The following is a 57223-nucleotide window of genomic DNA, read 5'->3' on the forward strand; positions in this document are numbered from 1 at the left end:
GGCCAACAGACCAATCAACACACAACCATGCACACAAAAATAAAAAATAAGTACATTGGCACACTATTGAGTTCTCAAACAACATCCACACACCACAAGAAAATTAACCAAACGTTAACCTCTCATCGGCGGCTCGCACTAACTTACCCAACAACCTGAACCAAGTCAAATCCTTGAATCAAGCCAGTACAAAAAGTCACTCAAAAATAACCAACCGGCTACCTCTCGGCGACTTGGATAAACCTACACCCCACTCCAAGAAACGCACAAATCCCCAGCACACACGAGAAAAATGCGTACTGGGGAAGGTTAATTAGAAGATTTCTTCTTCCTGCGTCCTTTCGATGGTGGCTCCAAGCCGCGAAAGGTTCTCCACAAAGTGGGGATATCCGCGGTCTATATGGAAGACATCGTGAACGGTCGTCGCTTCGTCGGCGCACAGTGCGGAGAGGACTAGGCCAGCTCCGGCACGGATATCGGAACTCCATACATGCGTAGAGGAAAGATGTTCCTTACCCCGTACCACCACGTGATGGCCATCCACTTGGGCATCGGCACCCAAGCGCAGCATTTCGTCCACGAAGCGGAACCGGGATTCGAAGACGTTCTCCGTGATCACGGTGGTTCCTTCGGCGATGGAGGAAATGCCGATGGCCATGGGCTGGAGGTCCGTCGGAAAGCCTGGAAAAGGCAACGTCTGGTAATCCACGGCGGTAGGACGCTTATCCATGCGCACGCGGAAGCCGTTTTCATAGGTTTCAATCTCTGCGCCGGCGGACTTCAGCTTTTCCAGCGGAAGGTGCAGGTGACGCGGAGCAATACCGCCAACGGTGATATCGCCTTGTGTCATGGCTGCGGCATAAGCCCAGGTGCCGGCCACGATGCGGTCACCAATGACCTCGTGCTCCGTTGGGTTAAGCCGGTCCACGCCGTGGATGGTGACCTCAGAGGTGCCTTCGCCTTCGATATTGGCGCCCATGGATTTCATCATCTCGCACAGGTCCACGATCTCGGGCTCGCGGGCGGCATTGTGGAGAACAGTAGTGCCCTCGGCCAAGACGGCGGCGGTCAAGATGTTTTCTGTCGCACCAACGGAAGGAAAGTCCAAGCGGATATTAGAGCCGCGAAGCTCGGAAGCTTCAGCGACCACGGCGCCGTGTTCAATGCGCGTGGTGGCGCCGAGTTTCTCCAAGCCAGTCTGGTGCATATCGAGCGGGCGAGAGCCAATGGCGTCACCACCGGGCAGCGCAACCTTTGCATGCCCGCAGCGCGAGGTCAGTGGGCCTAAGACGCATACCGATGCCCTGAATTGGCGGACCGCATCAAAGTCCGCGTTCGATTGCGGCGTCGCGGGGGTAGTAATGCGGACGGTGCTGCCATCGATTGTCACCTCGCAGCCCAAGCCTTCGAGCACCTTCTTCATCAAAGGTACGTCCAGAATCTCTGGGCAATTGGTCAGCGTCGTCGTCCCCTCCGCCAGCAATGCGGCGGCCATGAGCTTAAGGACGCTGTTCTTGGCGCCATCTACTTTGACGGTGCCTGCAAGGCGGGCACCACCGGAAACAATAAACTGATCTTTCACAGCTTTATACGCTACCGGTTATCAGGGCAACGCGCCGATCCGGCGGGCAGCATTGACGGCTTCGTAGCGAGTGTGTGCCCCCAACTTGCGCATTACGGAGCGTAGGTAGGACTTGACGGTTTCGGCGCCAATCCCCATTTCTTCCGCCGCTTCCACGTTGGTGTGGCCTAGCGCCACGCAGGAGAGGACGTCGAGTTCGCGGGCTGAAAGCTTGGTCGATTGCTTCACGCGCACAGGAGAGACCATCTGATCGCAAAGTGCCTCGAGTTCCTTGCGCAATTCCTCGTCCTCGACGCGACTGGCCAGCATGCGCAGCTTGGAGTGGGTGGAACGAACCTGTTCCCATTCCGCACCGTTCATGGCATGGCCGCGGGAGGCACCCCCCTTTCCGCCATCGGCGCGGCGCATCGCGGAGTTGACCGCGAGGTCTTGCTCCAGGGTCCGCGCCGTCATCGTGACTTCCTCGATGACCTTATCCCCCAGGCGCACTGGGGAGTGCACGCCAACATAGAGCACGCCGCGGATTTCACGCTGCACGGTAACCGGTACCGCAACGATCGAGTGCAGGCCTTCGTCTTGGATCACGCTGTCGTTCTCGTGGGAAATGGTGGTGGCACGCGTGTAGTCCGATACGCCCACCGCGCGGCGGGTGGTGATGACGCGCCCGCCGACGCCCACGCCGGCATCGATAAGCAGATTCTGTAGCGCCGGTGTACGCAGACCCACCCACTGGGTAATTTGCAGGCGATTATCCGCCAATAATGTTGCGTACATCGTCACTGGGATTCCGGTGGCGGTTTTGAGAGACGACAGTGCCGCGCGTACGGATTCTTCATCATCTTTGAGGCGATGCGACTCCATGAGACTCTTTCCTCGTCGGGGGTAACCAAGTAGGTGCACCCGATATCCCCGAAAACTTGGGGAGCAGCGGGTAACTACGTGGAATTATAGACAGCAAGTGGGGGTAATTCGAAATCGCCCCTTTGCCTCCACGGCCGCGAATCCCACATTTCATGCCCGAATGGGTAGTCTGTAATAAATATACCACTCTGTCTACTTAAATAGTGTATCCTTGCGCTTGTACCTGATTTGACCACGAATACGATTCCCAAAGGAGTCCTAATAAATGGCTATTTACAACAATGTCCTAGAGACCATCGGCGGTACCCCACTCATCCGCATCAACCGCTTGGCAGAGGGCAAGGGTGCCACCGTGCTGGCCAAGGTGGAGTCCTTTAACCCTGGTAACTCCGTTAAGGACCGCATCGGTCTGGCCATCATCAAGGCCGCCGAGGAGTCCGGTGACCTGAAGCCGGGCGGCACCATCGTTGAAGCTACCTCCGGTAACACCGGTATTGCTCTGGCATTGGCCGGCGCAACCTTGGGCTACGACGTTGTCCTCACCATGCCAGAGACCATGTCCAATGAGCGCAAGGTCCTGCTTCGCGCATACGGTGCAGAAATCATCTTGACCCCGGGCGCTGCCGGTATGCAGGGTGCAGTTGATAAGGCCAACGAGATCGTCGCCGAGCGCGGCAACGCCATCTTGGCTTCCCAGTTCGCTAACGAGGCCAACCCCAAGATCCACGAGGCCACCACCGGCCCGGAGATCTGGGACGACGCCGAGGGCAATGTCGATGCCTTCGTCGCAGGCGTCGGCACCGGCGGCACCATCACCGGTGCAGGCCGCTACCTGAAGTCCAAGAACCCAGACGTTTACCTCGCTGCCGTTGAGCCGGCTGACTCCCCTGTGCTGTCTGAAGGCCAGGCTGGTCCGCACAAGATCCAGGGCTTGGGCGCCAACTTCGTACCGGACGTGCTCGACCGCGAGCAGCTGGATGAGGTTTTGACCGCCTCCCTCGAGGAGTCCATCAAGCTCTCTCGCGCCCTTGCTACCGAAGAGGGTCTGCTGGTTGGTATTTCCGCCGGTGCAAACCTCTCGGCTGCCCTGAAGCTGGCTGAGCGCCCCGAGTTCGAGGGCAAGACCATCGTCGTTGTCCTGCCGGACTTTGGTGAGCGCTACGTTTCCACCGTTCTTTTCGAGGACATCCGCGAGGCATAATTAGCCCCGCAAACTAGTCCGTGAATAAAAGGCACCCGTCAAGCTTGGCGGGTGCCTTTTTGTGACCAGTACTATAGTCCGCATGAGCATTATTAAATATATCCGCGAAGATTTAGCCAATGCCCGGGATCATGATCCAGCCGCCCGCGGCGACGTTGAGAACGCGATGGTCTATTCCGGCCTGCACGCCATCTGGTCGCACCGCGTATCCCACTGGCTGTGGAAGCGTGGCGTGCGGGGTCCTGCGCGCATCCTGGCCCAAATTACCCGCTTTTTTACCGGCATTGAGATCCACCCAGGCGCCACCATCGGGCGCCGCTTCTTTATCGACCACGGGATGGGCATTGTCATCGGAGAAACCGCGGAAATTGGTGATGGCGTGATGCTCTACCACGGCGTGACGCTCGGCGGTCAGGTCCTCACCCAGACCAAGCGCCACCCCACGGTGGAAGATAACGTCACCATCGGCGCCGGCGCTAAGGTTTTAGGCCCCATCACCATCGGTGCCGGTTCCGCCATCGGTGCCAATGCCGTTGTAACGAAGGACGTACCAGCCGATCACATCGCGGTGGGCATCCCCGCCAAGAATCGGCCTTCAAATAGGCATGAGCGGGTCAAGCTCGTGGATCCGGACTACTACATCTAAATAGACTAAAAGCGGCCCACAGGCTTGTGTGGGCCGCTTTTTGCTGTGCTTAACCGCGCAGCAGGTCCTGGTATTCGGGGTTCTTGTCCATAAAGTGCGCCACGGCAGAGCAGGTGGCGATGACCTTCATGCCGGCAGCCCGAGTTTCATCGAGGGCCGCCTTAATCAACGGCGAGGACAGGCCCTGTCCGCGGAAGTCATCCCCGATGACCGTGTGATTGAACTCGCGGGTATCGCCGGAATCTACGTATTCGCAGATTCCTGCTTCCACACCGTCAACGGTAAGCACGAAGCGGGAGAAATCGGTCTGATGAGAAATTGCTTTTTCCATGTCCCCCATTAAACCAAAAATGGCCCCTCCTTGATAATAAGGAGGGACCATAGTTGTGGCCAGAGCCAGGATCGAACTGGCGACCCCACACTTTTCAGGCGTGTGCTCTACCGACTGAGCTATCTGGCCAGAAACCCGAAGGTTTCCGCGACCTTGACGGGACTTGAACCCGCGACCTCCGCCGTGACAGGGCGGCGCGCTAACCAACTGCGCCACAAGGCCATTTTCAATTTTGTGTGCCTCTTGGGCACGGGTAGTTACTTTACACAGCCGCCTAGAAACAACACAAATCAGCACTACAAGAGCAGTTTTCACGCTTTCCGATACCCCTGTACCAAGGTGGCACCAACAAGCAGCGGCCCAAAACCAAAAAAGAACAGTACCCGCCGAAGCGTGTACTGTTCAGACTGCGACCTTGACGGGACTTGAACCCGCGACCTCCGCCGTGACAGGGCGGCGCGCTAACCAACTGCGCCACAAGGCCAAATGAGAAATTATTTCGTACCAACACGATGGTGTTGGTACCCCCAACGGGATTCGAACCCGTGCCGCTGCCGTGAAAGGGCAGTGTCCTAGGCCGCTAGACGATGGGGGCCAGTCGCTTCTTGGCGACTTCTAGAAATATACTGGAGACATCACCAAGAAACAAAATCGCTCCCCCAGAAGGAGTTTTAACCATGTCTGAGCAGCAAAAAACCTGTTCCTGCCACGAGCCGGATATCCACGGATACAACGCCGATAGTAAGAGCAAAGCACGTTATCTGGCGCGCCTGAAGCGCATCGAAGGCCAAGCGCGCGGGATTCACCGCATGGTCGATGAGGACCAGTACTGCATCGATATCATCACCCAAATCTCCGCGGTGACATCCGCACTAGAGAATGTCTCTCTCGCGCTCTTAGAGGACCACATAGAGCACTGTGTGGCCGGTGCGGCGGCCGAGGACGGCGAGGTGGCCAAGGAGAAGCTAGCGGAGGCTATGCACGCCATTAAGAAGCTGGTAAAAAACTAGAAAAGGAGCCGCCCGAAGGCGGCTCCTGATGTGGGCCCTGTGGCGCACGAATTTATAACTTGCCGGACATGGGGTTCCCTGCAAATGAGGTGATCCCGGCAGACCCCCACGTGGGCGTGTTCACCTGCATCTGCGACTGACTGGCGATCTTCGTAGCAATGAGCCCCGCTATCGGCAAGACCACCCAGCCCCGGCGCGCAGCCACACGGTCTATAACTCCCGCCATTACCACACAATTACTAGGTACCGCTAACCTAACTATCGGTTCACTCCATCTTTCGATGGAACCGCTACGAGTTTTAAGGCCTAGCAGAATGACCTCTCTTTCCCCACCCAAGGCACCCCCAACAGCAGAAGCACATGCAACACCCGCACAGGCGGGCGTCACCAAGTAGCAGCGGTCCCGCTGCCTTGGGGGACTGCTCCTCATCCTCGCGCTCCTTCTCGTGAGCATCGCGATGAGCTTCGCCAACGGCTCCACCCCCGCCCTACTCCGTGGTGTGGGAGGCACTACACCACCAAGGAGACGCGCAGGCCATTAGCATTGTGTGGAAGCAACGCTGGCCACGCACGCTCGTAGCGAGCCTGGCAGGAATCGGCTTCGGCGTGGTGGACGCTCTTATTCAGGCGATCACCCGCACCCCTGGCCGACCCCGGCATTCTCGACGTCAATGCGGGTGCGGGCTTCGCCGTCACTCTCGGCGTGGGGTTCTTCGGGCTCAGCAGTGTCACCGGCTACATCTGGTTCGCGTTCCTCGACGCGGCTGCCACCACCGTGTTCGTCTACCTCGAGGGGGCGGCAAGCGGAGGTACCGTTCACCCCGCTACGCTCGTCCTCGCAGGTGTGACGCTGGGCGCGGCACTTACGGGACTTACGAGCTTCCTCACCCTCATCGACCCCACCACCTTCGATGCGGTTCGACACTGGGGTGTGGGTTCCACCGCAAGCGTGACCTTCGGGGATATCCGCAGCGTCCTGCCCTTCCTTACGGTGGGCATGGCGCTCCCCATTACGTTGTTAGCAGTTCCGCTTGAAGGAGCCCAGGATTCGTAACTCTGCCCCTGTGCAGGGGCAGGTTATGTTTGTCTGCGTTCCTTTTGCTTTTCTTTTTGAGGAGCAGTGGAACTAGTCGCTGGCTTCGGTATGGCTTATTTTCGTCCCTGTCTGACAATGATCCGGGGGGTGATGCCGCCGAAGGCAGTGACACACTCCAAACTGCTAATAGGAACCTGACCCACATCAAGTGTGTGAGGTCTCAAAGTAATGTGGATGCCAGCGTGAAGTATGTCCGACCACCAGCGATGAAAGAAGTCCCATACTCATTAAACTCGCTAGGAGGTCTGACATGGCCTACGACTATGTCATCGGAATGGATGTTGGAAAATACTTCCACCACGCCTGCGTCTTAGATAGCCACGGCGCCCAGGTCCTGTCCAAACGAATCAATCAAAACGAGCAGTCCTTACGCGCGCTCTTTTCGAATTTCTACTCTGGTAACAACAAGGTCCTTGTCGTTGTTGACCAGCCAAATAACATTGGCCGACTTACTGTCGCGGTAGCCCAAGACCTTGGAATTGATGTGCGCTATCTTCCCGGCTTGGCAATGCGTCAGCTCTCACACATCCATGCCGGAAACGCCAAAACGGACATCCGAGATGCCTACATCATCGCCCACGCTGCAAAGAACCTTCCAGAATCCCTTCGCAGTGTCGACCGCATCGAAGAAGCCTTCCTCAGTTGAAAGTCCTCAACGGCATCGACGAAGACTTAGCACGCTCCTACACCAGACTCATCAACCAGATTCGAAGCGCACTTGTTGGTTGCTACCCGCAATTCGAACAGGCCATTCGCGGCCAAATAATCCACCGCAAATGGGTCCTGCACCTACTTGCACGCTACGGCGGGCCCACCAAGATAAAACGCTTAGGCAAGGCCAAGGCAGCTGCCTTTGCTCGACGCTATAAGGCACGCAATCCCGAGCCAGTTATCGATGCGATATTCGCTGCCATTGCTGAGCAAACAGTCACCATTGCCGGTGCACACTATGCAGAAATGGGCGTAGCAATGTCAGCAAAGGACGCACTTTTAAAGCTCGAGCACCGCAAACAAATCGACAAGGAAGTCATCGAGCTCATCAACGACATCCCCCACACTCAAATCCTGCTATCCATGCCGGGAATCGGGCCGAAGACGGCTGCCCAAATTCTCATGACCGCGGGCGATATGTCCGACTTTCCGTCAGCTGGGCACCTAGCCTCTTACGCTGGCTTATCGCCCCGAACGAATCAGTCCGGAACCTCGATCATGTCGAATTCGCTGAATAGAGCCGGCAACAAAAAATTAAAGAACGCCCTATGGCAATCATCTTTTGCATCCATCAGATTCCACGAGCGTTCACGCCAATTCTATGAACGAAAGCGCCGTGAAGGCAAAAGACACAACGCCGCAGTCGTAGCACTCGCCCGCAGACGACTCAACGTCCTTTACGCCATGATGCGCAACCACGAGTATTACCACGACCCCGCCCCAGCAAAAGAAGCCGCAGCAGCTTAACCCCTAACAGTGAAACAAGCCGACTGGGCAAAATCCCAGTCGGCTACCAGTCGCGCGCAAAAACAACACACCTAAAAATCCCGAGTTAGGGATCCGCCCCCGTCCACCCCACCCGCGAGATTGACAAACTACATAGGAACACCCCCCGCGCTGTCGTAATCCCTCAACTCCATTGCGCTTGGGGACGATCTCGCGGCATCGCTCGGCACGAAGGTGGGACGTACCCGCGTGCTTAGCCTGATTGCCGTCACCCTGCTCGCGGGTTCTGCCCCGGCACTGACCGGGGACATTAGCTTCGTAGGTCTGATGATTCCGCATGTGGTGCGGTGGTTCGTAGGTCCTAATCAGCGGTGGATCATTGCCTACTCCGCCTTGGCAGCGCCCGTACTCATCCTCGCCGCCGATACTGTGGGGCGCATCGTTGCACGCCCCGGCGAGGTCGCAGCCGGCGTTGTCACCGCCCTCATCGGCGCGCCCGTTCTCATCGCCCTCGTGCGCAGAGGGAAGGTGAGTGGACTGTGAAAGAGACACAGCCTGAGCGCGTATCCCCCGGCTATCGCAGTGTTACTCTGCGTTCGCGCTGGTACTCGCATCGCATCCCGGTGCGGCTCGACGAGATCAGCGCGGTGCTTTTCCTCCTGGCCATCACCTTAGCCGCAATCTCACTCACGCTGGGCGAGTACCACCTCTCCTTCCCTGAGGTACTTCACGCGATCGGCATCGGTGGCGATAGCCCCCGAATCCACCGCGTCATCGTGAGGGAGTGGCGGCTTCCGGTAGCGATCTCGGCGGTATTCTTCGGAGCTCTGCTGGGCATAGGCGGTGCAATCTTCCAATCACTCACCCGCAATCCCCTGGGCTCCCCGGACATTATCGGCTTTGATGCCGGCTCCTACACCGCTGTGGCAATCACCGTTCTGGTGCTCGGATCGACGAGCTACTGGGGGACTAGCGGGTGCCGCTCTCATCGGCGGCGTCCTCACTACCCTAGCGGTCTATGGGCTGGCATGGTGCCGTGGCGTACAGAGCTTCCGACTCATCATCGTGGGTATCGCTATGTCCACCGCCCTCGGATCGCTGAACTCCTACCTCATCACCCGCGCGCTGGTAGAGGATGCCATGGTTGTCGGTTTTGGGCGGCGGGCTCGATTACTAGGGTGGAGTGGCAGGGACTCATCCCGGTGCTCATCCTGGGCACGCTCATCTTTGTGGCGGTTGCGCTGCTTGCCTCCTCCCTGCGCACGATGGAGCTGGGCGACGATGCCGCTACCACGCAGGACCTTCGGGTGCAGCGCACCCGCCCCCTACTCATGGTCGAACGCCCCCTACTCATGGTCGAAGGCGTGGCGACAACCGCGCTCGCCGCTGCAGCGGCGGGCCCTATCGACTTCATCGCGCTCACCGCCCCACAATTGGCACGGCGGCTCACCCGCACCGCGGGGTTATCCCTGATGACATCGGCGGCGATGGGTTCCGCACTGCTGACCAGCGCCTATATCCTTTCCCTCATCATCGCCCAGTTCTACCGACAGATACCGGTGGGTCTTATCACCGTGTGCCTTGGTGGCCTCTACATGATGTGGCTGCTCGTGCACGAGGCGCGGCGTCAATATGGCTCACCGCGATAAAGCACCACTAAGGCCACGAGGCATTTAGACACCACATAGGCCGCGAACTAACCGAAAGGTAGCTCCTCATATGCCCACTCATAATTCTGCCCGACTTCGCGCCCTGGATGCCACCATTGGTTACGACGGCCGCATTATTTCCACGGGTTTTCCGTCAACATTAATGACGGCTCTTTTACCGCCATTATTGGCCCCAGTGGCTGCGGCAAATCAACGCTGCTGCGCGCATTAGCTCGCATGCTGACTCCGGCCGCAGGCAGCATTATTCTCGACGGAAAAGAAGTGCCTTCATGGGCACCAAAACAGGTTGCGCGGGAATTAGGTCTACTCCCACAAACGTCTTTTGCACCCGATGGCATTACCGTGGCCGATCTCGTGGGACGCGGGTGCGGCCCCGTACCAGAGCCTCTTCCACAAATGACGCGACAGCAATGAGAAGGCCGTCTACGCGGCGCTCGCCGCTACCCGCACCCCGGAGATTTCTGAGCGGTCCGTCGAGGAGCTTTCCTGTGGGCAGCACTAACGCGTGTGGATCGCTATGCTACTAGCGCAGCAAACTCCCATCATGCTGCTCGATGAGCCTACGACATTCCTGGATATCTCGCATCAGTACGAACTCATGGAGCTGTTACGCACCTTCCATGGGCAGGGAAAACAATCGTGACGGTGCTGCGCGACCTTATTCAGGCGGCGCGCTATGCCGACCGCCCCGTGGTCATGCGTCAGGGAAAGATTGTGACCACAAACTCCCCCATGACGTGCTCACCGCCGAGCTCATGGAGGATGTCTTTGACCTGCGGTGCCCGGTAGTACCCGATCCGGTAACGGGCACCCCCGGTGGTACCACCCGACTCGCGAGCCTCTGCCAATTAGTCGTTTCCATGAAGGAAACCACCCATATAGGGTGTTTTTCTTTTAATAAAGAACCATGTATAAACCGGATTATCTCCACCTATGGAATAGTGTGATTTTGACACATATAATATCAATGTTGTCCAGAACACACATTTGATAGCGTGAGACTCAGTCCAGCCAAACCCCCTCGCCGTGAAATACGCGGCACTGTTGTTGTAGGAAAGGATTCCCTCATGCGCCGTTCAATTCTGCGCACCACCGCCGCTTTCTTTGCCGCCGTCGGCCTCACAGCCTCCGCCGCCACCATCTCGACCGCCAATGCCACCCTCTCCAGCAAGCCCGCACCGGCGGCGTCCGAAAGCCCTGTCCTCCCCTGGACGGATATGGGACCGCACGGCCCCTACGCCAAGGACATCATCAACGGCATGGCCAAGCAGGGTCTAACGGAGAATCTCACGCCCCCGAGCGCCAATATCGCCTGCACCCCTGCCCCCGGAGAGAATCCCGTCGTGCTCCTGCACGGCATGAACTCGAATGCATACCAGACCTACGCGGGCATGTCCTCGAAGCTAGCCGAGCTTGGCAAGTGCGTGTACGCCTTCAACGTGGGCAAGATGCCGGGCACCCTCACCCCGGATGGAAGCTCTCTCATCGGTAGCGTGCCCATCACCCGCGCCATGGCTCCCTTCGAGACCTCCGTGGCGCAGTTCACCAACTACATCAACCGCCTGAAGGAACAGACCGGCGCCACCGAGGTTGACCTCGTGGGGCACTCCGCTGGTGCCACCATCGCCACCGCCTACGCCAAGCAGGAGCAGGGACACGGCGTCGGCACCATCGTATCCATCAGCGGCGTGCTGCACGGCACTTCCCTGCTAGGAGTTTCCTATGCTCTGGAAAAGCTCAACGCCCTGAATGGTTTCGGCGATAACCTCATCACCCTGGCCGTAAGCCCCAGCACCCGACAGTTGCTGCAGCACAGCGACTACATGGCGCAGCTCAACGAGGGCGGGATTGAGGTTCCCGGCGTGCGCTACGCCTCCATCTCCACCCGCTTCGATGAGGCCGTGACCCCGCTGGCCGCGAGCCAGTTCACATCCCCGGAAGCTACCAACCATGTGTTGCAGGACGGGTGCTCTCTGGATGCCTCCGAGCACGTGGGCATCACGTATTCTCCGCGCGCGATAGCATTGACCGCTAATGAGCTAGGTCGCAACGTCGAGGTGCCGTGCACCCCGGTGACAGGATTTATTGATGGTGGCTCCTCTATGGACGCCGACTGGCTCCCCAGTATGGATGACATCGTGAACCCCATCGCGGAGGGTTCCTCTAAGTTCTAGGGTCGCTCTTTACCCCCCCTTTTATAGCCCCTCTACTCCTTTCAGTTCATCGCGGCAGGACGCGAAAACTGCAAGGAGTTCCGCTTGTTATGTGCCAGACACCGAAAACTACTTTTAGAACAGTGGTGGCTCATCCCGGCAACACTGGTCATAGATCATCCCGATACTGCGGGCGTTCACAGTACAAACAGCCGTGCGCCGCTGCGTCATACTGCGGGCCCACCGCGCTCATCTGGTTCCGTGGTTTAGTACTCCCAGCGTGCCCGTCAATGCCATTAAGATTGAGGTACTCCGCTGCCCCACAGGCCGTGCCATCTCCCAGTGCGTTTTCAGAAAGCCATATCCCCTCCTGCGCGGGGCTCAATGGTTAGTGCGAGGTCGCCGTGGTCTTGGAGTTATGGCGCTGCGTCATCGGGTTGGGTGTCCTCTCGCATCAGGTCAGTTGAGGCGGCGCCGGAAAGCCCGGAAAGAATGGAAAACATAGAGTGAAACAACAAAGCTGGGTGATATCGGACCACTGCTTACCCATCGAGGTATCACCCTTAACGTCATCCGGCACCGTCATGATCTTGAAGCCCAGATCCTCAAGGATTTGCGTCTGCGGGGCTTCCTTAGTCAGGGCAGCAGCACCGGAGTTGTCACCGAACACCATGAACGGCGAGACCTCATCGCTCGGCACCTCGATCTCGTCCTTGGCTTTCTTCATCCGCTCGTCGAAGTCCTTGATGACTTCTCGGCCTCTTCTTCCTGGCCGGTGGCCTTGCCCAGCATGGTGGTCACGTCTTGCCACGGGGAGCCGGAGTAATCCACCACCATGACCGGGGCGATCTTGCGAAGCTCATCCACCTTGTCAAAGACGGAGTCGCCGGAGTTCTTTGCCACGATGATGAGGTCGGGGTCGTAGTTCACGACGTTTTGGATCTTCGGCTCGGCGTTCTCCTAGAGCTTGGCGAGGTCCTGCTCCTTGGCTTCCTTCGACCACGGATCGAAGAAGCCCTGATCATCCGACAAGCCAGCGCTATTGGGAACGGTCGCGCCAGACGCCACCACGGGGGCGTCGATAGCCAGCAGGGAGCCGGTGAGGGTGGTGGAAGTCGAGATGATGCGCTTCGGCTTCGAATCCAGCGTCAGATCCCCAGCATCGGTCTCGACAGTGCGCGGCCACTGCCCTTCATCGCTGCCGGAGGAGCTATCCGACGAGGCTGAGGAATTTTGAATCGTTAGCATCACTGGAATCGCTGGAGCTGCAGGCCACCAAACCGAAGCCGAGGGTCAGCGCTGCGCCCACGGCCACGGCAGCCCATGCAACACGGGAAGTACGAGTACGAACAGTGCGAGTCGTCATTAATATCTATCCCTTCTCGGAATGTAGTGGGGTTTGTCATGCATCGCCCAGCAGCCTTTGACTGAAAGAACAGCAACATTAGGCTAGCCTTGCATACGAAAGTTTTACTTTTGCCCCTTGCAGAATTCCGAAAAATTACCAAAAAGCGCAGGATAAAGACGTGCCTACTCCCCCTTCACGCCCCGCCCTGCCCATACGAGGCCCGGTTGATATTCAACGACTCGACCTACAGGCCGTGTATCGCACTCCACTCATCGAGCGGCTCTCCCAGGACACCGCACAGAACAAGAGCGCCTCACAAGCCACAGGCACCGCACAGGAGAAGTATCTACTCACCGTGGCGCGCCCTACCGACACAGCGGAGCAGCGCGCCCTGCTCTTTCTCGACTCCATCCCCCACAGCAACCGGAATGATGCCGAATCTTTTCTTCCCGAGCAGGTGACAGTCGCCGGGGTTCCATGGCACGTCGGCACATTCGAACTTTCAGCACCGCTACTGACGGGGCCGGGTACATGCTGCTCGATGAGCGGCATTTCGAAACAGGTAAAGAACGCCGCTTGTGGCACTCAGCACTCAAGCGCTACATACCGCTGCTCCCCACCCACGACATCGCTTCGCTCTGCGAGTTGGAACTCCCACCGGCATCCCACTCGGGCACGCCTAGCAGTGCTTCTCCTGGGCCAAATCCGTTGCGCTCCCCCTATCACCGCACAGCCCGTAGCTCCCCACATCACTAAAGGCACAGGCACAGGCACAGGCACAGGCACAGGCACAGGCACAGGCGAGTATCACCAAGGGCTCTGGCACTCAGCGCATATGGATGTGCTGCTGCGCGCAGCCGAGGCTCGCGCGGATATTCCTCCTGCTGCGGTTCTCTTCTTTGGCCTGCTGATGTCGCCCACCGCAACGACATTCTGAGGGCACTGGAGCGCGGCGATGTCTTCCTCACCAAGGAACTCCTTCCCTGGGCGCAGCGCTTCTCCCCTGTCCTCTTGCCCGCGCAGCGAATTATTGCGGGGGCATCCTTAGGCGATTTCTTTGCGGCGGGAACGGTACACCGCATTCCCGAGGTCGTATCGCACGCTATCGTGCAATCGGCAGCTCTCTGGTGGCCTGATCATGGAATGGCTGAACTGCGCGCCTGACAAACGAGGACATTAACCCGCACGTGCGGGTTTTCCATGAAGTTGATTCCCTCGAGCCTTTCCCATTGGAGGAAAATCGCGAATTCGCTGCTGCACTCCGCACCACGCTAGGCAGCCGCTCACACGCCCGCGAATACCCCGGCGGGCACGACTACATGTGCTGGCGCAGGGGCATCAACGATGCCCTCCGCTGGTTCAACACTTCTCTGTAACGCGACTCAATCTTCCTCCAGCCATACAGTGGAATTACTAGTCGAAAATCGCGTTAAGTAATAGTAACTGTTAGGCCCACCCCTAGGCCCAACAATGGCCAAAACCGGCACCTCAGAAGAACAACTGAGATGCCGGTTTGTCAACAATGTCGCGACTGACCTGTCAAGCATGTCGCGACTCATGACAGATGTGGGCCCTGTGGGGATCGAACCCACGACCTGCGGATTAAAAGTCCGTAGCTCTACCAACTGAGCTAAAGGCCCAACGTGGCTCTATATTAGCGTGTTGACTTTTAGATCTCCTAATTGGGTGTATTCGTCTGAGTCCTTCGCTGAAGAATACCCACACAAAACGGGAGGAGGGCCTCCTAGCTGGAATACCCTCCTTTTATAGTCCGGTCAGTATTAACCGCGCATGTCACCCTTTTCTAGAAAGTTAACCTGGAAGTCGAAGGCGGTCTTCAAGTCGTGCGGGGTGTGCTGGAACTTGTTTTCCTTCGCACGCTCGTAGTACTCCTCCAACAGCGGACGGTAGTCCGGGTGAGCCACGGCGATGATCTTCTCTACGCGCTGCTTTGGAGCCAAGCCACGCAGGTCAGCCACACCGTATTCGGTGATGATGACCATGGTGTCGTGCTCGGTGTGGTCGGTGTGGGATACGAACGGAACCAGAGCGGAGATGGCGCCATCCTTCGCGATGGACGGGGACACGAAGGTGGAGATGTACGCGTTACGGGTGAAGTCACCAGAGCCGCCGGTGCCGTTCATGATGCGGGAACCGGACACGTTGGTGGAGTTGATGTTGCCGTAGATATCTCCCTCGATCATGCCGTTGGAAGAAATCAGGCCGACGCGGCGGATGACCTCAGGGTGGTTGGAAATCTGCTGCGGGCGCAAGATGATGTGGTTGCGGTAGCGGTCTGCTTCCGCGTTCATCTTTTCTGCGTACTCCGGCGACAGCGCGAAGGAGGTTGCAGAAGCCACGGTCATCTTGCCGGCATCGATGAGGTCCAGCATGCCGTCCTGGATAACCTCGGTATATGCCTGAATGTTTTCGAACTTGGAGTCCAAAAGACCTGCCATCACGGCGTTCGGCACGTTACCCACGCCGGACTGCATGATGAACTTGTCGTACTCGAGGCGGCCTGCGGCAACCTCGCCCTCCAAGAACTCGATGAAGTTAGCGGCGATCTTCTCAGAGGTCTCGTCCGGCTCGCGGAATGGAGCGTTGCGGTCTGCCGAGTTGGTCTTGACCACTGCAACGACCTTCTCCTCGGGGATCTCCATGTAGGTGGTACCGATGCGGTCACCCGGCTTGTTAATCGGGATGGGCTGGCGGTTAGGCAGCTTGTCGATGCGGTAGATGTCGTGCATGCCCTCGAGGTTCTCGGACTGCCACTCGTTGATCTCAATGATGATCTTGTCTGCGGCCTCGACGAACTCGAGGTTATTGCCCACTGCGGAGGACGGCACGATATTGCCTTCCTCAGTAATGCGTACCGCCTCAATGATGGCTACCTGGAAGTCACCGTAGAAGCCCTCTTCTACCTGCTGGCCCAAGTGGGACAGGTGAATGTCCTGGTAGAGCGCGGTGCCATCGTTGAACTGCTTACGCAGTAGCGGGTCAGAGTTGTATGGGGAGCGGAAGTTAATGGCCTCTGCCTCTGCCAAAACACCGTCACAGTCAGGGGCGGTAGAAGCACCGGAGAAGAGGTCAATCTTGAACTCTTCGCCCTTTTCGTGCAGCGCCTTCGCCTTATCTGCAATGGCGGTAGGCAAACCCTTGGGGTAACCTGCACCGGTGAAGCCGGAGATTCCTACGCGGTCACCATTGTTGACGTACTTCGCAGCCTCCTCTGCAGAAACTACGAGCTTCTCAAACGGGGCGTATGCGATTCTATCGGACAACTGTCATCCTCCTTCATATACGAGTAGACCGGTGTTACGGCCAACCCAATTTAGTTACACAGACCACAGTAGCGAAAATTAACGTTTTCGCCACCATCATTTTGTGACTTTCACCCCAATAATGGGATTCCTCGGTGGCCGCCACCTTCGTTTCAGTTGCTAAATTCCGCGGTTAACGAGCACAATTAGGGCGTGAATTTGCGCATTGGAAACTATGACCTCTCCTCCCCTGTCATCCTCGCTCCCATGGCGGGGGTAACCAACGTCGCCTTCCGCACGTTGTGCCGGGAACAGGAGCTGGCCCGCACCGGAACGGTGTCGGGCTTGTATGTCTGCGAGATGGTCACCGCGCGCGCCCTAGTGGAGCGCAACGAGAAAACCATGCACATGACCACCTTTGCCCCGGATGAAGATCCGCGTTCCCTGCAGATTTATACGGTGGACCCGGAATACACCTATAAAGCAGCCAAGATCATCGTGGATGAGAACTTGGCTGATCACATCGACATGAACTTTGGCTGCCCCGTTCCCAAGGTAACTAGGCGTGGCGGCGGCTCTGCCCTGCCTTATAAGCGCCGTCTCTTTGGCAATATCGTCTCCGCCGCGGTCAAGGCCACCGAGGGCACGAATATCCCCGTTACGGTGAAGATGCGCGTGGGCATTGATGACGAGCACCATACGCATCTCGATGCCGGGCGCATCGCCGTAGATTCCGGCGCCGCCGCCGTGACCCTGCACGGTCGCACGGCCGCACAGCGCTATTCCGGCGATGCCCGGTGGGATGAGATCGCTCGGCTCAAGGAACACCTCGCGGATACCGGTGTTCCGGTGCTGGGCAATGGCGATATTTTCCGCGCCGATGATGCCCGCCGCATGATGGAGGCCACCGGCTGCGATGGCGTGCAGGTGGGCCGCGGCTGCCTGGGCCGGCCGTGGCTATTCGCGGAGCTGGGTGCTGCCTTGCGCGGCGAGTCCATCCCCGCCGAGCCCACCTTAGGCAAGGTCACCCAGGTAATCTTGCGTCACGCAGAGCTACTCGCGCAGCACGAGGGTGAAGATCACGCATCCAGGGACATCCGCAAGCACATTGGCTGGTACCTGCGTGGCTTCCCCGTCGGCGGGCAAGTGCGCGCCGGCTTGGCCAAGGTGGATTCCTTAGAGAGCCTGCGCGAATTGCTGGCACCCTGGGCAGATTCTGATGCTTTGGCTGCCGATGCCGATGGTGCGCGCGGGCGCCAGGGCTCGCCTTCTAAGGTCGCGCTTCCCGATGGCTGGCTCGATGACCCCGAGGATGAATTCGTTCCGGTCGGCGCCGATATTTATAACTCCGGCGGCTAAAATCGCACAGATGTGACTCAGCAAGCATTTACCCGGTTTGTGAGCTATCATTTTCTGCATGCGTACTGCCTACCGTGAACATCTGGACAACTTCTCGCACGACCTCATCGTCATGTGCGATACCGTCCGCACCATCATGGATAAGGCCTCCCAGGCGCTGCTCGATCGCGCACTGGAACCCGCGGAGGAAGCGCTCAGCCTTACCGAGGAACTCGATGAGATCCGCTCACGCTGCTCCGAACGCGCGGTAAAGCTTTTGGCGTTGGAAAACCCCATGGCTCAGGATCTGCGCCAGGTGGTGTCTTCCATCTATATTGTCGAAGACCTCTTCCGCATGGGTCAGCTGGCCCAGCACATTGCCGATGCCGCGCGCCGCCGCCACCCTGAGGCCGTTGTACCCGCTGAATACCTCGGGTTCATGGAGGAGATGTTCCGCTTAACCCAGGAAATGGGTTCGGTGGTACACGATATTTTAGTCACCCCAGATGCCGAGCTATCCGTTAATCTGCGTTCTGATGATGATGCGGTGGACGATATTAACCATCATCTGCTGCGCATTCTCACCCAGCGCGAATGGAACGGAACGGTGCGCGAGGCCGTAGAGACGGCGCAGATTACCCGCTACTACGAGCGCTACGCGGATCACTGCGTCTCCGTGGCTGGACGTATCATTTACTTTGCTACCGGCCTATTGCCGGAAGAGTTTGAAAAGAAGCTCCAAGAGGACCAAAAGGATGCCGAGTTCGAGGCCCGCATGAGCGAATTAGAGCGCCAATTCCGCCGCTAATAAAACTGCCACAAGGGCGGTACCTCCCTGCGCTGGAGGTACCGCCCTTTTCGGACAATCAGAGTCTACTTTTAACCGAAGCGGCCAGAGATGTAGTCTTCGGTCTCCTTCTGGGAAGGGTTCTCAAAGATGCGGGTGGTTTCATCGAACTCCACCAGGTGGCCCGGCTTGCCGGTGGCTTCTAGGGAGAAGAAGCCGGTCTTATCTGACACGCGGGCAGCCTGCTGCATGTTGTGGGTCACGATGACGATGGTGAAGTTTTCCTTCAGCTCGTGGATAAGGTCCTCCACGGCCAGGGTGGAAATCGGGTCCAGTGCGGAGCAGGGCTCGTCCATCAGCAGGACTTCTGGTTCCACGGCAATCGCGCGGGCGATGCACAGGCGCTGCTGCTGACCACCCGAGAGGCCGCCGCCCGGCTTATCCAGGCGGTCCTTGACCTCGTCCCAGAGGTTGGCGCCGCGCAGGGACTGTTCGGCTACTTCTTTGAGCTTCTTTTTATTCTTCTCACCAGACAGCTTCAGGCCGGCAACGACGTTGTCCTCGATGGACATGGTGGGAAATGGGTTGGCCTTCTGGAAGACCATGCCGATGGTATTGCGCACGGAAACTGGGTCGACCTTGGGACCGTAGATATTGGTGCCATCGAGCAGGATCTCGCCCTTGACGGATGCGCCAGGGATGACCTCGTGCATGCGGTTCAAGGTGCGCAGCACGGTGGATTTACCGCAGCCGGACGGGCCGATGAAGGCGGTCACGGCTTGTGCCGGGATCTGCATATTTACGTTCTGTACGGCGTGGAAATCACCGTAGAAAATATCGACGTCATTGAGCTCGAGCTTAGACATTGTGGAGGTTTCTCCTCTAGAGGGGTGTATAAGTGGCGGAATCGTGTGCGGCTATTTCTTGACCGAGAACTTCGCGGAAATTACTCGCGCCGCAATATTGAGGATGGCGATGAGGATAACCAGCGTCAGTGCTGCGCCCCACAGCTTATCCAGCACGGCGGGCTGCGCGCCGGCCTTGTACATATCAAGCATCATCAGCGGCAGCGAAGATTGCGAGCCCTTAAACGCGTCCCAGTTGATGACCGAGGAGGAACCAACCAAGACCAGAACTGGGGAGGATTCACCCATCACGCGGGCAATGGCCAGCATGATGCCGGTCACGATGCCGGATAGGGCTGTCGGCAGCACGATGCGTGCGATGGTCTTCCACTTGGGCACGCCGAGGGCATAGGAAGCCTCGCGGAGGTCCATGGGGACCACGCGCAGCATCTCTTCGGTATTGCGCACCACGATGGGGATCATCAGCAAGACCAAGGACAGGGCGACGGCCAAGCCGGAGCGGCCAAAGCCGAAGAGCGTGATCCACATGGCGAAGATGAACAACGCTGCCACGATGGAGGGCACGCCGGACAAGATGTCCACCATGAAGGTGGTGGTACGGCCGAGCCAACCACCCTTGGAGTATTCCACCAAGTAGATGGCGGTAAAGATACCGATCGGAATGGACAGGATGGAAGCCAGGGCGGTTTGCACGAAGGTACCGACGATGGCGTGTGCGGCACCGCCGCCTTCGGCACTATTCATCACGCCGCGCTGGGACAGCGTCCACCAGTCAGCGGAGAAAATCACGCTGCTACCGCGAGAGATGAGCTCCCACAGTACCCAGATCAAAGGGACCATCGCCAAGGCCATAGCGCCCCATACAACGACGGTGGCAATGCTATTGGCCGCTTTGCGGGAACCGGAGATTTCCAGGAAGGTTGCCCCGCCAGCGGAGGCGGGCTTGTTATTTGTCGTAGTAGTCATTGTTGTCCTTCCTTACTTGCTCTTCACGATGGCGCGGGCAATGGCGTTGACCACAAACGTCAGCAAGAACAGCATCAAACCGGCGGCGATATAGGCACCGGCGCGCGTCTCGTTACCGAACTCGGCCGCGGCGAGGGCGATGGCGGTAGCGAAGGTGGTACCGCCATCGAAAAGCGAGAAGCGGAAGTCCACCAGCGGCGAGACCACCATGTACAGCGCCATGGTCTCACCCAGAGCGCGGCCCAAGCCCAGCATGGAGCCGGCGACGTAGCCGGACATGCCGAATGGTAGGACGGTCATGCGGATGACTTCCCAGCGCGTAGCGCCCAGCGCCAAGGCGGACTCGATCTGGCCCGGAGGGGTTTGCACGAATACCTCGCGGGCGGTAGCGGCGATGATCGGCAGAATCATCACGGCTAGCACGATGCCACCGGTAAAGAGGTTGCGGCCGGTAGCAAAGGCGGGCGAATTATCGTATTGGGTAAACAGGAAGAACCCGCCGGCCCAGGATTCCAACCATGTGTAGAAGCCGGACAGGGCCGGTCCGAGGACCTGCCAACCCCATAGGCCGTAGACGATGGACGGCACTGCGGCCAGCATGTCCACCAAGAAACCCAGCGGCTTAACTAAGCGGGCTGGGGCGTAGTTGGACAAGAAGATGGCAATCGCAAGTGCGACTGGCATGGCCAGAAGCAGGGCGAAGACCGAGATGAGGACGGTAGTGCCGAACATGGTCGGGATACCGAACTTCATCGCGGAAGTATCGGTGGTCTCCCAGCGTTCACCGTGGGTGAAAAAGCCCAATAGTCCATTCTCGTTCACGCTGAGCGCAGGAACGGCACGCCAGATAAGGAAGGCGGCAATCGCCGCGATCATCACGGTAATCAGCGTGGCAGAGGCCGTGGAGAGGAATTCGAAAATGCGGTCACCGGGGCGCTTGACGGAGCTACCGGAGCTGGAGGTAGCCAAGTCATTCTCGTTATCGCCACGGGTATGAGGCTGTTCGGCGCCAGAGACAGGAAGGGCCTCCGAGGTCGATGCCTGGGTGAGATTATTGTCTGCCATGAGACGTACTAATCCTTATTTGAAGTGGAACAAAGGGACATACGATGTACATGCCTGCGCCCCCAAAGCGCGTCTCGAGGGCGGCAGTGGGGGCGGGCGGAATGTTATTTCTCGAGGTAAAGCGGAGTTTACGCGTTACTGCAGTGCGTCAACAGCGCTCTTCAGGCGGTCAAGGTGGTCGCCCTTAACCGGGATGAAGCCCTGCTCTGCCAACTGGTCATCCTGGTGGTCCAAGACGTTGGTGAAGAATCCCTTGACCAGTTCAGCGGTCTCGTCATCGTAGCCGGCGGAGCAGACGATGTTGTAGGTGGTCAAGATGAGCGGGTATGCACCCTCAGCATCGGAAGCGAAGAGAGCCTTGGAGTCAACGACCATGTCATTCTCAGAAGCGGTGTCCTTGAACTCCAGGTTCTCCAGTGCCTTGTTGACGGTATCGTCATTCAGCTCAACCGGGCCGTTGCCAAAGTCGATATTGGCCTTCTTGACACCGTCAGCTTCCTTCTGGTCGGCGAAGCCGGCCTCAACGTAGGTGATAGCACCCTCGATGTTTGCTACCTGGTCAGCAACACCGGCGGAGCCGTTTGCGCCCTCACCTACAGCGTCAGGGAACTGCTTGCCTTCGCCGTCCCAGTTACCAGTGGAGGCGTTGAGGAACTTCTGGAAGTTATCGGAGGTACCGGACTCGTCAGAGCGGAAGATGACGTGGATGTCGGTGTCCGGCAGGTCTGCGCCTTCGTTATCAGCGGCGATGGCCTCGTCGTTCCACTTCTTGATCTCGCCCTTGAAGATCTTGGCAAGGGTATCGGTGGAGAGGTTGATCTCCTGATCACCCAGGTTATAAGCAATGGCAACCGGGCCGATGGTGGAAGGCAGGTGCCATGCGTCGTTGCCATCGCAACGCTCCTTGGCGGCCTCAATTTGGCCGTCGTCTTCCTTCAACGGGGAGTCAGAACCAGCGAAATCTGCCTGGCCGTTGATGAAAGCCTCAACACCCTTACCGGAACCGGAAGCGGTGTAGGACAGGTTTGCGTCTGGGTTGTCCCCTGCGAAGGCGGTGCCGAAGTAGGACATTGCGTTCTGCTGGGAGGACGCGCCCTCACCAACAAGCTCGCCAGCGACGCCGCTGCCGTCGGAGGAACCCGAGGAGTCAGAGGAGGTGTCCTCAGAACAAGCTACGAGAGCGGTAGAGGTAGCGGCCACGAGGCCGAAGATAGCGGCAGAGCGCTTGAAGTTGCGAATCACGGGAAAACCCTTTCCGGTGCAGATCAGAGATTGATTGTCCGAGGAAACCGCATCCCCATAAAAGGGGAACCTACATCCCACGTCCGCTTTTCGGGAGCGGGGTGCAGGTGCGCAGGTGCGGCTTTCTCACAATCAGTAAAGCTAACCGGAAGAATTAACCAGCAGGGTGCCGTGAGGTAAACAATTAATGAACAAGCTAGAAAGGTGACATGACCTTAATCACACTAACCCCAGACGACATGCTCTTCATCAACGGAAAAGCCTAGACGCTTGTAGGCCTTGAGCGCCGGTTCATTGTCCGCTTCCACGTACAAAATGACCCGCTGAGCCCCCTTTTCTACCATGCGGCGCAGGCCAATCTGCAGCAATGGTCCGCCTAATTTTTGGCCACGGTACGCCTCTGCAAGGCCCACCACGTAGACCTCACCAAAACCGGGATCTTCCTCGTCGTGCCACTTTGTCCAGTGGAATCCGGCAAGGGTCGGGTGCCCCTGCTCTTTCTCATCCCAGAAGAACAAGACATCTTGAGGATCGAACCACTCGGCCTCCATGCCGCGGTGCAGGCGCTCTAAATCCCAGCCGCCTTGCTCTGGGTGCCAAGAAAAGGCCTCGTTATTAACACGCAGCCACTCCTGTTCCACGGTGTCCTTACCCCACTTGTCCACTGCCTCGCTGTAATTGGCGGCCTGCAGCGGTAACTCGCCCACTTGTGCCGCACTATCCAGATCCGCGCCATCGATACCCATGACCACAAGGGTGCGGGTGACATTCAGGTCGCGGGAGTTAGCCAGGGCCTGGGCCGGCTTGCCATTGCCATGTGCCCAAGTCTCGAGGTTAGTGGTGGCGTTAGCAGTGGCATCGTAAAGCGCGGTGCCATAGCCTTTACCGCGATAGTCTGGGGCGATAAAAAGCTCCGCGGTGGAATCCTCGCGGCTCGATACGCCAATAGGGGCGCCGTCCAACCAGGCCACCAAGTGCTTGTGGTGCAAGCGCTCATCGCGCAGGCCGTTGAGGAATTGCTCTGAAAGCGGGGCGATGCCATCGGCCTTTTCCGCGTGCGCTGCTAGTTCTTCCAGGGTGCCCGCCAACTCTGGGGAGGCGGGGAGGTTTTCTTCGGTGATATTCATGGTGTCCATGATACGTAGGCTAAATTTGAAGGTGTGAGTGTAGTCAAAGTCGACCGGCGCATTGTGCACGTCCTCATCCTGGTGGGCGTGGTCTTTGCTGGATGGGTGGCCGATGCCTGCGTGGCCATGCATTCTGAGCACAAGATTGCCCAGGAGGTAAAGGAGAACTCCCGGCTGGAAAACTCCCCTCAGGTGTATATCGGCGGCACCCCGTACCTGTTGGCGGCAGGCTCTAAAGAAATCCCCTATTTGCAGGTCAAGGCCCTCGACGTGGAGGTTCCCAAGCTGGGCATGGTCAATGCCTCGACCGTGCTGCGCGATATCACCGTTACCCCTGAGCAGGTAGTAAACGGCGATATTGAAGGCGCACCAGTATCCACGTATTCGCGCGGGATCTCCCTGGACGGCGTTGCGCTGGGACGCCTTTTGGGCATTACCGATCTCTCCATTGCCAACCCGGATGATATTTCGCCCTCCGGCGGCGTTTCTGCCGAGGCGGAGCTTACCGGCACTCTGCCCGGCGATAAGGAAAAATCCACCGCCATGGTCACGCTGCGGCTAGTGGGCCCGGAGTTTCGCATGGAGGTCTACGGCACCGATGATCCGCGCCTCAAGGAGGCGTTTTCCCTCAACTTCGATACGCGCGAGCTCCCCCTGCCGGCGCAGGCCACGATGGTAAGGCTGCAGGGCGGCACCATTTACTTTGAGGTCCAGCGCCGCAATATCAAGGTCCAGATGGCCCAGCTTTCCCCGCTGGAAATCGAGGGTTCGGAGCAACGGGCCGTGGAAGAGGCCGAAAAGAAGGCGGCCGATACCGCCAATAAGGTAGGTCCTGCCCCAGATGAGGACGAATCCTAACGAAGGCGAATAAAGTCCCGCAGCACTTCCTGCACGGAGCGCTGGGCCACCTGCCGCCTGTCTTGCGGCGCGTAGACCTCAATGGCATCGGCCACAGAGGTCAGCGTTACATGGCGGAAGGTCCCCTCGGATTCGCCATCGGCCTGGAAGCGCTGCGGGGTATGGCAATCGAGCTCGACGCGCTTGGCATCATCAAAGCCCAAGGTCTTTTCCTTCACCAGGCGTTTGAGCCAGCCGTGCTTATCGGCACCAAAGAGGTGCAGCAGGCCAATGACCCCACGCACGCCGCTGAGCTTCTCCAGCCCAAAAAGGGCTAGGCCCTCATCGAAGGAATTGCGCGGGTTGGTCACCACCGGCAAGGGGCCCAAGAAAGTCCAGGGGTTGGTATTAGAGGTAAATAAGAGTGGGAAGTCCTTCTTATGGAGCGTCTGCCCCAAACGGGATTCTGCGTACACCGTGATCTGCGGCGGGTTGCGGCGCGCGCGCAGCCAAGCCCGAATAGCCACGTTGAGGTAGCGCAGCGGGGTGGCGGAAAAGCCTTGTTCGCGGGCGCGGTCCACGCGTGCGAGGACGTCCGCGTCCATGCCAAAACCGGCGTTGACGGCAAACCAGCGTTCGTTCCAGGTGCCCAGGTAAATGGTGCGGCGCAGATCGCGCTCTAGCATGCGGGCCAAGACGTGGGTGGCCTCAACCGGCGTATTGGGAAAGCCGAGGGCGCGGACGAAGACGTTCGCGGAGCCGGTGGGAATGACGGCGAGCGCCGGGACCTCGTGCGGGCTGGGGAGATCTTCACCGGCCGACCCCAGCAGGCCATTGACGATCTCATTGACGGTGCCATCGCCACCCACGGCAATGATGACATCATAATCATCCCTGGTCAGCCCCCGGACGATGTCTTCTGCATGCCCTGGGTAATGGGTGAATTTCACCAATAGGTGCATGCCTTCTACGGCCCGCAGGGCGGGTACGATTTGGCGAAAGAGCCCGTTGGATTGCGAGGTCGAATTGGGATTGGAAATCATCAGCGCATGCACAACTGACTAGTCTAGTAGTTAAAGCACCCCCAGCACGACTAGGCTGGACGCCCATGAGCGAAAATACCGAGAACACCAATACCCCGAACGTCGAGACCGCCGCCGCGTCCCACCCGGAAAACACCTCCGGCGCGCTCAATGGCAATGACGCGGTCAACCAGGCCGCCGAGCAGTGGAAGGATGCGGCCAGCCACAATATCCCCGCCATCGAGCTTGGGGATGTCCCCGTCCCCGCAGATACCGCCAATCTGCGCCAGGGCCCTTCGCTGCACGATGGCCTGCTGGGGCTGCTCCCCCTCGTAGGCGTCTGGCAGGGCGAGGGCCAGGCCCACGACACCGATGGCAGCGAATACACCTTTGGCCAGCAGCTGGTCGTCGCCCACGACGGCGAGAATTACCTGACCTTTAGCTCGCGCACCTGGAAGATCGATACCGAGGGCAAGCCGCAAGGCCCGTCTACCCGTGAGACCGGTTTCTGGCGCATCTCCGCCAAGGATGAAATCGAGGTCACCTACACCTCTTCCACCGGCATCGTGGAAATCTTCTACGGCGAGCCCTTCAACGAGCGCGCTTGGCAGCTCGAATCCGCTTCCACCATGGTCACGGAGACCGGCCCGAAGAACCTGGGCCCCGGCAAGCGCATGTACGGCCTCATGCCCAATAACAACCTGGGCTGGGTAGATGAGCGCATAGTCGATGGTGAGATGCGCCCCTACATGTCCGCCGAGCTCACCCGCATCGCAGGCTAAGCAGCTGGCTAAGCCCCTAGCGCGGCATCGATAAGGCCTCGGATTTCTTCCTCGTTATCCGGGGCTTTTAACGTTTTTTCATTCAGCTTGGTCACCCGCACCGCCACGCGCACGGAAGAGACCAACCACACCGAATCGGATTTTTCTAAGTACTCCACCGTCAGCGGCTTGGCCTTGCAGCGGTAACCGCGGTCCTGGGCGTAATCAAAGAGCGCTGCCTGCGTGGTGCCGGGCAAAATGCCGCGGCCGGCGGCGGTGCGCAGTTTCTTTCCCCGCACCGCCACCACGGTGGAGGTAGCGCCCTCTAAGATTTCGCCGGTATCTGGATCCGTCAAGATGAGATCGTCGTAGCCCTTGTCCTTGGCCATGCGCAGCATCGCCATCGTCGCGGCGTAGTTGAGCGTCTTGGCCGGTAGCTCTTCGGCCACGTGCCACAGGCGCGGGCTCGTCATGACGGTGACGCCGGTGGCGCGTTGGCGCAGCGGGACATCGCCAAGCGGCTGCACCGTCACCCACGCGGTGGGCACGCCGGTCGAGGCCCGGCCGCGGGTATAGGTCCAGGTGCATTTGGCATCGGCAAGCTCGGTATCGGCGCCGCAATAATCCGCAATTGCCAGCCGGGTCGCCTCTTCCCACTTATTCATCGGCGGCTCCGGCAGGTCGAGCGCCCGCGCCGAATCGCGGAAGCGCTGCGCGTGACGAGCAAGGTTGGCCGCCTTCCCGTCCCGGACCAACAGCGATTCAAAGATGCCATCGCCGCGGGTCACGGCGGCATCATCGGCATAGACCAGCGGCAGGGAGGGCGAATGCTTGCGCACCGACCCACCAAAAGGTTCCACGACGTAGATGACCGGCTCTTTTCGCGGGGAAGGTTTCATACGCTCGATTATGCCCTACCATCGGTAGATGTGAGTTATTCTTCGCCACTTCTTCAACGCGCCGGTGCCGCCGAGCACCAGGACGCGACTGTACTCGATGCCCAAGGTGTGGCCTGGCACTATGGCAATCCCCTCGGGGAACAGCGTGCGGCCGAGACCAGGACCATCGCCATCGACCGCTCGCAGCGCCGCGTGCTGCGTGTAAGCGGGGCTGATGCGCCGGGATTTCTTAATAACCTGCTTTCGCAGAAGCTTGACGATGCCCCCTCCGGCTTCTCCGCCGGCGCCCTCGACCTGGATATCCAAGGCCACATTTTGCACCACATGGATATCACCCGCGAGGGCGAGGACTTCTACCTCGATCTGCCCGCCGCGCAGTTCGAATCCGCCCAGGACTTTTTTACCAAGATGGTCTTTTGGTCTGAGGTCACGGTCGAGGAAGCAGACATCGCCATCGTGACTTTGCTGGGTGAGGCCGATATTCCTACCCCACCCACCGTGGCTTTTTCCCGCGAGGTGCTATGGCCGGGAATCAAACGCATTGACCTGGGTATTCCGCGCGAAAAATTGGTGGAATCCATGGCTGACCTAGAGGCAGAGGGCGCGCGCTTGGCTGGGCTCATGGCCTTTACTGCCGAGCGCGTGCGCGCCCGCGAGCCGGAGCTGGCCGCCGACTTGGATAAGAAATCCATCCCGCACGAGGTTCCGCAATGGATTAGCCGCAGCGATGCCAACCCCGCCCACGTGCACCTGAATAAGGGCTGCTACCGCGGCCAGGAAACCGTCGCCCGCGTGGAAAACTTAGGCCGCTCTCCCCGCCTCTTGGTGCAACTCCACTTGGATGGATCCGCGCCGGAGAGGCCAAATGTGGGCGATGACATTACATTCAATGGACGTAAAGTAGGTCGCATCGGCACCATCGTGGATGACTGCGATTTCGGCCCCATCGCCTTAGGCTTGGTCAAGCGTTCTGCGCTGGATGCAGGCACATTGAATATCGGCGATACCGCGGCGTCCATTGATGCCTCCTCCATCCCCGAAGATGAGGGCCCTAAGGCCGGGCGCGAGGCGGTAAACCGGCTGCGCGGGCGGTAGATTTTCCACTCATCGGGGGGCCGGTGCGGAATTTTTTCGTCACACGCGCTATTGTGTCTTACAGGAAGATACACAATTGACAAGCCGATGGGGCGCCCAAGAATCCCTGGAGCGCCCTACTAGCCCAAGGGGGTCATGCACATGGGACGCGGACGCGCTAAGGCAAAGCAGACCAAAGTTGCACGCCAGCTCAAGTACAACTCACCCGAGATGGATATCGAGTCCCTTCAGCGGGAACTCGCTGCTCAGCAGGAGGGTGACTCCCACGACTACGAAGAGGATGATCCCTACGCCGAGTATGTCGACGAATGGGATGAGGACAAAGACGACGAGCGCTAATCTTCCGCTCGCCGGATAAATCCACAAAAGGCCTTAGGTTTTTAACCTAAGGCCTTCCTCTTGTACCTAGAAGTTGGAATGTTCGCCGTGCATGATAACGCGCGGTTCTTCGCCGTCTGCTTCGCGGACGCTGCCCAGCTCCCACGCATCGATGTGGCGGGCGGTAAGCATGGCCAGCGCGCGGTCGCGGTCCTCCGGGTTGACCACGGCAATCATGCCCACGCCCATGTTGAAGGTCTTTTCCATCTCTGCCAGCTCAACCTTGCCCATGGAAGAAATGAGCTTAAAGATCTGGCCCGGATTCCACGTGGAGCGGTTGACCTCAGCGCTCAGACCCTCTGGAATAACGCGCTCTAGGTTGCCGGCCAACCCGCCGCCAGTGACGTGGCAGAAGGTGGATACGGAGCATTCCTGCGCCAGTGCTAGGCATTCCTTGGCATAGATGCGGGTGGGTTCCAAAAGCTCCTCGCCTAGCGGGCGGCCGAGCTCTTCCACATAACCATCTAGCGGCATGCCCGCCTGCTCCAGCAGGACGTGGCGCGCGAGCGAATAGCCGTTGGAGTGAAGCCCAGACGAGCCCATGGCGATGAGCACATCGCCCTCGCGCACGTTTTCTGGGCCCAACACGCCATCGGCCTCGACCACGCCGACGGCGGTGGCGGAGACGTCGTATTCGTTCTCCCCCATCATGCCTGGGTGTTCCGCGGTCTCGCCGCCGAGCAGCGCAGCGCCTGCCTGCACGCAGCCCTCTGCAATGCCCTTAACTACCTCGGCTACCTTTTCCGGTACGACCTTGCCCACGGCAATGTAGTCCTGCAGGAAAAGCGGCTCGGCGCCGCAGACGACTAGATCGTCGACGCACATGGCCACCAGATCGATGCCGATGGTGTCGTGCTTATCCATGGCCTGCGCCACGGCGAGCTTGGTGCCCACGCCATCGGAGCCAGCCGCGAGAATCGGTTCTTTGTAATCGCCCAGCTTGAATAGCCCTGCAAAGCCGCCGAGGCCGCCCATGACCTCCGGGCGGGTGGCGTGCTTGGCGTGTGGGGCAAATAGGCTTACCGCGCGGTCGCCTTCTTCGATATTGACGCCGGCTGCGGCGTAGGTGTTGTCACTCATGTTTTTAGAAGTTCCTTAGAAGTTTTTATTCGGTTCCGAGCAGGGTGCGCACGGCATCGGCATTGGGGTTTCCTGCGGGAAGACCCAGGGGATATTCGCCGGAGAAGCAGGCGGTGCACAGCTCGGAGCGGGGCTGCTCGGTGGCGGCGACCATTTCATCGATGGAGACAAAGCCCAAGGAGTCAGCGCCGATGGTCTCGCAGATGGTGGAGCAAATCTCGTCCGGATCATCGGACGGGCTGGCGTTGGCAATCAGCTCGCCGGGCGAGGCGAAGTCGATGCCATAAAAGCACGGCCACTTCACCGGCGGGGAGGCGATGCGTACATGGACCTCGGCGGCGCCGGCCTCGCGCAACATGCGGATAAGCGCGTGCTGGGTATTGCCGCGCACGATGGAATCATCCACCACGACGAGCTTCTTGCCGTCGATGACCTCGCGCAACGGGTTGAGCTTTAACCGGATGCCCAGCTGGCGCAGGGTCTGCGTGGGCTGAATAAAGGTGCGGCCCACATACGCGTTTTTCACCAAGCCGTGGGCGAAGGTGATGCCGGATTCGCGGGCGTAGCCCACCGCGGCCGGGTTGCCGGATTCCGGTACGGGGATGACCAGGTCTGCATCCTCAACCGGGTATTCGCGGGCCAGGCGGCGGCCGATCTCCACGCGGGAGGCGTTGACGGAGCGCCCCTTGATATCGCTATCCGGGCGGGCCAAGTACACGTACTCGAAAACGCAGCCGCTGCGCTTGGCGGGCGCGAAGTTTTCAGAGCGGATGCCGGCCTCATCAATGGCGACGAGCTCGCCCGGCTCGATTTCGCGAATAAATTGCGCGCCACAGATATCCAGCGCACAGGTTTCAGAGGCAACGACCCAGCCCTTGGCCAGCCGGCCTAGCACCAGCGGGCGCACGCCCTGCGGGTCGCGCGCGGCGTACATGGTGTGGCCATCAGTAAAGGTCAAGCAGAATGCGCCCTTCACCCGTGGCAGGAGCTCGCGGGCGGAGTCGAAGACGGAGGTGGTGTCATCGACGCCATCGGCAAGCAGCATGGACAAACACATCGAGTCAGAAACCGATTCCTCGTGCGGCTTAATCAGGCCGCGCTCGACGGCCTCTGCGCGCAGCTCGAGGTAATTGACTAGGTTGCCGTTGTGGCCCAAAGCAATGTCCACGCCCGTCGAGGAGGTGGAAAACATCGGCTGCACGTTGGACCATTCCTTGCCGCCGGCCGTGGAATAGCGCGTGTGGCCCACCGCCACGTTGCCGGTTAAGGCAGAAAGGGTCGATTCATCGAAAATATTGGCCACCAGGCCCATGTCTTTGAAGACGACGATGCGGTCATCATCGCCCACCGCAATGCCGGCGGCTTCTTGGCCGCGGTGCTGGAGAGCAAAAAGGCCAAAGTAGGTAAGTTTGGAGACTTCCTCCCCGGGAGCCCAGACGCCAAAGACGCCACACTCTTCGCGGGGTTCCTCCTCGTTACGATCGTCAAGGTCAGTGATACTAGGAGTATGTACTTCTACCACGGCGTTTATATTAGCGCGTTGGGCCGTCGAAAACTAACGGAATGATGGGCAGCCACTGCGCAATCTCCCCTGAACGCGACCCGGAAGCATCGATGCGACCTGTGTTTTTGACCTCGTCCCAGTCCGTGACACCGGTGGCCAAACGCAGCCAAGTCTCCGCATCCATTTCCACCACATTGGGTGGGGTGCCGCGCGTATGACGAGGGCCTTCAATGCACTGCACCGCAACAAATGGGGGTACGCGCAGCTCCACCGAGTGCCCCGGCGCGTCGGCCTCGAGGGTGCGGGCGGTGCGACGGACGGCATCGGCAAGCAGGGCCCTGCCTGGCTTTTGTTGCCCGTCCGGGTCCTGAATCCAATCCTTGATGGCGATGACTGCCGCGCGCGTGGCAGCGGGATCTACGGGTTTAGGCATAGCCACAGCATAGCTACTGTTATCTTATTGTTTATGTCACCTACTGACGCTGCTGCGGAAACCCAAAAGTCCCCTACCCTGACGCTGCGCTTTATGGCATCGCCAACCGATGTCACCATGGCCGGCGCCCCCGGCATCAACGGCGGGCGCGTGCTGGAGTGGATCGATAAGGCCGCCTACGCCTGCGCCGTGCAGTGGTCTGGGCAGTACTGCGTGACCGCCTATGTGGGCCATATCCACTTCACCCGGCCCATTCCCTCCGGGCACATCGTGGAGGTGCGCTCGCGCATCGCGATGACCGGCCGGTCCTCCATGCACATCATCAACGAGGTGCTGTCTGCTGATCCCCGCGAGGGCATTTTCACCCGCGCCTGTGATTGCCTAGTCATCTTTGTGGCCAAGGATCCCGAAAGCGATAAGACCACCCCGGTTCCCACCTTCGTTCCCGATACCGATGAGCACCTGCGCGTGGCCGAGGCCGCGAAATCCCGCATCGAGCTGCGCAAGGCCATCGAGCTCGAGATGGACAAGCAGACCTACGATGGGCCTTCCGATGCCCCACGCATGGTCAACCGCTTCCTAGCCAAGCCCACCGACGTCAACTGGGGCGGCAAGGTACACGGCGGCACCGCGATGCAATGGATCGATGAGGCCGGCACCGCCTGCACCATGGAGTGGTCCGGCGAGCGCACCGTCGCCGTCTACGCCGGTGGCATCCGCTTTTATAAGCCCATTTCCATCGGCGATCTCATTGAGGTCGATGCCCGCATGATGCGCACGGACCGCCGCTCCATGCAGATGTCCATCCACGTCCGCGCCGGCGATCCCCGCGGCGGCCGCGATAACCTCAAAACAGCCATCCACGCCACCGTGGCCTATATTGGCCTGGACCGCGACGGGCAGCCGCTAACCGCGCGCACCTTTACCCCACAGACGGAAGAAGATATCCGCCTGGCCGAGCACGCCAATATCTTGCGCGAGCTGCGCGGCGAATATTCCCCGAAGCCGCTCATCGTGGCCCCGCACTACCAGCACGTGGATTAAATTTTCAGCACAATTTCTTTTGCGCGGCGCCCGCGCATCAGCGTGGTATTAAATTGGTTACTGAGACCACGCTAGAGAAATGAGTTGATATGTCTAACCCACGCCTGCGCCGCAGGGTGCAGTACTCCGCCGCATTAATTGCCTCCGCAGTGCTGCTGGCCTCCTGCCAGAACCCGGCCAACCAGGAGGATAAAGATGAGGCTTCGGCTACGCCGACGACCACCTCTTCTTCTACCTCCGCAGAAAAGACCTCAGAAGCATCTTCCACGGCATCGAGTTCTAGTTCCGCTACCAGCTCCAGTAGCGCCAGCAGCTCCGCCACTAGCTCTTCCACCACTTCCGCCAAGTCGAGCGGTACCCACGCAAAACAGCGCTCCGAAATCGAAGGACATGTGGTGATGCTTTCTACCGGCGGCACCATCGCAAGCACCCACGATGACAAAGGCGCGGTGGTGCCCACCGTAAAGGGCTCTGATTTGGTAGACCCGCTGTACTCCGAGTTCGACAAAGACAAGCTGGAGCTCGAGGTCAAAGACATTGCCAACCTGGATTCTTCTGCGATGACTTTGGCCGATACCGATAAAGTCATCACTGCTGTACAAGAGCAGCTAGAACGCGATGACGTCGATGGCGTAATCGTCACCCACGGGACCGATTCCATGGAAGAAACCGCTATTGCGCTCGATACTTTCCACGACAGCGATAAGCCCGTCGTACTCACCGGTGCGATGCGCCCGTTCGATGACGATGATCCAGACGGCCTGGAAAACCTCGCTACCACGGTAGAGACCGTCACCAACCCGGACTATGCCGGCCACGGCGCATTCATCGCCTTTGGCGGCAAGGTTATCCCCGCCCGCGGCGCGTTCAAATCTGATACGGAAAAGGCCGATGGCTTTGCTACCAATAGCCAGGAGAAATTCCCAGAACGCCCCGAGCCGCTGAAGTACGCTCCGCTTGGCGATGTCCGCGTGGACATCATCGCCGCCTACCCCGGCGCCCCAGCGGATCTCATTGAGCAATCCTTGGCCAAGGGCGCGCAGGCCATCGTCATAGAGGGCATGGGTTCAGGAAATATCGGCCCCGATCTGGCTACCGCCGCCATGGAAGCCGCCAAGTCCGTTCCCGTCGTGCTTACTACCCGCGTGGATCACGGACCCGTCGAGGGTATCTACGGCGGCACCGGTGGCGGTGCCACGCTTGCCGATGCCGGCGTCATCCCTTCCGGTAACCTCCGCGCACCCCAGGCCCGCATGCTGCTCGCAGCCGCAGTTGCCACGGGAACGGATGCACAGAAGCTCTTTCCAACTGCAAAATGAGGCCGTATACTTTAGCGCGACGCTGAAAGGAGGAAAGCATGGCTGAAATTTTTGACGTTGGGCAATACATAACTGAGCGCATTCCCAACGTGGACAAGCTCAAGCTGTACAAGCTGTGCTACTTCTCCCAAGGCTGGCATCTGGCGTGGACGGGCCGACCATTATTCCAAGCGGAGTTTCAAGCGTGGCGGCACGGCCCTGTTTCCCGTGAGCTGCACATTCAAACCTGGCAGGTAGCGGGGGATGAAAACCCCTGGCCAGTACCCTATGTTCCCGGTGGTCAGTCCGACAATCTCAGCACATACGAACGTGAAGTAGTAGATAGCATCATTGCGTTCTACGGCGGAGTTGAATCGACCCGGCTTTCTGATTTGAGCCACGGCCTTGCCTGGAATGAGCTCCTCCAAGAGTTCTCCCAGGCGATGATCTCCAGCGAGCCCACCCCACGACCTCCGCTACAACCAGCAGAAGTTCTTTTGCCTAATGTTGACCTCGACGGAGACGTGGATGAAATCTTATCCTCACCACTGGCCAAGGAAATCGAACAAGACTGGTGGGAGACTTTCCGGATTCTCGCTGACCGTTAACCAGACGGGTTTGCGGCAAGAATTGATCATCCTGGCTCATGCCGCCCTGTTCAATAACACGGCAATTGCGGTCTAGGCAGCGCCAACGACCACTTGCCATACCGCCACGAGGTGCACCACTGCCGCCGCGATGGTCGCGGTGTGGAAGTGCTCGTGATAGCCGTAGTAGCGCGCATTACGTCCGGGCCACTTAAAGCCATAGACCAGCGCACCTACGGAGTAAACCACGCCGCCGGCCAGCAATAGCCAAACCACCGCTGCACCGGCATCACTCCACAGCGTGGGTAGTAGCGGCAGCACCAACCAGCCCAGCGCTAGGTACACCACGACGTCGAGCCACCGCGGATGCTCAATCCACACCAAGTTCAAAATCACGCCCAAGATAGCGCCCGCCCACGCAATGGCCAGCATCCACGCGGCCTGCGCTGGGGATAACGCAATCAAACACAACGGGGTGTACGTAGCGGCAATGAACACCGCAATCGTGGCATGGTCCGCCCGCCGCCACCACCGCACCGCCCGGGGGCTAGCCCACGGGTAGCGGTGGTAGAGCGCCGAGACGCCAAAAAGCCCCACCAAGCCTAGGCCATAAACGGTAACGCCCAGACCCTGCCACCAGTGCAGTGTCATCCACGCATATGTGATGAGAACGGTGGAGGCGATCACCGATAGCAACGCCGCCAACGCATGACCCCATCCACGGGTCAGCGGCCGCTCGCCACGATCCGCCATCCAATAGGTGCGCTGCACCAAACCTTCTTTCAAGGGATGCTCCCCCGCCTCTTGAGTTCCTTCAACATGTATCTGAGCCACAGCGATACTTCTTTCTCCCACCAGAGCTAAGTTACGTTACCGTAAGTCTACTGAGGGGAGTAAAGAGCTTCAAGGAAAAGGAGAATCTAATCCTTTTCGCCAGAATCCAGCCCGTCTACGATTCGCACGGTTTCCATTGCCACACGAGTAACCTTGCCAATTAAATCGACGATATAGCACGGGTTGCCTACTTCATCGGCCCAATCATTCGGGTCATTCTGGATTCCGGAAGCATCATCCGTTTTATCCCGGTACCGGTCAATCAACCATGCCAACGCCGAGCGCGAGCCGAGCATGTACTGGTCCGCTTCCGCCGGAATACCGGAAATGGTCACCTGCTCGTTGTAGATCAGCTTCGTCATATCATTGACGTTCTTGCCCGTTTCCGGATCCTTGCGCTTGGCCCACTTCATCTTGTCCACACGCCAAGTCTCCCGGTCAGCCTCATCGCCCTTGACCTGAATATCCAGCGGCCACGGTTCCACGGACTCATAATCTACGTGCAGCGCCATCAGTTCTTTGCCGGCCGCAGCAAAGTTATCGAACTCCGCACGCGAAGACGGTGTTTCAATATGAGGCAACACCTTCTTCAAATCCACTGCATACTGAGTGCGGTAGTTAGGGTCATGGAGCTTGCCATAGACAAAGTGGAAGATGTCATCACCAGATACATCACTGCCCAGAGCATCTCGGTAAATCTGCTTAATTTCATCGGTGATGTTGTCAACTCGCACATACCCGTCAATGACCTCGCCAATCTGCCCGTAGACACTGGCTTCATCTCGCTTAACGACGTTTCCTTCACCGAAGAGACTTCCATCTTCAGTATCTACCGAAGTCCAGGTAAAACGAGGAAAGAACTGGCCCGATCCTGATCCGCTAAGGCATAAATCAGGAAGTAAGTCAGTAGCAAGTGCATTGAAGTCGCGAGATGCACTACTAGCTGCCGGAAGATAGAAACCAATATTTTGATGCAAAGGTGTTGGGAAGATCGACGGCAGTTGATAACGCTCATGGTTTAGAAGGACATCAAAATAAACAAACTGAGAGCAGAAAGGTCGATACAGCCCAGTAACAACCCTGGAAATATCGAAATCGAATTCTTTATTTTGGTAGGCAGAATTTCTTAATGACCGACTCCATTTAATCTCCTTAGAATCAGCAAATTCAGGTTTACGTTTTAAGTAATCCGATACCTGTGCTTCGCCTTTTCCTCTCGTATGATTATTCTGACTATGGAATGCTTCACGGGTTCGCTCGTATGCCCTCCCTAAAGTTTCTACCTGACGCTCAATCTGATCTTTATTAAACGAATAGACCCAAACATCCCGGTTCGTCTGCAATCCAGCGGAAAATGTCGAAAAAATACGCGTTGATTTTCCCTTTTTCTCACCAACTACGGGCCATTTTTCAAACTCCTCGGATCGTTGGTTTAGCCAATCACCCTGTTTATTAGGCTCAATGGGTCGCCATTCAATGGTTTCAATCGCGGAGGAATCTACGATCTCGAGCTTTTCTTCAGCAGAGAGGTAGTCGCCGATATCTCGGTAGTACAGCTGAAAACCGGACTTTGTTGAATCCTTGATACCAACCATGACTGCAATGGTTGTGCGACCACCATCCCGGAAGACGTTTCCGGACTCTTTACGGCGCTGTTCACCTGCTGTGCGAGCATTTCCGCGCAAGTTAAATAAATAAAGATCGGTGAAGTCCTCAGCCATCGACAATCGCACGCCGTCGCCGGTATTACCGTCAATCCAGCCGCCGTTTGATACAAATGCCACGATTCCCTGGTCACCGATGCGGTCGGTGGCCCATCGGAAAGCGCGCAGGTAGGAATCGTACAAGGAATTCTTATTGGTAGCCGTGGACTTAGCCGCGTAGGTATCCGCAATGCGTTTATCCAGGCTCGGGTACTTCTGGTTGGCGTTGAGATCATTCGCCGATTTTTGTCCCGCAGAATACGGCGGATTGCCAATCACGACGTTGATCGGCGCGTTCTTCTGGCGCTCGATAGTGGCGTTGTTTTCGCGGAAGATGTTGAGGTCTGGAACATCGCCTTCTTCGTGGACCTGGAAGGTATCGGCAAGCGCGATATTCGTGAACGGTACATATTCCGGAGCCGGCTCGTCGTTGCGCTGCGCGGTCTCCTCACGCAGGGCGTTGTAGGTGGTCTCAATATTAACGGCAGAGACGTAGTACGCCAGCAACATGATCTCGGTGGCGAATAGTTCATTGGCATATTTGCGCGCCAGGTCTTCCGGCTTGATGAGGCCAGATTGCAGCAAGCGCACCATGAATGTCGAGGTACCGGCGAAGGGATCGAGGATGCTCACGCCTTCATCGCTAAGCCCCTTGCCAAAGTGCTTGCGGGAAACCTCATCAGACGCACGCAGTATGAAGTCCACAATCTCTACTGGGGTATAGACAATGCCGAGGGCCTCGGCCTGCTTCTTGAAGGCCTTGCGGAAGAAGCGCTCGTAGAGTTCCTTAATCACTTGCTGCTTACCGGAAGCGGAGGTCACCTCAGACGCGCGAATGCGCACGGATTCGTAGAACTTCTCCAGCGATTCAGTCTCCGTGTCTAGGTTGGCCTTGGATAGAGCTGCCACCATCTTCTCCATGACCTGGGCTACCGGGTTGTGGGTAATGAAATCATGGTTTTCAAAGAGGGCATTGAACACCGGTGCAGTAATCAGGTGTTGCGAGAGCATAGAGATGGCATCATCAGCCGAAATGCCATTGTTCAAGTTATTGCGCAGGCCCTCAACAAACTCGTCGAATTCTTGGCGCAGGTCGTTATCGGCGTTTTCTACCAGCGCGGTAATGCGGGTAATTTGATTTTCTGCAATAGTGGCAACGTCATCGGCCCAGTCCTCCCAATAGGTGCGGGTGCCGACCTTATCCACCAGCTTGGTGTAGATGGCCTCTTGCCATTGCTCCAAAGAGAACAAGGCAATCTGCTGGGTCATTGCAGAAGAATCTTCAAAAGCCTCAGTGGACTTGGTGCGTTCCGCATCCTCCAGCTTTTCTTTATCGCTTTTCTCCTTGTCCCCAGGGACATGGTTGACATCAATGGGCAGTTCTTCTTGCGCGTTGGCTCCGTTGAGCGCGATGGAATTGATCTTGGCGTTAAAGCGATCATCGTGTGCACGCAGCGCGTTAAGGATCTGCCAGACCACCTTGAAGCGCTGGTTATCATTGAGCGCCTCCGAGGGCGAGACATCTTGCGCGACGGCGACCGGCAAGATGATGTAGCCGTAATCATTGCCCGCAGATTTACGCATTACACGGCCCACGGACTGGACCACATCCACCATGGAATTGCGCGGGTTGAAAAAGATCACCGAGTCCAGCGCAGGCACATCCACGCCTTCCGAAAGGCACCGCGCGTTAGTCAGTATCCGGGCTTCATTTTCGGCCGCGGGCGATTCAATCCAGGACAGTTTGGTGCCGCGCTCCATGGCGTTCATGCCGCCATCGACGTGCTGGGCAGCGACTTGAAGATCAACATTGGTCAAGGAGACATCATTAAGCACCGCCTTATCCTTCAGCAGCTCCTGGTGAGTCCTAATCAGGGAAGGAAAGCTCTCCGCAATCTGGGTAGAGGTCTTAATATCCTTGGCAAAGGCCACCGCGCGCTGCATGGGGGTTGGCGTTTTCATCGAATCCACCCTTCTTTCCTTGCAGCTCACCAGAACGTTTGGCCAAGCCATTCCACGCACCGATCATGGCGGAAGCGAGCGAGAGGTTGATCTGGTTGTCTTCGCTATGAGCCATAGCGTTGGCAGCCACGGATTCATCAACGGTCATGACCAAGACCTTGTAATCCGTAAGCAAGCCTTTGTCCACGGCCTCGCTAAAGCCCAGCCGGTAGAACTCGGGGCCATAGATGCCCTCATCGTCCATAGAGGTCAGCTCGGCAGAGTGCTCTGCGGCCTTGCCTTTCACGGCGTCATCGAAAAGCCGCGGCGTTGCAGTCATGTACAAACGCTTAGAGGCCTTGATGTAGTCCGCGTCGTGCACGCGCACGAAGTTACTGGAATCCTCGCCGGCCAGGGTGATGCCGGTGGTGCGGTGGGCCTCATCGCAAATAACCAGGTCAAAGTCATCTAGGCCCTGCTGCTGTGCCTCGTGCACTGCCGCCAAGGATTGATAAGTGGAAAAGACGATGTTGAGCCCCTTGGCGCGTTTTCCAGACTCAAAACGCCGCGCAATATCCGCGCCCTCAGTAGAGACGGGAACTTCCAAGTCATAGACCGCGATATCCTCAGCTTTCTTGGATACCTTCGAATCCGAGCACACCGCGAAGGCGCGCATATCGAGGCGCCCTTGCGCCGTCCATTCCTTCAACGTCTGCGAAAGCAGCGAGATAGAAGGAACCAGGAACAGGATGCGCGCCTTGCCTCCCCTATCTTCGGCCACGCGCTCTGCGAGGCGCAGCGCAGTAAACGTCTTGCCGGTACCGCAAGCCATGATGAGCTTGCCGCGGTCATGCGTCTGAAATCCCTCGATGGCCTTGTCGATAGCCGTTTGCTGGTGCGGGCGCGGCTCGAAGGTCTTGCGCTGCGAGAGGTTGATTTGAATATTTTTATCCTGCACCTCGGAGCCTGGGAAGGCGACGTCCCAGTTAATGGGCGATTCCGCGATGGCAGAAATACCAATGCGGCTGGTGGGGATAATCTGGTTGGCCAATGCTTCCTCGGCGTGCGACGACCAGTGTTCCGTAGTGGAAATGATCATCCGGCTGCCGAAATGCTCGCGGCCATGTTCCGTTTCAAAGGAATGCCCCGAGGCCTCGAAGAAGGAGTCCAGGTGCGACTTCTGAATGCGCGCAGTGGACGCATAGAATTTGCACTGGATAGCGGTCCACGTCCCGTCATCGCGGCGGCGGGCCACCAAGTCGATTCCGGTATCGACTTTGCCGCCGTTATAGCGCCAGTCAGTCCACCGGCTGACCTCATCAAACTGTGCTTTGAGAGTGGGATCAGTCTGAAAATAGTTGACCATCAACTTTTCAAAGGCGATGCCATACTTCGCCTTTGGTTGGTTTTCGCGCAGCTGTTCCAGGACCTCAGAGAACTTTGACATAGAAACATTATGCCTGAGGGTGCTTCAGGTTTCCTTCGTTATTGCTGCATTTCGCTAGCTGTAGCCCGATGAAATGGCTTACTCAAGTGGTCAGCCCCGTTTACATAGGGAAACGATTGCCCAGGGCTGGATATATCTTGAGTCTTTACGCGTTTTAGTCCTTGCGCCCGTCCGCATAGTCCACAAGGAAGCGCAAAAAATATTGAGCCGGATCAGAAAGACGATTCTGCGCACTCCACACCACCCGTAGCGGCCGGTCAAAGCTGATTCCCACCACCGGAACCTCTACGTATTCACCTGTGGCCAGCTGTGGCTCCACCGCTCGCCGTGCGATAATCCCCGGCGCACCCAGAGCTCCTATCGCAGTACGTTGAGCTCCCAGAGACCCGAACTCCCCTGCCGGCGGGGCGAGCGTTCCCAGAATATCCGCCACCACTTCTCGTGTGCCGCTTCCCTGTTCACGCAGCACCAAGGGCGTGGATTGCAGCTCCTCCTTCGTCACCGGAGCTACCCTCGTTTCCGATGCAGACGCTGAGGGGCTCGCTGGCTGATTGTGATTGTGTGGCTTCGCCCAACGATGTTCTGCGGGGACAACAACCACGAGTTCATCGTGTCCGACCACACGCTCGTGCAGTTCGTGGGCCACCCAGTGGCCCTCAATAATCGCTAGTTCTGCCCGGCCTTCAACCACGTGGCGCTGCGCCTCTCGGCTGTTGAGCTGGCGCATGTGCAGATAAGCGTGTGGGTGAGCGCGTTGGTAGGCCGCGGCCCAGCGGGGGTAGTCCACTTCGGCCACAGTATGAGAAACCACCAAGTTAATATCCTCGGTGGCCCCAACCCCAACGGCTGTTTCGAGGCCACGCGCGCATTCGTTCAGGGCGCCTTCTAGCCCCTCGAGCACACGGACGACTTGGTTGCCTACTTCTGTGACGGAACTACCGCGGCTCCGCGCCAAAAAATGCGACTATTGAGGCGTTTTTCAAACTTGGCGATGCGCGTACTAACCGTTTGTTGAGAGACATTCAGGTGTTTCGCAGCCTGGTTCATACCCCCATATCGAGCTACAGCAAGGACAGCATCAACTGTGAAAGCATCGGGAACGTAGCTGCGTCGAACGGGAGAGAATCCATTGTTACCATCTTCTCGTGAGGGGTACATTCATTCATTGTAACCCCGTTCGGATTATGCGCTCTCCCGCGCATTTCAAGCAGTGCCTAACCTGAAAAATATGTTAAAGGTTCGCAATGAGATAGAACTTCCTCCGCTGGGTCCTGGCTGGGCCGGAGCGGTAATGGGGCTCGGAATCTCCTCGTCTCTCATCGATGCTCACCTGAGCCCAACCCTGGGCCACCTTCCCGCAGAAATCATGCTCGGCGTCGCAACGCTTGTCGCCCTAGCGCTCTCAATAAGTTTCATTAAGTACCGTAAGCCAGGGTTTAACGCCAAAGCCATGCCTGCGTGGGGCATGGTCTCCATGGGCATCCTGGCTTTGGGGAGTGCCTACTCCCTCATCTTGGATGCCTGGCTGATCCACACTGTGTGTTGGGCAATAGGAGGCGCTCTTAGCGTAATTACCTGTATAAAGTATCTAAAGTTCCTTGTTCTTGAACGCCCCGACTCTCCGGCGTTTACCTGGGGACTGCCACTAGTAGCGCCCATGGTTACTGCAACTTCCTCGGCGCAGCTGGCACCGCATGCAGGTGAGTGGGGTTCGATTGTCCACGGTATTGGCGTGTTCTGCTTTTTCCTGGCTTTGGTCACAGGACTGCCCATGTTCGTCCTCGTTTATCGGCAAACCTTTCCCACGGTTCTCACTAGCTTGGTTGCCACCACCTGGATCCCACTGGGTCTTGTCGGCCAATCCACCGCGGCAGCGCAACTACTCGCCGGCGATCAATGGCACTTCCGCGCCATGGTCTACGGTGTCGCGATGCTCAGCGTCGGTGTCCCTCTATCGATCTATGCAATTATCAAGCATTGGGGAACAGCCCTTGGTAACACCCCAATGTCCTATAACCCCACGTGGTGGGCCAGCACCTTCCCCGTGGGCACCTGCTGCCTCGGTACACAGACCTTATCCACGCAACCCGCCGCGCTCGAGTGGGGTATGGGGTGGATGAATACCGTCAGCGCCGCCCTGCTAATTCTGCTCCTCCTCCACGTCACCTGGGCAGCTTTTGGAGCCATCAAAGTCAGCACTCTGAACCACGGGCACTCTTCCCTTCAGGCGGCCTAAACACGAAACCAAGGTTTACAAACCGATCATTGTTTCTTCGGGTCGTGCTCGCTGAAAAACGCGGGCATCGCCTGGAGAAGATGCTGGTTCCACACCCCGTGCGCGCTAAGGGCGGAAGCATGATCGGCGTGCGGACGCACATACTCGCTAAGCTCGATGCCTTTCTGGTGCGCTAAGCGGCGGAAATCATCATAGCTTTCCGGTGGAACAAGGCGGTCGTGGTCACTACGCACGATCATGATAGGCGGCATATCCGAGGTCAGATGCGTAGCTGAAGTCACGAAGTCCGCGCGGTCTGGATATTCCTTAGGCGTTCCACCCAGGTATTTCTCCACGGTATCGCGGGAGCCCTGCCCGGCATAGGGGTCGTCAGAATCATAAATGTGACGCACATCCAAGGCCGGTGAATCCGCATAGACGGCGCTGGGAACAGCCGGCGTGCCGGGACAGTCGGTGGAAGGCAGCTGGGTGGGGTGTGCGGCGGCATCGGCAGTCGCGTTCAGGACCAACTGCCCACCGGCGGATTCACCATAGGTAAAGAAGCGCTCCGGGTCGCCGCCATAATCTGCGGCATGGGCGTTGACCCAGTTCATCGCGCAGCCCACCTGCCCCGCCGCGACCTTCCACGTGGGCTGTTCCCAGCTAGACAACGTGTAGTCAATAGATAATACGAGGTAACCGCGCTGGGCCATCTGCCGCATATTGAAAGCCTGAGAGCGCTTAGTCATCTGGTCCCAGCCGCCGCCGTGGACATACATCATGACTGGGTGGGGCCCACTTTCTTGTGGCGTGTAGATATCCAAATCTAGATCGTCGCCGTGGAAGGAATCGTAGGCCACCGTATGGTCGGGGCCTTCGTCGGTGCTTTCCACTCCGGCCCAGCTAAAGGCAGCGGGAATATCAACATCGGTTCCCTGCCCCTTCGCGGCGTGAATCTGCGTGCCGAAAAGCACAAGCCCGGCGATGAGGGCGATCGCCGCGAATGCACCCGGCACATAGCAGCTGCGCGAGGCGAATCTTCCTAACACCGCAAGCAGCAAGAGAATAAGGGAAAAGATAATCACCGGCCCTACGTACTGAGGCCCGATAAGTGCGCCCGCGCCCCAATACGGGATATGCGGCGTAAACGGCGCCACCGCAAGCCACAGCGCGAGGAAAGCTACAAGCGCAAGCGGGACGGATAACAGCCGGGCGACGATCTTCATACCGGCAACGGTAGTCCTAGTTTCTGGGAATGCGTGGTGGAGATTGCAGCTCCAGTGGGCGTATTTTTTCTATGACGTTTCACTGCACTCTGCGGCTAACGAGAGTCTCTAAAACTCCTTGTCTCCACACCAGTGCCCGCGCTGATAAAGAAGCGATCTCGGAGCTCTTCATTATCTTCGTCAGCCCCCGCTTCTTCCCAACACGCAGCCAAAAGATCGGTACCAGAATTGAACCCATAAGCTGCTGACACTGGGTCAAGCCGCTTTGCCAAGCTCTTTAATCGAACGCCTTCTTTTCGCAAGGAGTCCACGACGAGAGTCGCCAAATAATTGAATTCCATTATTTGGGAGGCCAAGTCCTCCACCGTCTTTTCTACTGAGGTTACGGGCGATCCGTCGATATTTTCTATATCCCCGACTTCTATCTCTCGATCGTCATAAATGTGGATATCATTCTGACTGGTTTGTTTCCGCAAGGAAGCCGAGAAAGTCTGTGTATTCGGAATCAAATCACCAATGCTATGGATAAGTGCTGCGGACGCATGAGACACAACGATCTTATTGTCGGCGTCTATACGTTCTACCGCAAATAGGTTTGGTTCAAGGGATATCCAGGCTTCCCTGACATCCGTTAATGGACCAAGCTGAACTGAGGGAAGAAAGTAGATGCCCCTGCGTGCGCGCGTTAGAATCTCGCTCCCTGCCAAGCGATTTATGTGGAGGCGAGAAATACCTTCGCGTTGAGCCTGAGCCGTAGTGATAATGCCCCACTGATTTGCTGCTAAGGATTCTAGCTGCGCCAGAATTTCTACAGCTTTCATTTCGACACCGAACCCCTCTACCCTTAACCTCCTTCTTTACTTGTATCAACCTGAGGGATACAAGTAAAGACGGATTGAGTACCTACGTTGCACAGCCTTGAAGGCAAAAAGCCCGGCTGAAGCCGGGCTTGAGCTAGGCGATGCCAGAGGCTGGCTTACTCCGCAACAGAATTAGCGCCCACGACGGCGTAGCCGAAGAGCTCAGGCAAGGTGGAGAACCATGCCTCAACCAACTGAGAGATGGCCACGGATTCGCCACCCAAGGTAAGCGCACCAGTTTCGGTGGTCTCACCCACGATGGCCGCGATGGCGGCGCCCTCGTGCACGGCGGAGAGATCGAAATCGAGGTCGAGGTCGGCGGCATCGGCAAGCGCGTTCAGCACCATATGACCGGCCGTGGGCATACATCATCACTGAGTGGGTACCAGAATCATTGGGTGGATAGCGGCCGAGCAACGATCTTCAAGTCCTCGGTTCCGGAAAGACGTGGTGGCGGCTTTAGTGGAGAAACCCCCTACTAACTAGCCTTTTTGAAGGAAAGGCGGCGGTCTCGCAGAGGCAAGGCGTCCTTCCGGCTTAGCTCCGCGATACATAGTGCGATTACAAAGCCCACCAAGACGATCAATGAGGACCATGACAACCACATTTCAGAATCTGCCTTGGCCAGCGGTGGGAATGAGAAGAGACCCAAGACCGGCACAACATAAATGATGCGATTCTGCCCGCGGGCCAGAACGCCCAGCAGTGGCAATACGGCGCACAAGACGTAATGGTCCCACAAGATATTGGAGGTAGCCGTAAGAACCGTAAAGATGCCGACGGCAGCAATGCGCCACGGCTCCTGTGACCGCAAAGCGGTAATAATAACCAGCGCAATCAATGCCAGGGCTACAAAAGGCGGAATAAGGCTGGCAGCCAGTGAAGGATCATGAACGATAGTGACAAGAATGCTGTCATCTTCAACCCGATTGGTGCTCAGTTGGGAAGCAATCGACCCGTTGACAGGAGCGACCATTATTGCCGCCTTGATGTCCTGCAGGGTATCCCACCAAGAGGTAAACACGTCCCAGCCAGAAACGACGATTGAGTAGAGCACAGCAACGGCTCCTGTCCCGAGTGCTACCAATCCCGCTTTGCGCGCCCGCGGAAAGACCACACAGATGAGCACGAGGATAATGGGGGTTAGCTTTACTGCAGATACAAGTCCTAGTGCAATTCCTGCGCGTACTGGGTGCACGCGAGCAGCAGCAAGGCCGTATGCAACGCCCGCAAAAATCAGCGGGCTCGTCTGGCCAAGAAATAACGATGATTGAAAAGCTATCGATGCCCAGCCCAAGAGGATTCCGAAAAGCAAGGTAATGGTCGCTATCTCTTCCTCAAACCACAAGAACCAGGCGGAGACTATCAGCACCACCAACGCCCAACCGGAAGCAATCGCGAGCAATATCACGGAAACATCAAAACTCATGACTCGCACGACCAAGCTCATCACATCCGCGAGAAATGGGACGTGAACATAAGGGTGCGGGAATTCAGTGACATCAGAGTGGGCGATGGTGTCTAACCACACATCACCACGTGGCAGTGCGAAATCGCGTTCATCGATTCTATATAAATGCTCCCGATTTCCATCGCGGACGAGCAATCCAGCAATCCATAGCGCACCCCAGTCACCGTAATTCAGTTTTCCGGCGGAAATTACGGCAACCACGAGGCCAAACACCAGCCCAATACCATGGTGGTACCACCGCAGCACTGTTGTTGCGGGCGCGGAGGCTTGATGGCGGGAATGCGCGCTCATGGGACTCCTAATATAAAAATTACGATTCGAGACAGAGAGAAAGGGCGATGCTCATTGGGCAGCGACCCCGACCATCGAAGATAGTCTAAATGCTCCTCAAGCCCGGCCAAAGCCGGGCTTGAGCTAAGCGGTGACAGGGGCTGGCTTACTCCACAACGGAGTTAGCGCCCACGGCGTGACCGAAGAGGTCAGGCAAAGTAGCAGACCATGCCTCAACCAACTGAGAGATGGCCACGGATTCGCCACCCAAGGTAAGCGCACCAGTTTCGGTGGTCTCACCCACGATGGCTGCTGGGATGCCAAGCTCAGCGGCACGGGCGAGCACCTTATCGGCGCGGTCAGCGGTGGTGGCCACGAGCGCGCGGGAAGCGGACTCGGAGAAGGCCGCGGTGAAGGCGTCCTCGTGCAAGGCGGTGAGATCGAGGTCGAGGCCGAGGCCGGCGGCATCGGCAGGCGCACCGGCACGCTTGGCCATCTCAAAGGCGGCAACGGCCAGGCCGCCCTCGGAGACATCGTGCGCGGCGGTGAGCAAATCGTTGCCGTCGAAGAAATCCGCGAGGCGCTTCTCATTGGCCATGTCCACCTGCGGCGGCAAGCCGTTGAGGTTGTCCTTATCGGCGCCCTCGGCGCTCACCAGCTGCCAAATGGAACCGCCAAACTCATCCTTGGTCTCACCCAAGGCGATGAGGACTTCCTTCTCATTGACGGTGCCCAAGTTATTGCCAATGGCTTGGTGCACATCGTCGATAACGCCGAGCACGCCCACGACAGGGGTGGGCAGGATGGGCTCGGAGCCGGTCTGGTTGTAGAAGGAGACGTTGCCGCCGGAGACGGGGATGGAGAGTTCAACGGCGGCATCGGCAAGCCCATGCACGGATTCGCGGAACTGCCACATCACGTCCGGGTTTTCCGGCGAACCGTAGTTCAAGCAGTTGGTAATCGCAACGGGCTTCGCGCCGGTAACCGCGACGTTGCGGTAGGCCTCCGCCAAGGCCAGGCGCGCGCCCATGTTCGGATCCAGCTTGGTGTAGCGGCCGGAAGCATCGGCGGAAACGGCGACACCGCGGCCGGTCTCCTCATCAATGCGCAGCACACCCGCGTCCGCGTGGTGGGACTGGACGGTATTGCCACGCACGTAGCGGTCATACTGATTCATGATGAAATCGCGCGAGCACAACGAAGGCGAGGAAATGAGCTTCTGCAGGGATTCCACCAGGCCGCGCTTGTCCGTGCCCTGGTATTTCTGCAGCTCATCCTGCCACTCGGGGCGGGCGTAGGGGCGCTCGTAGACGGGTGCTTCATCCGCGATGGTGCCAGCCGGCGCATCGACGACGACCTCACCCTGGTGGCGGATGACCAAGTGGTCACCTTCAGTAACCTCACCGATTTCGGCGCAGGTGACCTCCCAGTGCTCGCAGATTTCGCGGAACTTCTCCACGTTTTCCGGCGCCACGACGGCGCACATGCGCTCCTGGGACTCGGAGGCAAGGATTTCCGCTGCGGTCATGTTTTCCGCGCGCAGCGGTACCGCATCGAGGTTGACCTCCATGCCGCCATCGCCGGAAGCTGCCAGCTCAGAGGTGGCACAGGCCAGGCCAGCGCCGCCCAAGTCCTGGATGCCCACCACAACGCCGGCGTGGTAGAGGTCCAGGCAGCATTCGATGAGCACCTTTTCCGCGAAGGGGTCGCCCACCTGCACGGCCGGCAGCTTCCGCTCCGCGCCGTCCTCAAAGGTATCGGAGGCCAGCACGGATACGCCGCCGATGCCATCCAGGCCGGTGCGGGAGCCAAAGAGCATGACCTTATTACCCTTGCCGGAGGCGAAGGCGAGTTTCAGGTCATCGACCTTGAGCGTACCCACACACAGGGCGTTGACCAGCGGGTTACCGGCATAGGTTTCATCAAAGACGGTCTCGCCGCCAATATTGGGCAGGCCCAAGGAGTTGCCGTAGCCGCCCACGCCAGAGACGACGCCGGGTAGCACGCGCTTGGTATCGGGGGCATCGGCAGGCCCAAAGCGCAGCTGATCCATCACGGCGATGGGGCGCGCCCCCATGGCCATGATGTCGCGGACGATGCCGCCCACGCCGGTCGCCGCGCCCTGGTAGGGCTCCACATAGGAGGGGTGGTTGTGCGATTCCACGCGGAAGGTCACCGCGTTGCCATCGCCGATGTCCACCACGCCGGCGTTTTCACCAATGCCGGCGAGGATCTTCTCCCCCATCTCCTCCGTCATGGTCTCACCAAAGTAGCGCAGGTGCGTCTTGGAAGACTTATAGGAGCAGTGCTCGGACCACATCACGGAGTACATGGTCAGCTCCGCGTCGGTGGGGCGCCGGCCCAGAATATCGTGGATGCGCTGGTATTCGTCATCCTTTAGGCCAAGCTCAACGTACGGCTGCTTTTCATCCGGGGTAGACTGCGCCTTGTCTACGGTGTCATTAGAAACGGTCATGTAGGTGGCCTCCTTAAACCGCCGGCGCTTCCGCGACGGCCTTGATGGCGGATACGAATAGTCCCAATCCGTCGGTGGATGGGCCGGTCAGCGGGTCAATGGCGTGCTCTGGGTGCGGCATGAGGCCCACGATGCGGCCGGACTCATCGCTTACCCCAGCAATGCCATTGATGGAGCCGTTGTAATTATCGGTATAGCGAAAGACCACGCGGCCTTCGCCCTCGATACGGGCGATATCGTCATCGCCTGCCTGGAAGCGGCCCTCGCCGTGCTTGGCGGGCACTAAAATCTTTTGGCCTTTTTCAAACTCGCTGGTCCAGGCCGTGGTGGAGTGCTCCACCTCCAGGTAAGTATCGGTGCAATGAAAATGCAGGCCCTTATTCCGGGTCAATGCGCCCGGCAAGAGGCCTGCTTCAGTCAAGATTTGGAAACCATTGCAAATGCCGAGTACCGGCATTCCTGCCTTAGCGCGGTCGATAACGCTGCGCATGACGGGGGCGAGCGCCGAGATAGCACCCGAGCGCAGATAGTCACCATAGGAAAAACCGCCCGGCACGACTACCGCGTCCACGCCGCGCAGATCAGCATCCGCGTGCCAGAGGTTAATGACCTCGGCGCCGGCGGTGCGGGCTGCGCGGGCGGCATCCACATCATCCAGGGTGCCGGGGAAGGTGATTACTCCGATTTTTGCGGTCACTTACTTGACCTCCAGCTGCGTAACCTCGTAGTCCTCGATGACGGTATTAGCCAGCAGCGTTTCTGCTACCTTATCCAGTTCCTCTGCGGTAACGGAATCATCTACCTCGAGTTCGAAGCGCTTTCCTTGGCGCACATCGCTGACACCGGATACTCCGATGCGACCCAATGCGCGGACGACAGCTTGGCCCTGCGGATCCAGAATTTCCGCCTTGGGCATGACATTGACAACTACACGAGCCATGAAATTTTTGCCTTACTGTATGGGGCTTAGGTCTGCCCGATTCAGTGTAGTCATACCCCCGCCCAATCCCTAGATATACCCCCACTGCAGGGTTTTCACCCCGGTAAAGCAAACTCCGCGTAAATTACCACCAACAGGAAAACGAATTTTGCGCGGCACCCAGGTTTCACAGCCTGCTCGCGCGAAACCCGCCCAAAGCGGTCCCGGGTACACCGATTGTTCAGCGAGTAAAAATAAAAGGCGTCCATGACAACTTTCTCTATGATTAAGGTGACTTCTATGGCTCTTCGCCGCCTTGGCAGGGTAGCCCTCGCTGCCGGTTTCTCCACCCTCTCCCTATCCGTCGCGGTTCCTACCGCCTTGGCCGCCCCGGATAATTCCACCGCGGTCATCTCTGAGGTCTACGGCGGTGGCGGAAACAAGGGCGCGAGCTTTTCCAATGATTTCATCGAGCTTTATAACCCCACCGATGCCGCGATCGATCTCACCGGCTGGTCCGTGGAGTACTTTGCCTCCAACGGCAATAGCGGCGGCAAGATCACCCTGTCCGGCACCATCGCTCCCCACGGTTACTACCTAGTACAGGCTGCCGCCGGCAATGGCCAGGCCCAGGCTCTTCCCGCCCCGGATGCAGAGGGCAAGGTCAATATGTCCGGCACGAAGGGCTCGGTGCAGCTTGCCGATGCCACCGGTAATACCATTGACCTCATAGGTTACGGTGCCGCCTCCAAGTCTGAAAGAGCTGCCACCGGCGCGCTGTCCAATGACACCTCCGCTTCCCGCAACGCGGCGGGCACCGATACCGATGACAACTCCGCGGACTTCACCGTCGGTAGGCCAAATCCCACCAATTCCGGCAACGAGTCCCCCTCCCCGCAGTCAGGCGGATCGGGTGACTCGGGCAGCTCCGATGATTCCGAGAACCTTCCCGCGCCCGAGGGCATTACCCCGATCGCTGAAATCCAAGGCACCGGCGATGCCTCCCCGCTCGAGGGCAAGAACGTTGCTACCCAGGGCGTTGTCACCGGCGTGTGGAGCGAGGGCGGCCTGAACGGCTTTACCATTCAGACCGGCGGCACCGGCAAAGAAGCCACCGATACCTCCCAGGCGCTTTTTGTCCACATGGGCAAAAAGGGCGCCGATAAATACCCCAGCATCGGCGATTCCGTAGAGGTCACCGGCCAGGTATCCGAGTACTTCGGCGCCACCCAGGTCAGCGCTTCTTCCCTCAAGCAGCTCGATACCGCATTGGAAGCGGTCACCCCGCTCGCGGTGGACGAGCTCCCCCAAGGCGACGGCGCCCGCGAGCCCTTTGAGCACATGCTCATCCAACCCGGCACGCACACCGTGACCAATAACTACTCGCTCAACCAGTACGGCGAGGTCGGCCTCGCCCCGGGCGAGGAAGCCTTCCGCCAGCCTTCCGATGTCCATTCCCCTTCCACCGACCCTGATTCCGAGCTGCACAAACTGGCCAAGGATAACGCTGAAAAGCTCGTTACCTTGGATGATGGCCGCACCCGCGATTATTTAAGGACCGATAAGGACACCCCGCTGCCCTATATCGCCCAAGATGGCGGCAAGACCATCAAGTCCCTGCGCACCACCGATACCATCGAATTCCAGCACCCGGTCATCGTGGGCTACTCCCACGAGCAGTGGCGCTTCCAGCCCACCGAACCGGTCACCGGTGAGACCGCCGGTGCCGATCTCCCCATCTCCTGGGAAGAATCCCGCGATGCGGAGCTGCACGCCGTCGATGATGTCAAGGGTGAATACACCATCGGTGCCTTTAACGTGCTGAATTACTTCACCTCCCTGGGCGAGGAATTCGGCGGCAGCGCCTATACCGACCGCGCGGGCAACAAGGTCACCGTCAACCGTGGCAAGACCCGCGGTGCCTATACCGAATCCGCCTTAAAGGACCAAGAGCGCAAGATCGTCGCCGCCATCAATGGCCTGGATGCCGATGTCATTGGCCTTTCCGAAATCGAAGATGGCTACGCCGTCACCGGGGACTTTAACCAGCGCGATAAGGCGTTGAAGCGCCTGACCGAAAAACTCAACGAGGCCGCGGGCTCAGAAAAGTGGGCCTTCGTTCCCTCCCCGTCCAAGGAACAAGTCCCTGAGCGCCCCGATGTTATCCGCACCGCGTTTATCTACCACAAGGGCGTGGTCAAGCCCATCGGCGAATCCCGCATCTTCCAAGATCCCCGCTTTTCCGGCACCGCCCGCGAGCCGCTGGCCCAGGAATTCCAGCCGCTCAATAGCGATGACGAGTCCTTCGTCGCCGTCGCCAACCACTTCAAGTCCAAGGGCTCGGTGGCCAAGGGCGATGAGGATTCCGGCGACGGCCAGGGCAATAACCCCAACGTCCGCAACGCCCAGGCCCAGGCCGTGCTCGATGCCCTGCACAAGCAGGAAAATTGGAAAGATAAGCCGCTTTTCGCCCTGGGTGATTTCAATACCTACACCCACGAAACCGCACTCGATGTCTTCCGCAACGATGGCTTCACCGTGCCTGCGGAAAAGTACGGCGCCGATACCTCTTACCAGTTCGGCGGCCTGCTCGGCACCTTGGACCATGTCCTGGCCAATGAGGTTGCTTCGGGCGCGCTTGCCGATGCCCAAGTGTGGAACATCAACGCCGACGAACCCGTCGCCTTTGAGTACTCCCGCCGCAACTACAACGCCGTGGATTTCTACGATGACTCCCCCTTCCGCGCCTCCGACCACGACCCCGTGAAGGTCGGTTTCACCCTGGGCGAGGATGAATCCACCGTTGCGCCGGGCGGCGACGACCAGGGCAACGATGACAACACCGATGGTCCAGGCTTCGGGTTCGGCTCCAGCTCACTTGGCACCGGCGCCATTATCGGCTTTGCCATCCTGGCCGGCCTTCTCGCCATCCCCGGCTTCATGGCGGCCACCGGCAACCTACAAAAGATCATCCCCGCTGGAATCTGGGGCATGCTCCCGCAGCAGGCGAAGGACTTCATTAACGGCCTGAATAAGTAATAATTAAATCCCAGTTCAAAGCCCTTTCTTTATGAAGGACAAGAACTGGGATTTTACTTTTGTAGGCTATCTCCTTGAAACAGATTCTTAGCCTAACGGCGAAGTAGCTCGGCAGCCTCAGGTGCTCCAGCCTTTGCCAGTGAATTAAGCACATCATTGATGGTTCTTGGCGGATTCTTAAGGGCCGCGGTTGCGTAGGTGATTGCTTGGTGCACCCGCGGGGCGTAGAGATCGATTTGATTACACAAAAACTCATCCGCTGATTGAGCTTCAATGTCGAACGGCATCAGGGCAGTCTTGGGAAAATCGCGCTTATTCTCAGTGACAATAACTTGTGCACCGCACCGAATCGCTGCAGCCAAGACATGCCGATCATCGCGGTCTGGCAGAGAAAGGGATTCAACCAAATCCTCATACCCGGTAACGAGGCAATCATCTACAGCCTGGCACATCAAAGTCCTAGTTCTAGCTAATTTTGTCGGATCAAGGTCCGGACGATTGCTTTTCAAGTTACGGAAGACTTCATCGAGTATCTTATCCGTCCAGCGGGCACGAAAATAGCCACTTCCCGCTAGCCGGACCAGGATATCGCGAAGCGTACTGGGATAAAGTACGTTCGCGTCATAGACCACCGTAAAACCACTCACTCGTACAAGCCCATCTCATCAGAAAGTACTGCGAGCTCATCTGCCGCAGCGCGCTGTTCAAGATCTCTATGACGCTTAAACTCCTGCACGCTGGAGGCATACAGGCGGCGGTGGGTGCCAACTTTATGCCCCTTCAGGATTCCTTCGTCCATGAGCTTGATGACATGCGGCCGAGAGACATTCAGGAGGTCTGCAGCCTGTTGCGTAGTCAGTTCCGCGTTCATGGGGATTACATTTACTGTCTGCCCAGCGGCCGTGTTTACAAGGATTTCACGAAGTAATTCAGCGACATCGCGTGATAACCGAATAGGTTCATCTGATCCTGGAGTTACTATATCGATTTCTCCGTGTTCGGGGCCACTAGCGAGCGTACGGTTAAGCTTTTGAAGGGCATCGCGCGCTGTGGCCTTGGCGCGGTCAATGCTTTTTTCTTGCGGGTTCGTCATAACCTACACATTAGCCCCTAAACGAAATAAACGAAAGGGGTAATTTGCTATACCTAGTTCTAGAGCTCGAAAACTCTATAGGCCCCGTGGATCTAACGCGGCAGGTAAATGCTGTAATCTGCGGGAGTAGCGCCCGCATCGAGGGCGCGGCGGGCTGCCTTGACAAAGTCCTTAATGACCTTGCGGTCATCCAGGTTGCGGGCGGAGATGGAAAGGCGCACGGTATTGCCGCGCTGGGCGGAGCGCTCTGCCGCGCGGATGATGTTCTTGCGCCACCACTTGGCAGAACCAAAGCCCTCACCAAAAGAAAGGTTGCGGGCTTGGTGGAATTTCCCGGTGGGTACCTCCAGGATGCCGCGGGTAGAAGCCGCCGCCTCAAAGGGGAATTTGGGCAGGACCTGCAATGTTCCAGGAGACATGCGCCAGCGCGGGGGCGCAAAGATGGTGGGTTCGAAACCAATTTGCGCCATCTGCCGGGTCGCACCGGCTAGGCGCAGCTTCGCCTCGTGGGAATTGAGGTTGGCAAACTCCGCGCGGCGGCCTTGGACTGCTTGGTCAAAGCCATTGAGGATAAGCGGACGGCCAGCGGCCGCCTGATCCTTGAGCCACTGTTGGGTGTCCTTGTCCTTGGCCAGGTGCCAATTGCCATCGATATGCGGGGCGATGAGCAGGGAGACGGGAATTTCCTCCCGGTCCAGAACCGACAGGAAGCTTGTAGCCTGCTTCCGAGTGTCCTCAAAAATACTGGAGATAGAAACCAGAAGGTGGCTAGTCATAGCTCAAATTATCGCACAGTACCGCCAGATCCGCGCGCTGGCCAGAACGCTGGCCAGGGTGCCGGCCAGCGCGCGACTTCGGTGTGCGGTTACTCCGTCAGGCCGGTGGCCTTATTGATGGTCCAGGCGTATTCGAAGGCGTTTTGGCGCCACTTATCGTAGCGGCCAGATACGCCACCGTGCCCGGCGGCCATTTCCGTCTTGAGCAGGAATTCGCCGCCGGTGGCCGTAGCGCGCAGCTGCGCAATCCACTTTGCCGGTTCCACGTACAGCACGCGGGTATCGTTCAGTGAGGTGATAGCCAAGATATCCGGATAGTCCTTGGCCTCGACATTCTCGTAGGGCGAGTAGGACTTCATGTAGTCGTAGTACTCAGGATCGTGGTACGGATCGCCCCACTCTTCCCACTCGGGAACGGTAAGGGGAAGCTCCGGCATGAGCATCGAGGTCAGCGGATCCACGAAGGGGACGACGGCTTGGATGGCGGTAAAGCGGTCAGGTGCCATATTCGCCACGGCGCCCATGAGCATGCCGCCGGCGGACCCGCCTTCAGCCACCATCTGGTCCGGGGTGGTCACGCGGCGCTCGATGAGGTCATCTGCCACAGCGATGAAATCGGTGAAGGTATTTTTCTTCTGCAGCATCTTGCCATCGTCGTACCACTTACGGCCCATCTCGCCGCCGCCGCGCACGTGGGCAACCGCATAAATCATGCCGCGGTCCATGAGCGATAGCCGGGTCGCGGAGAAGTACGGATCCATGCTGGCCTCGTAGGAGCCGTAGCCATACAACAGCGTCGGGTTGGGCTTGGTGCGGTCTAAGTCGGAACGGTGCACCACGGAGACTGGGATCTTGGTGCCATCGCTGGCAGTCGACCAGATGCGGTAGGCCACGTAATCATCCGGATCATAGCCACCGGGGACTTCTTGTTCCTTCAGTAGCGTGTACTCGCCGGTATCCACGCGGTAATCGAAAAGCTGCGCGGGCTGAATATAAGACACGTAGTTCACGCGCACTACCGGCGCATCCCATTCCGGGTTACCGGCCACGGCGACGGTAAAGAGTTCCTCGTTGAAATTGAGTTCTTCGAATTCCCCGAAGTCATCGCCAACGCGCATGATGGCGGCGCGGCCGATGCCACCGCGGCGGTAGCCCACCACCATGTGGTCACGGTAGGTATCCACGCCCTCGATGCGGGTGGTGTCATCGTGTGCTAGAAGCTCCGGCAGCTCGCGCAGGGCGGGAAGTTCCGCATCCACTTTGGCATAGCCCACTGCGAAGTTCGGGCCGGTGGCGTTGTGGGTGACAATCCAGTAGTCCTCGCCGCCCACTACGGCATGGTCTACGTCATAGTCCACACCGGTCTCGCGCTGCCACAGCGGGCGGAATTCGCCTTCGGGGTTCTCCGTATCCAATACCCAGGCTTCCGAGGTAATCTTCGACCCCACCCCGATGAAGAGGTACTTATCGGAGCGGGCACTGCCGATGCCCACGTTAAAGTGCTCATCTTCCTCGTGGAAGACGCGCACATCCGCGGACTGCTCGGTGCCTACCTTATGGCGCCACACCGCATCCGGGCGCCAGGCATCATCCACCGTAGAGTAGAAGATATAGCCATCGCCCGCCCAGGTAGCGCCGTAGAAAATTCCGGTGAGGTGATCTTCTAGAAGCTCTCCCGTTTCGAGGTCCTTAAGGGACAGCTCAAAGCGCTCGTCGCCGGCAAAGTCCACGGAATAGGCCAGGTAGCGGCCAGAATCTGAGATGGAGGCCGCACCAAGGGCGAAGAAATCCTTGCCCTCTGCCAAGGCATTGGCGTCCAAGATAATCTCTTCGCCCTCTGGGCTGCCTTCTTCTGGAATCACCGGCGCGGTCCAGGGATCGCTGCCTTCTTCTACCGGGATGCGGCAGGAATAGCCGTAGTTCTTCCCCTCTTCGGAGCGGCCGTAGTACCAGTACTTACCGCGGCGGGCTGGCACGGACATATCGGTTTGTTTAATGCGGGATTTAATCTCTTGGAAGATATTTT

At 58.3% G+C, this 57223-nt stretch carries 50 protein-coding genes, 5 tRNA genes and 5 pseudogenes (1 of these 60 cut by a window edge); 22 read left to right on the forward strand and 38 right to left on the reverse strand.

From position 1 onward, the window contains the following. Positions 1 to 313: 313 nt before the first annotated feature. Together murA and ramA are read right to left on the reverse strand one after the other, a co-directional pair. The gene (gene murA, locus ABRP64_RS01610; RefSeq protein ID WP_284770392.1) at positions 314 to 1582 is read right to left on the reverse strand and encodes a UDP-N-acetylglucosamine 1-carboxyvinyltransferase; all 1269 of its coding nucleotides are present in this window, start codon (positions 1580 to 1582) and stop codon (positions 314 to 316) included. A 21-nt stretch (positions 1583 to 1603) separates the two neighbouring features. Further along, positions 1604 to 2443: an acetate metabolism transcriptional regulator RamA gene (ramA, locus tag ABRP64_RS01615; protein WP_349865175.1), complete on the reverse strand. Its 840-nt coding sequence runs from the start codon at positions 2441 to 2443 to the stop codon at positions 1604 to 1606. A gap of 265 nt (positions 2444 to 2708) precedes the next feature. Here ramA and cysK point away from each other — a divergent pair, with 265 nt between their 5' ends. After that, the gene (gene cysK / locus ABRP64_RS01620; RefSeq protein ID WP_284770391.1) at positions 2709 to 3644 is read left to right on the forward strand and encodes a cysteine synthase A; all 936 of its coding nucleotides are present in this window, start codon (positions 2709 to 2711) and stop codon (positions 3642 to 3644) included. 82 nt (positions 3645 to 3726) lie between these two features. Continuing rightward, positions 3727 to 4290 (forward strand): serine O-acetyltransferase EpsC, encoded by a 564-nt coding sequence (gene epsC / locus ABRP64_RS01625; protein WP_284785892.1) that lies wholly within the window; start codon positions 3727 to 3729, stop codon positions 4288 to 4290. Positions 4291 to 4339: 49 nt separating this feature from the next. Here the strand turns inward: epsC and ABRP64_RS01630 are convergent, their stop codons facing one another. The 5 genes from ABRP64_RS01630 to ABRP64_RS01650 form a co-directional block, all read right to left on the reverse strand. Continuing rightward, positions 4340 to 4621, reverse strand: a complete 282-nt coding sequence (locus tag ABRP64_RS01630) for a GNAT family N-acetyltransferase (protein ID WP_349837133.1) — start codon at positions 4619 to 4621, stop codon at positions 4340 to 4342. Between the two features lie 56 nt (positions 4622 to 4677). Then, a tRNA-Phe gene (locus tag ABRP64_RS01635) sits at positions 4678 to 4750 on the reverse strand. Positions 4751 to 4769: 19 nt separating this feature from the next. Continuing rightward, positions 4770 to 4843: transfer RNA gene (locus ABRP64_RS01640), tRNA-Asp, on the reverse strand. Positions 4844 to 5031: 188 nt separating this feature from the next. Next, positions 5032 to 5105, reverse strand: a tRNA-Asp gene (locus ABRP64_RS01645). A 35-nt stretch (positions 5106 to 5140) separates the two neighbouring features. Then, positions 5141 to 5216: transfer RNA gene (locus ABRP64_RS01650), tRNA-Glu, on the reverse strand. Positions 5217 to 5298: 82 nt separating this feature from the next. Between ABRP64_RS01650 and ABRP64_RS01655 the strand changes: the two genes are divergently transcribed. The 7 genes and pseudogenes from ABRP64_RS01655 (at position 5299) to ABRP64_RS01685 (ending at position 12008) form a co-directional block, all read left to right on the forward strand. After that, the gene (locus ABRP64_RS01655; protein ID WP_023023790.1) at positions 5299 to 5631 is read left to right on the forward strand and encodes a metal-sensitive transcriptional regulator; all 333 of its coding nucleotides are present in this window, start codon (positions 5299 to 5301) and stop codon (positions 5629 to 5631) included. 658 nt (positions 5632 to 6289) lie between these two features. Next, a complete protein-coding gene (locus ABRP64_RS01660) occupies positions 6290 to 6685 on the forward strand; it encodes an iron chelate uptake ABC transporter family permease subunit (protein ID WP_349865261.1) in 396 nt (131 codons plus the stop codon). Positions 6686 to 6977: 292 nt separating this feature from the next. Continuing rightward, positions 6978 to 8185: pseudogene (locus tag ABRP64_RS01665) on the forward strand (IS110 family RNA-guided transposase). A gap of 159 nt (positions 8186 to 8344) precedes the next feature. Then, positions 8345 to 8707 (forward strand): annotated as a pseudogene (locus ABRP64_RS01670) (FecCD family ABC transporter permease); the annotation flags it as partial. Beyond that, positions 8704 to 9813, forward strand: a pseudogene (locus ABRP64_RS01675) (FecCD family ABC transporter permease). The pseudogenes ABRP64_RS01670 and ABRP64_RS01675, both read left to right, overlap by 4 nt. Positions 9814 to 9883: 70 nt before the next feature. Then, positions 9884 to 10781: pseudogene (locus ABRP64_RS01680) on the forward strand (ABC transporter ATP-binding protein). Between the two features lie 120 nt (positions 10782 to 10901). Then, positions 10902 to 12008 (forward strand): esterase/lipase family protein, encoded by a 1107-nt coding sequence (locus ABRP64_RS01685; protein WP_284782746.1) that lies wholly within the window; start codon positions 10902 to 10904, stop codon positions 12006 to 12008. Positions 12009 to 12441: 433 nt separating this feature from the next. On the opposite strand, the gene ABRP64_RS01690 is transcribed toward ABRP64_RS01685, so the two are convergent. From ABRP64_RS01690 to ABRP64_RS01705, 4 genes are read right to left on the reverse strand one after another with little or no spacing between them, the layout of a single operon-like run. Then, on the reverse strand, positions 12442 to 12714 hold the full coding sequence (locus ABRP64_RS01690; RefSeq protein ID WP_284782744.1) for a hypothetical protein: 273 nt from the start codon (positions 12712 to 12714) through the stop codon (positions 12442 to 12444). Next, positions 12711 to 12929: an ABC transporter substrate-binding protein gene (locus ABRP64_RS01695; RefSeq protein ID WP_284782751.1), complete on the reverse strand. Its 219-nt coding sequence runs from the start codon at positions 12927 to 12929 to the stop codon at positions 12711 to 12713. The genes ABRP64_RS01690 and ABRP64_RS01695 overlap by 4 nt, the downstream gene beginning before the upstream one ends. A gap of 18 nt (positions 12930 to 12947) precedes the next feature. Next, on the reverse strand, positions 12948 to 13235 hold the full coding sequence (locus ABRP64_RS01700; protein WP_284796565.1) for a hypothetical protein: 288 nt from the start codon (positions 13233 to 13235) through the stop codon (positions 12948 to 12950). Continuing rightward, positions 13198 to 13353 (reverse strand): hypothetical protein, encoded by a 156-nt coding sequence (locus ABRP64_RS01705; RefSeq protein WP_284782739.1) that lies wholly within the window; start codon positions 13351 to 13353, stop codon positions 13198 to 13200. Before ABRP64_RS01705 ends, ABRP64_RS01700 begins: the two co-directional genes overlap by 38 nt. A gap of 924 nt (positions 13354 to 14277) precedes the next feature. On the opposite strand from ABRP64_RS01705, the gene ABRP64_RS01710 reads away from it, so the two are divergent. Together ABRP64_RS01710 and ABRP64_RS01715 are read left to right on the forward strand one after the other, a co-directional pair. Continuing rightward, positions 14278 to 14499 (forward strand): alpha/beta hydrolase-fold protein, encoded by a 222-nt coding sequence (locus ABRP64_RS01710; RefSeq protein WP_349865263.1) that lies wholly within the window; start codon positions 14278 to 14280, stop codon positions 14497 to 14499. Between the two features lie 23 nt (positions 14500 to 14522). Continuing rightward, positions 14523 to 14711 carry a hypothetical protein gene (locus tag ABRP64_RS01715; protein WP_284782737.1) on the forward strand — a complete coding sequence of 63 codons (189 nt, stop codon included), beginning with the start codon at positions 14523 to 14525 and terminating at the stop codon, positions 14709 to 14711. A gap of 191 nt (positions 14712 to 14902) precedes the next feature. On the opposite strand, the gene ABRP64_RS01720 is transcribed toward ABRP64_RS01715, so the two are convergent. Beyond that, positions 14903 to 14975: transfer RNA gene (locus ABRP64_RS01720), tRNA-Lys, on the reverse strand. 141 nt (positions 14976 to 15116) lie between these two features. Continuing rightward, positions 15117 to 16619 carry a succinyl-CoA:acetate CoA-transferase ScpC gene (gene scpC / locus ABRP64_RS01725; RefSeq protein WP_284782734.1) on the reverse strand — a complete coding sequence of 501 codons (1503 nt, stop codon included), beginning with the start codon at positions 16617 to 16619 and terminating at the stop codon, positions 15117 to 15119. Between the two features lie 192 nt (positions 16620 to 16811). Between scpC and dusB the strand changes: the two genes are divergently transcribed. Then, positions 16812 to 17957 (forward strand): tRNA dihydrouridine synthase DusB, encoded by a 1146-nt coding sequence (gene dusB / locus ABRP64_RS01730; protein WP_284805863.1) that lies wholly within the window; start codon positions 16812 to 16814, stop codon positions 17955 to 17957. 58 nt (positions 17958 to 18015) lie between these two features. Next, positions 18016 to 18744, forward strand: a complete 729-nt coding sequence (gene phoU, locus ABRP64_RS01735) for a phosphate signaling complex protein PhoU (RefSeq protein ID WP_284770386.1) — start codon at positions 18016 to 18018, stop codon at positions 18742 to 18744. A 71-nt stretch (positions 18745 to 18815) separates the two neighbouring features. Here phoU and pstB read toward each other — a convergent pair whose 3' ends face one another. The 5 genes from pstB to mshD all read right to left on the reverse strand — a co-directional run bounded on the left by pstB (position 18816) and on the right by mshD (position 23989). Then, positions 18816 to 19589 carry a phosphate ABC transporter ATP-binding protein PstB gene (gene pstB, locus ABRP64_RS01740; protein ID WP_005279626.1) on the reverse strand — a complete coding sequence of 258 codons (774 nt, stop codon included), beginning with the start codon at positions 19587 to 19589 and terminating at the stop codon, positions 18816 to 18818. 51 nt (positions 19590 to 19640) lie between these two features. After that, positions 19641 to 20555, reverse strand: a complete 915-nt coding sequence (gene pstA / locus ABRP64_RS01745) for a phosphate ABC transporter permease PstA (RefSeq protein WP_349865177.1) — start codon at positions 20553 to 20555, stop codon at positions 19641 to 19643. A gap of 12 nt (positions 20556 to 20567) precedes the next feature. Further along, positions 20568 to 21620, reverse strand: a complete 1053-nt coding sequence (gene pstC / locus ABRP64_RS01750) for a phosphate ABC transporter permease subunit PstC (protein ID WP_284770384.1) — start codon at positions 21618 to 21620, stop codon at positions 20568 to 20570. Between the two features lie 135 nt (positions 21621 to 21755). Further along, entirely contained in the window at positions 21756 to 22862 is a 1107-nt protein-coding gene (gene pstS / locus ABRP64_RS01755; RefSeq protein WP_284770383.1) for a phosphate ABC transporter substrate-binding protein PstS, read from the reverse strand. Positions 22863 to 23086: 224 nt separating this feature from the next. Further along, positions 23087 to 23989, reverse strand: a complete 903-nt coding sequence (gene mshD, locus ABRP64_RS01760) for a mycothiol synthase (RefSeq protein WP_284770395.1) — start codon at positions 23987 to 23989, stop codon at positions 23087 to 23089. Between the two features lie 33 nt (positions 23990 to 24022). Between mshD and ABRP64_RS01765 the strand changes: the two genes are divergently transcribed. Continuing rightward, complete coding sequence (locus tag ABRP64_RS01765) at positions 24023 to 24847, forward strand: LmeA family phospholipid-binding protein (RefSeq protein WP_284770382.1); 825 nt, start codon at positions 24023 to 24025, stop codon at positions 24845 to 24847. Here ABRP64_RS01765 and ABRP64_RS01770 read toward each other — a convergent pair. Continuing rightward, positions 24844 to 25869, reverse strand: a complete 1026-nt coding sequence (locus ABRP64_RS01770; protein ID WP_410756190.1) for a diacylglycerol/lipid kinase family protein — start codon at positions 25867 to 25869, stop codon at positions 24844 to 24846. The genes ABRP64_RS01765 and ABRP64_RS01770 overlap by 4 nt on opposite strands. Positions 25870 to 25934: 65 nt before the next feature. Between ABRP64_RS01770 and ABRP64_RS01775 the strand changes: the two genes are divergently transcribed. After that, the gene (locus ABRP64_RS01775) at positions 25935 to 26630 is read left to right on the forward strand and encodes a heme-binding beta-barrel domain-containing protein (RefSeq protein WP_284782723.1); all 696 of its coding nucleotides are present in this window, start codon (positions 25935 to 25937) and stop codon (positions 26628 to 26630) included. A gap of 8 nt (positions 26631 to 26638) precedes the next feature. On the opposite strand, the gene ABRP64_RS01780 is transcribed toward ABRP64_RS01775, so the two are convergent. Then, positions 26639 to 27508, reverse strand: a complete 870-nt coding sequence (locus tag ABRP64_RS01780; protein WP_284770380.1) for an aminodeoxychorismate lyase — start codon at positions 27506 to 27508, stop codon at positions 26639 to 26641. A gap of 30 nt (positions 27509 to 27538) precedes the next feature. On the opposite strand from ABRP64_RS01780, the gene ygfZ reads away from it, so the two are divergent. Then, positions 27539 to 28603: a CAF17-like 4Fe-4S cluster assembly/insertion protein YgfZ gene (gene ygfZ, locus ABRP64_RS01785; RefSeq protein ID WP_349865179.1), complete on the forward strand. Its 1065-nt coding sequence runs from the start codon at positions 27539 to 27541 to the stop codon at positions 28601 to 28603. Between the two features lie 141 nt (positions 28604 to 28744). Then, a complete protein-coding gene (locus tag ABRP64_RS01790) occupies positions 28745 to 28942 on the forward strand; it encodes a DUF3073 domain-containing protein (RefSeq protein WP_284796556.1) in 198 nt (65 codons plus the stop codon). Positions 28943 to 29008: 66 nt separating this feature from the next. On the opposite strand, the gene purM is transcribed toward ABRP64_RS01790, so the two are convergent. From purM to ABRP64_RS01805, 3 genes are read right to left on the reverse strand one after another with little or no spacing between them, the layout of a single operon-like run. Continuing rightward, entirely contained in the window at positions 29009 to 30061 is a 1053-nt protein-coding gene (gene purM / locus ABRP64_RS01795; protein ID WP_349865181.1) for a phosphoribosylformylglycinamidine cyclo-ligase, read from the reverse strand. A 25-nt stretch (positions 30062 to 30086) separates the two neighbouring features. After that, positions 30087 to 31583 carry an amidophosphoribosyltransferase gene (purF, locus tag ABRP64_RS01800; RefSeq protein ID WP_284785590.1) on the reverse strand — a complete coding sequence of 499 codons (1497 nt, stop codon included), beginning with the start codon at positions 31581 to 31583 and terminating at the stop codon, positions 30087 to 30089. 10 nt (positions 31584 to 31593) lie between these two features. Then, entirely contained in the window at positions 31594 to 31998 is a 405-nt protein-coding gene (locus ABRP64_RS01805; protein WP_239268336.1) for a sterol carrier family protein, read from the reverse strand. 33 nt (positions 31999 to 32031) lie between these two features. Here ABRP64_RS01805 and ABRP64_RS01810 point away from each other — a divergent pair, with 33 nt between their 5' ends. The 3 genes from ABRP64_RS01810 (at position 32032) to ABRP64_RS01820 (ending at position 34948) form a co-directional block, all read left to right on the forward strand. After that, entirely contained in the window at positions 32032 to 33042 is a 1011-nt protein-coding gene (locus tag ABRP64_RS01810) for an acyl-CoA thioesterase (RefSeq protein WP_349865183.1), read from the forward strand. An 89-nt stretch (positions 33043 to 33131) separates the two neighbouring features. Then, complete coding sequence (locus tag ABRP64_RS01815; RefSeq protein ID WP_349865185.1) at positions 33132 to 34361, forward strand: asparaginase; 1230 nt, start codon at positions 33132 to 33134, stop codon at positions 34359 to 34361. Between the two features lie 38 nt (positions 34362 to 34399). Then, positions 34400 to 34948, forward strand: a complete 549-nt coding sequence (locus ABRP64_RS01820) for a Panacea domain-containing protein (RefSeq protein WP_349865187.1) — start codon at positions 34400 to 34402, stop codon at positions 34946 to 34948. Between the two features lie 72 nt (positions 34949 to 35020). On the opposite strand, the gene trhA is transcribed toward ABRP64_RS01820, so the two are convergent. The 4 genes and pseudogenes from trhA to ABRP64_RS01840 form a co-directional block, all read right to left on the reverse strand. Beyond that, complete coding sequence (gene trhA / locus ABRP64_RS01825; protein ID WP_232215157.1) at positions 35021 to 35680, reverse strand: PAQR family membrane homeostasis protein TrhA; 660 nt, start codon at positions 35678 to 35680, stop codon at positions 35021 to 35023. Positions 35681 to 35847: 167 nt separating this feature from the next. Continuing rightward, positions 35848 to 40852: pseudogene (locus tag ABRP64_RS01830) on the reverse strand (DEAD/DEAH box helicase). Positions 40853 to 41006: 154 nt separating this feature from the next. Further along, the gene (locus tag ABRP64_RS01835) at positions 41007 to 41663 is read right to left on the reverse strand and encodes a LysR substrate-binding domain-containing protein (protein WP_349865264.1); all 657 of its coding nucleotides are present in this window, start codon (positions 41661 to 41663) and stop codon (positions 41007 to 41009) included. A 107-nt stretch (positions 41664 to 41770) separates the two neighbouring features. After that, a complete protein-coding gene (locus ABRP64_RS01840) occupies positions 41771 to 42010 on the reverse strand; it encodes a helix-turn-helix domain-containing protein (protein WP_349865189.1) in 240 nt (79 codons plus the stop codon). 70 nt (positions 42011 to 42080) lie between these two features. Here ABRP64_RS01840 and ABRP64_RS01845 point away from each other — a divergent pair, with 70 nt between their 5' ends. Continuing rightward, a complete protein-coding gene (locus ABRP64_RS01845) occupies positions 42081 to 43088 on the forward strand; it encodes a TDT family transporter (protein ID WP_349865191.1) in 1008 nt (335 codons plus the stop codon). A 26-nt stretch (positions 43089 to 43114) separates the two neighbouring features. Here the strand turns inward: ABRP64_RS01845 and ABRP64_RS01850 are convergent, their stop codons facing one another. The 7 genes from ABRP64_RS01850 to purS all read right to left on the reverse strand — a co-directional run bounded on the left by ABRP64_RS01850 (position 43115) and on the right by purS (position 50310). After that, complete coding sequence (locus ABRP64_RS01850; protein WP_349865193.1) at positions 43115 to 44293, reverse strand: alpha/beta hydrolase fold domain-containing protein; 1179 nt, start codon at positions 44291 to 44293, stop codon at positions 43115 to 43117. Positions 44294 to 44388: 95 nt separating this feature from the next. Continuing rightward, complete coding sequence (locus ABRP64_RS01855) at positions 44389 to 45114, reverse strand: type IV toxin-antitoxin system AbiEi family antitoxin domain-containing protein (protein ID WP_349865195.1); 726 nt, start codon at positions 45112 to 45114, stop codon at positions 44389 to 44391. Between the two features lie 155 nt (positions 45115 to 45269). Beyond that, on the reverse strand, positions 45270 to 45518 hold the full coding sequence (locus ABRP64_RS01860) for a hypothetical protein (RefSeq protein ID WP_349865197.1): 249 nt from the start codon (positions 45516 to 45518) through the stop codon (positions 45270 to 45272). A 113-nt stretch (positions 45519 to 45631) separates the two neighbouring features. Then, positions 45632 to 46915, reverse strand: coding sequence for a glycosyltransferase family 87 protein (locus ABRP64_RS01865; RefSeq protein WP_349865199.1), 1284 nt, complete (start codon positions 46913 to 46915; stop codon positions 45632 to 45634). Between the two features lie 145 nt (positions 46916 to 47060). Next, positions 47061 to 49370, reverse strand: coding sequence for a phosphoribosylformylglycinamidine synthase subunit PurL (gene purL / locus ABRP64_RS01870; RefSeq protein ID WP_349838924.1), 2310 nt, complete (start codon positions 49368 to 49370; stop codon positions 47061 to 47063). A gap of 13 nt (positions 49371 to 49383) precedes the next feature. Next, positions 49384 to 50067 carry a phosphoribosylformylglycinamidine synthase subunit PurQ gene (purQ, locus tag ABRP64_RS01875; RefSeq protein ID WP_023029203.1) on the reverse strand — a complete coding sequence of 228 codons (684 nt, stop codon included), beginning with the start codon at positions 50065 to 50067 and terminating at the stop codon, positions 49384 to 49386. After that, positions 50068 to 50310: a phosphoribosylformylglycinamidine synthase subunit PurS gene (gene purS / locus ABRP64_RS01880; RefSeq protein ID WP_005279580.1), complete on the reverse strand. Its 243-nt coding sequence runs from the start codon at positions 50308 to 50310 to the stop codon at positions 50068 to 50070. Between the two features lie 279 nt (positions 50311 to 50589). Between purS and ABRP64_RS01885 the strand changes: the two genes are divergently transcribed. After that, complete coding sequence (locus tag ABRP64_RS01885; RefSeq protein WP_349865266.1) at positions 50590 to 53328, forward strand: ExeM/NucH family extracellular endonuclease; 2739 nt, start codon at positions 50590 to 50592, stop codon at positions 53326 to 53328. A gap of 92 nt (positions 53329 to 53420) precedes the next feature. On the opposite strand, the gene ABRP64_RS01890 is transcribed toward ABRP64_RS01885, so the two are convergent. The 4 genes from ABRP64_RS01890 to ABRP64_RS01905 all read right to left on the reverse strand — a co-directional run. Then, on the reverse strand, positions 53421 to 53975 hold the full coding sequence (locus tag ABRP64_RS01890; protein WP_284770361.1) for a PIN domain-containing protein: 555 nt from the start codon (positions 53973 to 53975) through the stop codon (positions 53421 to 53423). Next, the gene (locus ABRP64_RS01895) at positions 53972 to 54199 is read right to left on the reverse strand and encodes an excisionase family DNA-binding protein (protein WP_349865201.1); all 228 of its coding nucleotides are present in this window, start codon (positions 54197 to 54199) and stop codon (positions 53972 to 53974) included. The genes ABRP64_RS01890 and ABRP64_RS01895 overlap by 4 nt, the downstream gene beginning before the upstream one ends. Before the next feature lie 314 nt (positions 54200 to 54513). Beyond that, a complete protein-coding gene (locus ABRP64_RS01900) occupies positions 54514 to 55197 on the reverse strand; it encodes a DUF2334 domain-containing protein (RefSeq protein WP_005279578.1) in 684 nt (227 codons plus the stop codon). An 89-nt stretch (positions 55198 to 55286) separates the two neighbouring features. Further along, on the reverse strand, positions 55287 to 57223 hold the 3' portion of the coding sequence (locus ABRP64_RS01905) for a S9 family peptidase (protein ID WP_349865203.1). 187 nt of this gene lie beyond the right edge of the window; only the last 1937 of its 2124 coding nucleotides appear in the window; its start codon lies beyond the right edge, outside the window — the gene reads right to left on this strand; it ends in the stop codon at positions 55287 to 55289.

Source organism: Corynebacterium sp. KPL4015 (assembly GCF_040225725.1).
Taxonomy (GTDB): Bacteria; Actinomycetota; Actinomycetes; order Mycobacteriales; family Mycobacteriaceae; genus Corynebacterium; species Corynebacterium rhinophilum.

Excerpts from the sequence above, each read along its gene's own strand:
- ramA (WP_349865175.1), bottom strand. The coding sequence starts at position 2,443 with ATGGAGTCGCATCGCCTCAAAGATGATGAAGAATCCGTACGCGCGGCA.
- cysK (WP_284770391.1), top strand. The coding sequence starts at position 2,709 with ATGGCTATTTACAACAATGTCCTAGAGACCATCGGCGGTACCCCACTC.
- epsC (WP_284785892.1), top strand. The coding sequence starts at position 3,727 with ATGAGCATTATTAAATATATCCGCGAAGATTTAGCCAATGCCCGGGAT.
- ABRP64_RS01630 (WP_349837133.1), bottom strand. The coding sequence starts at position 4,621 with ATGGAAAAAGCAATTTCTCATCAGACCGATTTCTCCCGCTTCGTGCTT.
- ABRP64_RS01655 (WP_023023790.1), top strand. The coding sequence starts at position 5,299 with ATGTCTGAGCAGCAAAAAACCTGTTCCTGCCACGAGCCGGATATCCAC.
- ABRP64_RS01685 (WP_284782746.1), top strand. The coding sequence starts at position 10,902 with ATGCGCCGTTCAATTCTGCGCACCACCGCCGCTTTCTTTGCCGCCGTC.
- ABRP64_RS01690 (WP_284782744.1), bottom strand. The coding sequence starts at position 12,714 with ATGAAGAAAGCCAAGGACGAGATCGAGGTGCCGAGCGATGAGGTCTCG.
- ABRP64_RS01700 (WP_284796565.1), bottom strand. The coding sequence starts at position 13,235 with ATGCTAACGATTCAAAATTCCTCAGCCTCGTCGGATAGCTCCTCCGGC.
- ABRP64_RS01705 (WP_284782739.1), bottom strand. The coding sequence starts at position 13,353 with ATGACGACTCGCACTGTTCGTACTCGTACTTCCCGTGTTGCATGGGCT.
- phoU (WP_284770386.1), top strand. The coding sequence starts at position 18,016 with ATGCGTACTGCCTACCGTGAACATCTGGACAACTTCTCGCACGACCTC.
- pstB (WP_005279626.1), bottom strand. The coding sequence starts at position 19,589 with ATGTCTAAGCTCGAGCTCAATGACGTCGATATTTTCTACGGTGATTTC.
- pstA (WP_349865177.1), bottom strand. The coding sequence starts at position 20,555 with ATGACTACTACGACAAATAACAAGCCCGCCTCCGCTGGCGGGGCAACC.
- pstC (WP_284770384.1), bottom strand. The coding sequence starts at position 21,620 with ATGGCAGACAATAATCTCACCCAGGCATCGACCTCGGAGGCCCTTCCT.
- mshD (WP_284770395.1), bottom strand. The coding sequence starts at position 23,989 with ATGAATATCACCGAAGAAAACCTCCCCGCCTCCCCAGAGTTGGCGGGC.
- ABRP64_RS01770 (WP_410756190.1), bottom strand. The coding sequence starts at position 25,869 with ATGATTTCCAATCCCAATTCGACCTCGCAATCCAACGGGCTCTTTCGC.
- ABRP64_RS01775 (WP_284782723.1), top strand. The coding sequence starts at position 25,935 with ATGAGCGAAAATACCGAGAACACCAATACCCCGAACGTCGAGACCGCC.
- ABRP64_RS01780 (WP_284770380.1), bottom strand. The coding sequence starts at position 27,508 with ATGAAACCTTCCCCGCGAAAAGAGCCGGTCATCTACGTCGTGGAACCT.
- ABRP64_RS01790 (WP_284796556.1), top strand. The coding sequence starts at position 28,745 with ATGGGACGCGGACGCGCTAAGGCAAAGCAGACCAAAGTTGCACGCCAG.
- purM (WP_349865181.1), bottom strand. The coding sequence starts at position 30,061 with ATGAGTGACAACACCTACGCCGCAGCCGGCGTCAATATCGAAGAAGGC.
- ABRP64_RS01805 (WP_239268336.1), bottom strand. The coding sequence starts at position 31,998 with ATGCCTAAACCCGTAGATCCCGCTGCCACGCGCGCGGCAGTCATCGCC.
- ABRP64_RS01810 (WP_349865183.1), top strand. The coding sequence starts at position 32,032 with ATGTCACCTACTGACGCTGCTGCGGAAACCCAAAAGTCCCCTACCCTG.
- ABRP64_RS01815 (WP_349865185.1), top strand. The coding sequence starts at position 33,132 with ATGTCTAACCCACGCCTGCGCCGCAGGGTGCAGTACTCCGCCGCATTA.
- ABRP64_RS01820 (WP_349865187.1), top strand. The coding sequence starts at position 34,400 with ATGGCTGAAATTTTTGACGTTGGGCAATACATAACTGAGCGCATTCCC.
- trhA (WP_232215157.1), bottom strand. The coding sequence starts at position 35,680 with ATGGCGGATCGTGGCGAGCGGCCGCTGACCCGTGGATGGGGTCATGCG.
- ABRP64_RS01840 (WP_349865189.1), bottom strand. The coding sequence starts at position 42,010 with ATGTACCCCTCACGAGAAGATGGTAACAATGGATTCTCTCCCGTTCGA.
- ABRP64_RS01845 (WP_349865191.1), top strand. The coding sequence starts at position 42,081 with ATGTTAAAGGTTCGCAATGAGATAGAACTTCCTCCGCTGGGTCCTGGC.
- ABRP64_RS01850 (WP_349865193.1), bottom strand. The coding sequence starts at position 44,293 with ATGAAGATCGTCGCCCGGCTGTTATCCGTCCCGCTTGCGCTTGTAGCT.
- ABRP64_RS01855 (WP_349865195.1), bottom strand. The coding sequence starts at position 45,114 with ATGAAAGCTGTAGAAATTCTGGCGCAGCTAGAATCCTTAGCAGCAAAT.
- ABRP64_RS01860 (WP_349865197.1), bottom strand. The coding sequence starts at position 45,518 with ATGCCCACGGCCGGTCATATGGTGCTGAACGCGCTTGCCGATGCCGCC.
- ABRP64_RS01865 (WP_349865199.1), bottom strand. The coding sequence starts at position 46,915 with ATGAGCGCGCATTCCCGCCATCAAGCCTCCGCGCCCGCAACAACAGTG.
- purL (WP_349838924.1), bottom strand. The coding sequence starts at position 49,370 with ATGACCGTTTCTAATGACACCGTAGACAAGGCGCAGTCTACCCCGGAT.
- purS (WP_005279580.1), bottom strand. The coding sequence starts at position 50,310 with ATGGCTCGTGTAGTTGTCAATGTCATGCCCAAGGCGGAAATTCTGGAT.
- ABRP64_RS01885 (WP_349865266.1), top strand. The coding sequence starts at position 50,590 with ATGGCTCTTCGCCGCCTTGGCAGGGTAGCCCTCGCTGCCGGTTTCTCC.
- ABRP64_RS01895 (WP_349865201.1), bottom strand. The coding sequence starts at position 54,199 with ATGAACGCGGAACTGACTACGCAACAGGCTGCAGACCTCCTGAATGTC.
- ABRP64_RS01900 (WP_005279578.1), bottom strand. The coding sequence starts at position 55,197 with ATGACTAGCCACCTTCTGGTTTCTATCTCCAGTATTTTTGAGGACACT.